Here is a 57671-nt window from a genome sequence, read left to right as displayed (position 1 = left end):
CAATGAATTTTTTGGCTCTTTAAAAAATATATTAAAAGAAAAAGATGCAGTAAATATGGGTGATGGTTGGGAGACTAGAAGAAGAAGAGAACCTGGATTTGACTGGGGAATTATTGAGTTAGCAAAGCCTGCTATTATAGATAATATTATGTTGGATACAAACTTTTTTAAAGGTAATTTTCCTGATTCTTTCTCTATTTGTGCCGCTTTTGTAAAAGAATCAACAGATAACTCTTTAGTACCTCAGAGTATTTTTTGGGAAGAACTAATTTCTACACAAAAACTTCAAATGGATAATAAACATTATTTTGATAAAAGTTTTTTACTACAAAATAGACCAATTACTCATATAAGAGTTAATATCTTCCCTGATGGTGGAATTTCAAGACTAAAACTTTTTGGTAAATTTATAAAAGATATTGAGTTAAAAGATTTAATATGAGTATTGATTTAAAACCAGAATTACTTAATAGGAACAATTTTAAAGAGTATGGAGAGGTTATTTCTACTGAATATAGTGAATCTAAAATCATCAATAATGGTTTTGCAAAAAAGCACTATGAACTTTGTATTATGGATGCAAATGAAAATGGTGGAAAATCAACTCTTCACATATATGAAGCAAAAAAAAGAGAGTTTCCTCTACAAATAACAATGCTAGAAAAACATCCATATTTTTCTCAAACTTTTATGCCAAGAAGTACAAAACCTTTTTTGGCTGTTGTTTGTTTAGGTGACGATACTCCCGATTTATCTACTTTAAAAGCTTTTGTAACAAATGGCAATCAAGGAGTTTTTTATAGAAGAGGAGTTTGGCATTTTCCTTTAATTAGCCTAGAAGATGATGAACAATTTATTGTAATAGATAGAAGTGATTGTGGAATAAAAGAGAATACAATTGAAGAGTGTATTGAGCTTGAACTAAAAGAAAAAATTTATTTAAAGAAGGAATATTAATGTATATAAATATTGGCACACTAAAAGTTGATAAACAGTTAGAAGAGTTAATAAACAAAGAGATTCTTCCCAGTACTAATATAAAAAGTGATATATTTTGGAAAAAATTTGAAAATATAATTAATGAATTAAGCCCTATAAATAAAGCTTTATTAGAAAAAAGAGATGATTTACAAACAAAGATTGATAATTGGCATAAAAATAATACTTATGATGCAAAAAATCTAAGACCATATAAAGACTTTTTAAAAGAGATTGGATACTTAGTTGAAGAGAAAGAAGAGTTTCAAATCAGCACAGAAAATGTGGACGAAGAGATTGCTTTACAAGCAGGTCCTCAATTAGTTGTGCCTCTTAAAAATGCAAGATTTGCACTTAATGCAGCAAATGCACGATGGGGAAGTTTGTATGATGCTTTATATGGAACAGATGCCATATCAAAAGAGGGTGAATACGCTCCTACAAAAGAGTACAATAAAAAAAGAGGTTCACAAGTAGTTGAGTTTGCAAAAGAGCATTTAGATTGTGTAGCACCATTAAAAGATGCTTCTCACAAAAATGTTACATCATATTTTATAGAAGATAATCAACTTAAAATAATATTAAAAAAAGGCTTCTTGACAACACTAGATGATAGCAGCCAATTTGTAGGATTTAGAGGAGATAAGAAAAGTCCAAGTGCCATACTGCTTAAAAACAATAACTTACATGTTGAGATTCAAATTGATAAAGAGAGTTTTATTGGAAAACTAGATTCAGCAGGAGTAAAAGATATTCTTGTTGAAGCTGCTATTACAACAATTATGGATTGTGAAGACTCAATTGCAGCAGTAGATGCTCAAGATAAAGTAGAAGTTTATAGAAACTGGTTTGGACTTATGAAAGGAACTTTGGAAGAGAATTTTGAAAAAGGCAATAAAACAGTTTTAAGAACTTTACAAAATGATAGAGTTTATAAAACAGCTGATAACAAAGAATTAACACTGCATGGAAGAAGTCTACTTTTTATTAGAAATGTAGGTCATCTTATGACAAATCCAAGTATCTTAAATAAGGATGGAAATGAAGTTTTTGAAGGAATCATGGATAGCATGATTACGGTCTTAGCTGCACTTCCAGATATCAATAATACAAATGAAAAATCAAACTCTAGAACAAAAAGTATTTATATAGTAAAACCAAAAATGCACGGACCCCATGAAGTTGCATTTGCAATAAATACTTTTGAGATGGTTGAAGAGGCTTTAGACTTACCAATAAATACAATCAAAATTGGAATTATGGATGAAGAGAGACGAACAACAATCAATTTAAAAGAGTGTATAAGAGCAGCAAAAGAGAGAGTAGTATTTATAAATACTGGATTCTTAGATAGAACAGGAGATGAGATTCATACCTCTATGCTTGCAGGTGCTTTTGTACCTAAAACACAAATGAAACAACAAGCTTGGATAAAAGCTTATGAAGAGTGGAATGTTGATATTGGATTAGAGTGCGGATTACAAGGAAAAGCACAAATAGGAAAAGGAATGTGGGCAATGCCAGATGAAATGGCAGCTATGTTAGAGCAAAAAATAGCCCATCCAAAATCAGGAGCAAATACCGCTTGGGTACCATCTCCAACAGGAGCAGTTTTACACTCTATTCATTATCATAAAGTAAATGTATCATCAATACAAAATGAACTTAAAAACAGAACAAGAGCAAATTTAGATGACTTATTAACTCTACCACTTTTAAAAGAGAGTTTAACAAAGGAACAAATCAAATTAGAACTAGACAATAATTGTCAAGGGCTTTTGGGATATGTAGTTAGATGGATTGATGCAGGTATTGGCTGTTCAAAAGTACCTGATATAAACAATATTGGACTTATGGAAGATAGAGCAACACTTAGAATCTCTTCTCAACATATAACAAACTGGTTGGAACATAAAATTTGTACAAAAGAAGAAGTAATGAATTCTTTAAAAAATATGGCAGTTGTTGTAGATAAGCAAAATGAAAACGATCCAACTTATAATAGTATAGCTCCATCTTTTGATGGCATTGCTTTTAAAGCAGCTTGTGACTTAGTATTTAAAGGTAAAATACAACCAGTTGGATATACTGAGCCATTACTTCATGAGTATAGAAAATTATATAAAAGAGGCTAAGAATGACATCATTTGGAGAAATTATTTTATGGTTAGGGGTGATTTTTCCTTTAGTTTTTAGTGCAGGTCCTGGTAATGTATTGTGTGCAGTCTGTGGAGCAAATAATGGATTTAAAAAATCAATACCTTTTATTTTAGGATTGAATTTTTCTTATACATTATATTCTTTACTTATTGGTTTTGGTTTGGGCAGTATTTTACTAAAATTTCCAACAATATTCTTTATAGTACAACTTTTAGGAGTTATTTATATCTTTTGGCTTGGCTATAAATTTTTAATTAGAAAAGAAGTTCACACTAATGAGTCTAATACCAAACTTACATTCTTAGATGGTGTAATATCTCAAGCTTTAAATATAAAAGGACTTACAATAGTTATAACTATGTATTCACAGTTTTTAAATGAAGATAGTTCTTTGAGTTATGAAGTTATAAGATTAAGTTTATTATTGTTGATTTTAAATCTATTTACACATACTACTTGGTCTTATGGTGGAGCTTGGATGGCACAAAAGTTTGCCTCCAATTATGCGGTACAAGTTCAAAGTAAAATATTTGGTTCAATGCTTATTTTGATATCTTTATGGTTATTATTTAAAGCTATTGAATAAAAAATAGACAGTTGGAAATAGTATATATATTTGTTTTTTGTTAATATAATATTACTAATAAATAAGGCGTTTAATGAGTTTAAAGTTTAGTTTTAAAGATGAAAATTTTAGTCTAGATAGATTAAATCTTCCATCAAGATATTACCTATTTAAAGAAAAAGAAAACTATATTAAACTTCTTAATATAGGTGAAGGTATTTTTCCAAAAGATAGAATAAAAACAAACTTTAAACTAGATAATTCAAATCTTATAATTACTACAGAATCTGCTACTAAAATATACCCATCCAACTCAAAATTTTATAGTATAAATTTAATAGATATTAATATACAAAACTCTTCAAATTTAGAGTTTTTAAATGATGAACTTATTTTATATAAAGATGCAAAGTTTATTCAAACTTTTAGACTTGTTTTTGATAAAAGTTCAACTTTTTTTTATACTGATATTTTAAGTAATGGGAGAAGTTTTGAAGATTTTGATTTTACAAGTATGAAAATAAAAAACACTTTCTTTGAAAATGATAAATGTGAATATATAGAAAAATTTGATATTGATGGATTGGAATTAAAAGATTATGTAAAAAGAAAAAAATCAAGTGAAAATCTTTTTGCAAAGGTTTATATTAAAACTTTAGATAATGAAACTTTTCTGAAAACTTTAGAAAAAGAAGAGGTTTTTACTTTTACATATTCAAAATCAAAGAAGCTAATAATAGGTGTTTTAAGTAGTGATAATATGGCTATTTTAAAAGAAAAAGTATCTAATATCTGGGATATTTATAGAAATACTTTACAAAAAAATAAATTTAATATGGGGAAACAATAAAAAGGAGTTAAAAATGAAAAAAATAGGATTATTATTAGGATTAGCAAGTGTAGCTTTTGCACATACAGGTGTTCATTCTACAGGTGGATTTATGAGTGGATTATTACACCCAATAGGTGGATTTGATCATATTTTAGCAATGGTTGGTGTTGGTGCTCTTGCCTATGTTGTAGGACAAAAAGGATTTGTCTCTATTTTATCATTTATATTTTGTATGGTGCTAGCAGCTGTAATAGGTTATAGTGGTGTAGCGATAATAGGTATAGAAGAAGGAATTTTACTTTCGATTGCTGTTATATTTTCATTACTTATGGTTGCAAATAAAATACCAACAATTTTTATTGCATCTATAGTTGGTGTATTTGGATTTTTTCATGGGTTTGCTCATGGAACTGAGTTTGCAACTGGAAGTTTTATAAGCTATATTTTTGGATTTACTTTATCTACGCTTGCACTTCATATTGTAGGTTTTGCTATTGCATATATTTCTAGTCAAAAAATTGTAAAAGCAAGAGTTTAGATACTATGTTATTAACAAATAGAGAACAAGAAAAGTTGATGATATATACAGCTGCAAAGTTAGCTCAAGAACGGAAAGATAGAGGCTGTAAGCTAAATTTCCCAGAAGCTACAGCTATTATCACATCATATATTTTAGAAGGTGCAAGAGATGGTAAAAGTGTTGCTCAACTTATGGTTGATGCAACAAAAGTTTTAAATCATGAAGATGTAATGGATGGAATATCTTCTATGATGGATATGGTTCAAGTGGAAGCAACTTTTGATGATGGAACAAAATTAGTAACTGTTCATAGTCCAATTCAAGGAAATGATGAATTAGTTCCTGGTGAATATTTTATTAAAAGTGGAGAAATTGAGTTAAATGAAGATAAAGAAATCACTAGCTTGGAAGTTGAAAATAAAGGTGATAGACCAGTTCAAATAGGTTCACATTATCACTTTTTTGAAGTAAATAATAATCTTGATTTTAATAGAAGTGAATCATATGGAAAAAGACTTGATATTCCAGCTGGAACATCAGTTAGGTTTGAACCAGGAAGTAAAAAGAAAATAAATTTAGTGGAATATTCTGGAAATAGATATATGAGTGGTTTTAATGGATTAGTTGAAGGGCATTTAGATGATGAATCAATTAAAGAAAAAGCAATGCAAAACTTAGCTGTTTTTTTAGGAGAGAAATAAAATGAAAATTTCAAAACAAAAATATGCTTCAATGTATGGACCAACAACGGGTGATAGATTTAGATTAGCAGATACGTCATTAATAGTTGAAATTGAAAAAGATTATACAACTTATGGTGAAGAAGTAAAATTTGGTGGTGGTAAAACTATTAGAGATGGAATGGCTCAAAGTCCAACAGCTGTAAATGTTGCTGATTTGATTATTACAAATGCTGTAATTATTGATTATACTGGAATATACAAAGCTGATATTGGTATAAAGAATGGAAAAATTATAGCAATTGGAAAAGCTGGAAATCCAAATCTTTGTGATGGAATTACAGATGGTTTAGAAATAGGTGCTAATACTGAGATACTTTCTGCTGAAGGAAAAGTAATAACAGCAGGCGGAGTTGATTCTCATATTCACTTTATCTCTCCTACACAAATTGATGAAGCTTTAAGTAGTGGAGTTACTACAATGGTAGGAGGTGGTACTGGACCAAACACTGGAACTAATGCAACGACTTGTACCCCAGGTGAGTGGAATATTTCTAAGATGATTGAGTCAGTTGAAAACTATCCTTTAAACTTTGGATTTATGGGAAAAGGAAATTCTAGTTCTTATGAAGCACTTCAATCACAAATAGAAGCAGGAGCAATGGGTCTTAAGCTTCATGAAGATTGGGGAAGTACTCCAAATGCAATTGATACTTGTCTAAAGGTTGCTGATGATTTTGATGTACAAGTTGCAATTCATACTGATACATTAAACGAATCTGGTTTTGTTGAAAATACAGTGGGAGCATTTAAAAATAGAACTATTCATACTTTCCATAGTGAAGGTGCAGGAGGTGGTCATGCTCCTGATATTATGAAAGTAGCTGGACTTGCAAATGTATTACCATCTTCAACAAACCCAACACTTCCATATACAAAAAATACAATAGAAGAGCATCTTGATATGCTTATGGTTTGTCACCATTTAAGTCCAAAGATTCCTGAAGATGTAAGTTTTGCAGAGAGTCGTATCCGAGGGAATACAATCGCAGCTGAAGATGTACTTCATGATATCGGTGCTATTAGTATTACTAGTTCTGATTCTCAAGCTATGGGAAGAGTAGGTGAAGTACTTATAAGAACTTGGCAAGTTGCAGATTCAATGAAAAAACAAAGAGGTGCATTAGCTCCTGATAATGAAGAAAGTGACAATAATAGAATCAAAAGATATATTGCAAAATATACAATAAACCCTGCAATTGCTTGTGGTATTGATGAGCATGTAGGAAGCGTAGAAGTTGGCAAAATGGCTGACCTTGTTTTATGGGATAGAGCATTTTTTGGAGTGAAACCAAGTTTAGTTATAAAAGGTGGATTTATAGCGCTATCTGTAATGGGTGATGCAAATGCCTCAATTCCAACACCAGAACCGAACCTTTATAGAAAAATGTTTGGTTCACATGGAAAATCAAGTGCAAAAATTAGTGCTATATTTACTTCAAAAGTAGCAAGTGGTGATTTAAAAGAAAAACTAGGAATTGAAAAACAAGTTTTAGCTGTTAAAAATACTAGAAATATCGGTAAAAAAGATATGAAGTTAAATGATTTTATAGGAGATATTGTAGTTGACCCTGAAACTTATGATGTTTTAGTTGATGGTGAATTAATCCAATCTGATTATGTATCAACTGTGCCTATGGCTAAAAAATATTTTATGTTTTAGGAATGTATAATTAGTTTTGAAGATTTATAATTAGATTGTGTTTTCCTATTATAAGTCTTCCTAGCTAAATTGTTTATGATTTAACTCAATTGTCCGGTGTGTTCAACTAAACTAGGATAATTGAAAATTGATATATTGACTATTTTATCATCCTCATAAATCCCAGTATCTTCTTCTTGTATTGATTGTTTAATTATTCTTAAAATATTAGATGAAATTTTGCCTCCCTTATAATCTTTGTATATCATTGAGTAAAATTCAGCGAAAAATGTAATTATTGAAAATAAAGGAATATCATTTTCATTAGATTGAAATACATGTGTTTTTACTTTAATATCTGAATAATTAGTATTTATTTCTAACATTAATTCTTTAGACATTTTAATATCATTCCTTTTCTTTATAAGCTCCAAAAATTTATTATATTTATTATTATCACTATGTTTTAACATAATTAAAAATAATAGATAAGGTAAATGTATTTTAAATTCTAAATTATATGTAATCCTTATAGCATGTAAAGAAATCATAACTTGATTTATATCTCTTGGTTTTAAGTCAAATAATTCTACAAACAATTCAAATAGTTTTACTTTTGTATTTACTTCTTTATAAAATTCTTCTTCTAAAGGTGAAAAGAGTATTTCATCATCTAATAGATTATACTTTTTAAATAGGCTATTTATATATTCATAATTACTAGGAGTTTTTAGCTTATATTCTTGATCAAAAAATCTTTTTAAGTACTTTTCTGATGCAAATTTATTTCCATAAATTGCATTTATTGAGTGAGATAATTGTGTTGAATCTGTTGCTATTATAAAATATAAACCTTCTATATCAAATAAATGTTTTATATTTTCAAGTAATTCTATAGCATAGTTAGGCCTACATCTATCTAGTTCATCAATTAAAATAAACATTGGTAGTTTTTTATTCTCTAGTTCTGATATATCCTCTAAAAGTTTTAACATACTTATTTTAAAATCTTTTATACTCTTTTTAATGTTATTATGTTCTTTTAGAGCATTATCTGTAAGTTTACTTATGATTTTTTCAACACCTTTTTCCGTATCTGTACTATCTTGCTCAATTGAAAATTCACCTAATGTATATCCAGTTAATTGCTTTGCAATAATAGATGTCAAAATAGGTAAAGAAGCTTTTTTTACTTTGTTTAACTTACTTATAAAACCTTTGGTTTTTAATTGATTTGGAGTAAAGAAACTTTCAAGAGAAGTATTTAACTCTGACATAAAAGCTAATAAAGGTTCTTTTGTATAATCGTTTTTCCAAGCGTCAAATTCTACAACAGGGTAATTCATATTTTTTAATTGGTTTGATAAACTTTTTAAGAAATATGTTTTACCAGAACCCCAGTTTGCATTAATATTTAAAACAAATGATTTATTTTCAAATGATGTATCTTTTGATTTATCATATCTATTAGTTAGATATGATATTAAAAAATCTATTTCATCTTCTCTTTGTAATAAGTCTTTTTCTAAATTATGCATAGTATTCCTAATGTTGGTTAAATACTTATAATAATACTAAAATCAACTTAATGATCTTCTTCATGTTCATTAAGCATAGTTATTATCTTTTCATATATACCTTCAGCTTCCTCATCTGAGAGTTTATTTTCTTTAATTATTTCAAGAATATTTTTTAGTTCTTCAATAAAAGAATCAATATCTTCTTTTGCATCAATATTATCTTGACTTACTTCATTTCTAACTATAAGATTAGCTAGTTCTTTTGAATAATCTTCACTCTCAGGTAACATAACCTCTTCGATAACTTTTTTTAATTCTTCTTTTATATTTTCCATATTTTATCCATTATTAATTTTTTCTATACTCCAAGATATTTTCTTACCATTGAACATTGGAACTACTTCTTCATTTTTGTATATATATGAATTAGGTATTATAAAATCTTTTTTTACTAAGTTAATTACCTTGCTTTTAGGTTTTATATTATAAATTTTTTGAGCATTTAAAGAAATAAATGCATTTAGATTATCTAGTTTTCCATGTTCTTCAAAAAGTTGTGTTAAAAGTTGTAGAGCTATTGGTGCAGTAAATACCCCAGCTGCTCCATCATGACATTCTTTTGTCTTTCTATGATGAGGTGCCGAATCTGAACCAAACATAACTTTTGGATGTGCACTTAGTGCAAGTTCTAATAGGGCTTGTCTATCATCTGGTCTTTTTACTATAGGTTTACAAAAAGTATGAGGATTTAACATTCCTCCAGTTACGTCATCTAAAGTTAAAAGTAGATGATGAACTGTAATTGTTGCATATAAATTATTATATTTTTTTAATAATTCAATTGATTCTTTTGTTGAAATATGTTCCATTATGATTTTTAAATCTGGAAAATTAATAGCTAAAGATTCATAGATAGGTAGAAATTCTTTTTCTCTATCCATTACAAAACCTTTTGTCTCTCCATGAACACATAAGGGAATCCCTAGTTTAGACATTGATTCTAATGTTGGTCTTAAAACTGTTATTTCCATAGAAGATACTCCTGTTTCAGAATTCGTAGTAACTCCAAAAGGATAAAGTTTAACTGCAATGATTTCATCTTTTATATTTTTTAAAAATTCATAAGTGTAATCAACTTGAAATAATATTGTTACAAGAGGTTCAAAGTTATCATGATTACATGATTCTATTATTCTTTGTTTATAAGCAAAAAGAGCTTCCTTTGTAGTAATAGGAGGTAATAAGTTTGGCATTATAAGTGCTCCTGAAAAATATTTTGAAGTAAGTGGCGCCACAAGTTTTAATATATCATCATCTCTTAAATGAAGGTGCATATCAAGAGGGCTATTTATTATAAAATCTTTCATAAGTAAAATCCTTTTTATTAAGCATATACAGATACAACTAAGTTGCATTTAAACATGCTTTGATAGTATAACAAAATGCAACTTAGTCGCAAAATACTAATATATGAAAATTGCTTTTAAAAAATCTAATGGCTTAGTTCCTGTTATTACACAAGAATATGGAACAAATGAAATACTTATGCTTGGATATATGAACAAGAAGCTTTAGACTTAACTGTAGAAACAAATATTGTTCACTTCTTTTTACTTTAATTGTATAATTAATAAACAAAAAAAATCTATTTAACTCTTTAGTTTTTTATACAATTGTATATATATTATATAAAGGTATTTTTTTGATTAAAAAAGTAATAGAAATAAAAAAAGATATTGATTGTAGTGATGAGGTAGAATTATCATGGTTTGATATGCAAAAACCAAATCTTACAGCTGTATCAAATGATGGTATAAATTTTATAATAAAAGCTAAATTCACACACTTACATGAAAATGATATTTTAGTTTGTGAAGATGATTATGCAATTAAAGTAAAAAGAAGTGAAGATAATATTTATATTTTAGAGTTTAAAGATGCTCTTAATTTTGCAAAAGTAGCTTATGAAGTAGGAAATCGTCATCAACCTGTAATGATTGAAGATTTAAAAATAGTTGTTTTAGATGATATATCTTTAAATGATATAGTTGAAAATGCATATAAAAATAGTGAAATAAATATTACTAAAACAACAGGATATTTTAAAGCAAATGGCAAAGCACATCACTCTCACTAATTCTATTAATCTAAAAAGTCTAAGTAGATTTATGCAAATACTTGATGGAAGCTTTCCATCAGGGGTATTTGTTCATTCTTTTGGTTTAGAACCTCATATTGTAAAAGAGAAAGTAAAAGATATTGACTCTCTTAAAGTATATTTAGAGAATTTAATAATTGATCAGTATTCTAAAATGGAGTTTGTTTATATTCAAAAGACATATACGTATTTAGCAGAAAACAGACTCTTTTTACTAAATAAACTTGATAATGAAATATCATCTTACTTAACATATGAGTATGCAAAAGCATCTAAAGATATAGGATACAATTACTATATACAGATAAAAGATACGATAAATTCATCTATTGTAAAAGAGTATTTTAACTTAATTAAAGAAGAAAAATCAGATGCAAATGAGTTAATTGTTTTAGCTTCTTACGCTTATGATTTGAATATTGATATAAAAGATTTCATTGTGATGTGGACAAAGAAAAATCTTATAAATATAGCAGCAACTAGTATTAAGATATCAAGAATAAAACCTTCAGATATTCAGAAAATGCTTTTTAGTTTTGATGAGTTATTAGAAAATATGGATTTTAATTTTGATAAAAAGATTACAAATTTTAATCCACTGTTTGAAGAAGTAATATTTGAACATAAAACACTAGAACCAAAGATGTTTGTAACATAATATTTATCTTTTACTTTATTTCTGCGTTAAAATTTAAGTCATTTACATTTAGTAAACTCTTTAAATCTTGCCTTGAACTAAAGCAAAATATGGATATTAACGAATAAAAAAGATTTTAAAAAAGGAAGATGATGAGTTTAAAAATAGGAATAGCAGGACCTGTAGGAAGTGGAAAAACTTCACTTATTGAATCACTTACAAATATGCTAAAAAATGATTATAAAATAGGTATTGTAACAAATGATATTTATACAACAGAAGATGCAAATTATCTAAAAAAGACACTTGATTTACCTGAAGAACAAATCATAGGTGTGGAAACAGGAGGTTGTCCTCATACTGCGATTCGTGATGATATTTCTATGAATTTAAAAGCTGTTAATTCTTTAGAAGAAAAATTTGATTCAGATATTGTTTTTGTAGAAAGTGGTGGAGATAATCTTAGTGCTACTTTCTCATATGAACTAATTGATTATTATATTTATGTAATAGATGTAGCTCAAGGTGCTGATATACCTAGAAAAAAAGGTGCAGGATTGCTTTTCTCTGATTTACTTATTGTAAATAAAACTGACTTAGCTCCATATGTTGGCGTTGAGATTGATAGTATGAAAAGTGATGTGAAAGAAAATAGGAAAAATAAACCTTATGTTTTTGTATCAAATAAGGATGAATCTACTTTAAATGAAGTGAAGGATTGGATTTTAGCATTGATATAAGTGACATAAAATAATATGACTTTAGAAAATTAATTCTAAAATCATATTAGAAGAAGTGATTACTTCTTTTTAGCTTTTTTAGCTATTTTTTTAGTTTTAACAACTTTTTTTGTAACTTTCTTTTTTGAAGGTTTTTTAGCTACTTTTTTTGTAACTTTTTTAGTAGTTTTCTTAGCTGGTTTTTTCTTAGCTTTTTTCTTTTCTAGTTTTTTAGCCACTTTTTTCTTAGCAATCTTTTTAGCAGCTTTCTTTTTAGCTACCTTTTTCTTTTCTTTCTTTTTTTTGTCAGCTTTTTTAGCTACTTTCTTTGCTGCTTTTTTAACTTTTAATTCTTTTTCTTCTTTTGACATATTGTCTCCTTAATTTTTAATATTTGGAATATTAGCATGTTTATTTATAAATGTCAATAAAATATAGGTTTTTTCTTTAAAATATAGATATTAGATTTAATTTATGGCTTAAATTAAAATTAATAAATAGACTAATCCTCAACTTTATTTTGATATACTCATCCTCCAAATATTAAAAAAAGAGAATAAATGATAAAAAGAATTCTATTAGTATGCCTTTTAAGTTCAATACTTTTTGCAGATCAAAATGCATATACTAAAGAGCAATTAGAAAAAATGATTGCTAAAATGGTGATGTTAGGTTTTCATGGTGAAAAGATAGATTCAAGCGATAAAATATATCAAGATATTCAAAAATATGATTTAGGTGGAGTTATTCTTTTTGATAAAGATCCAAATGATAAAAAGAAAATAAAAAATATTAAAGATCCCAAGCAGTTAGTAAAACTTACATCACAACTACAAGCAATTAATAAAACAAAACTTTTAATCTCAATAGATCAAGAAGGTGGAATAGTACAAAGACTAAAAGACTCGAAAGGGTTTATAAATACACCAAAAGCAAGTATTGTGTCAACTAAAGGTACATCATATGCTAAAAATACCTATTCAAAACTTGCAAAGGTTTTAAAGAAAAGTGGATTAAATGTAAACTATGCACCCGTAGTTGATTTAAATATTAATCCTAATAATCCAGTAATTGCAAAACTTGGTAGATCTTTTGGTAAGAGTTCAAAAGAAGTAATAAAATATGCTTCTATTTTTACAAAAGAAATGAAAAAGCAAAATATAATATCAGTGCTTAAACATTTCCCTGGACATGGATCTTCTTTAAGTGATTCACATAAAGGTTTTGTAGATATTACAAAAACTTGGAAAAAAGAAGAATTGGAACCTTATAAATATTTTATAAAAAATGGTTTAGTAGATATGATTATGAGTGCACATGTTGTAAATAGAAACCTAGATTATTCTCTTCCTGCGACTTTGTCTTGGAATATAAATACTAAACTTTTAAGAAAAGAGTTAGGGTATAAAGGTGTTTTAATTAGTGATGATTTACAAATGTATGCTATTTCAAAACACTATAGTTTAGATGATACCGTAAGACTTGCTATTAATTCTGGAATTGATATGTTAATGTACGCGAATCAATTAGCAAAGCCATTAAAACTTGAAACTATTATAAACTCAGTATATAAACAAGTAAGAAGCGGTGAAATTAAAATGTATAGAATAAAAGAAGCTAATAAAAGAATAGATGCTTTAAAGAAAAAACTGATTTAATATTTAATATGATTAAATGTATAATCATTTTATGAATTACTTACATAAATTTATAGTTATTTTAACTTTATTTAGTCAACTACTAATAGCTACTGATACAATAGAAAATAAATTGACTAATGAAGAAATAGAATTTATAAAAAAACATCCTCTTATTAGTTTTCGTGTTAGACCAAATATGCCACCATTTGAATTTGTGCAAAATGGTGTAGCTTCTGGAATTGCAGTAGATTATATTAAAAAATCAGCTGAAAATATCGGATTAAATATTGATTTTGTAGTAAATAATGACCCTTTAGGTGTATCTCATAACACAATTGAGAATCAAAATGGTAAATACAATACAATTTTATTTGCAGTAAAAAATAAACAAAGAGCCGAAAGATTTTCTTTTGGTATGAAGTACCTCTTTTATCCTATGATGATTGTCACACATAAGAATTCACCAAATATAATTTCTTTAAATGATCTGAAAAATAAAACAATCGTTTTAGAAGAGAACTTTCTTACAAATAAATGGATTAAAAGAGATTATCCTTCCATTAAAATAGTTAATGCTCCTAATACAAAAGAAGCTTTACAAATGGTTAATGATGAAAATATATTTGCCTATGTTGGTAATGTTGGTGTTGCAACATATATGAAGATATTCAAAGATATGAATAATCTTAAGGTATCTGCTCATAGTGGCTATGGAGATATTAACTATAGTTTTATTGCTCCTAAAGAATGGCCAGAGCTAAGTTCATTACTAAGTAAAGGCTTTAAACAGATATCAAGTATTGAACATAGTTTTATACAACAAAAATGGTTTACGATACAAACTATTGAGAAAACTGATTATTCATTATTATGGGAAATTGTAGTAGTTTTAAGTAGTGTTATTTTTTTAGTTTTATTCTGGAATAGAAAAATAACAATAGAAAGAAATAAAACTAATCAAGTTTTATTAGAATTAGAAAGAATAAAAGATAAAGAAGCAAAGTCAAAAAATGAACTTTTAAAGTCAAACGAAAAATTCAATCGATATTTCCAATTATCATTAAATTTACATATTATCTCTACAACAGAGGGAATTATGAAAGAACTTAATTCTGCTTTTAAAAGTATTCTTGGATATGAAAAAGATGAACTTTTAGGTAAACAATTTTTAGATCTACTTCATCCTGATGACCTTGAATTTACAATAGAAGAGATGTCAAAATTATCAAGAGGAGAAAATGTATATAACTTTGAAAATAGATATATACATAAAGATGGTCATTATATTAATTTACTGTGGACAGCAACAACAGATTTATCTAATAATTTAATTTATGCAACAGCACAAAATATTACTAGTCTTAAGAAAATGGAACTTGAACAAAAAGAGAAAGATAAATTGTTGCAGAAATCTGAAAAACTTGCCTCTATGGGAGATATGATAGCCAATATAGCTCATCAATGGAGACAACCATTATCTGTTATATCAACTGTATCTACTGGCATGTTACTACAAAAGGAAAATGATATACTTAGTGATACAGATTTTATTAAAAGTTGTAATTCAATTAATGCTAATGCGCAATACCTTTCTAAAACTATTGATGATTTTAGAAACTTCATTAGAAATGACAATATTCCAAAAGTATTTAATTTAACAGATAGCATCACTAGCTTCTTACACTTAGTAGAAGGAACTGCTAAGAATAATGATATTTCAATAATTTTAACTTTAGAAGAGACTATAAGTATAAATGGATTTGAAAACCACTTAGCACAGTGTTTGATTAATATATTTAGTAATGCAAAAGATGCTCTAGTTGAAAAGAATATAGATACAAAACTAATATTTATAGATACAAAACTTGATATTAATAATGTTTTTATTAGAATAAAAGACAATGCTGGTGGAATTCCTATTACTATATTACCTAAAATATTTGAACCATATTTTACAACAAAACATAAATCACAAGGAACTGGATTAGGACTGCATATGACATATAATTTGATAGTTGATGGTATGGGTGGAACTATTGAAGCTTATAATACAAGATATAAATATGATGATAGAGATTATACTGGAGCAGAATTTATAATTAGCTTGCCGATTAGCTAAAAATGATCTATGAACAAGGAATAGGATATAAATTAGTTATAAGAGAAATTCTCTTATAACTGTATTTCTAAAGCAATAGGGCAGTGGTCACTTCCCATAACTTCATTTAAAATGTAGGCATCTTTGATATTATCTTTTAAATCATCACTTACGTAAAAATAGTCAATTCTCCAGCCAACATTATTAGCTCTTGCATTTGCTCTATAAGACCACCATGAATAATGCTCAGGTTCATCACCAATTACATGTCTTAATGTATCTGTATAGCCTGCAGCTAAGAACTTATCCATCCATTCTCTCTCCATTGGTAAGAATCCAGATGTTTTTTCGTTTGCTTTTGGACGTGCTAAATCAATTGCATTATGTGCAGTGTTCACATCTCCACAAACTATGATTGATTTCCCTTGTTTTTTCAACTCTTCACAATGATTTAAAAATCTATCGTAAAACTCCATTTTATAAGTTAATCTTTCTTCTTTACTTTGACCATTTGGAAAATATACATTAAAAAATGCGATATCTTTATCTCCTAAAGTAAAGTGAACTTCGTTTATTCTTCCTTCATCTAAAACATCAACACTTGGACAATTACAAGTAAATGTTGTTTCAATATCTGTAAAAAGTGCTGTTCCACTTCTTCCTTTTATTGCTGATTGTGAACCAAAAAGAGTTTTATACTCTTTTTCAAATATTGTAGAAGGAATTTGGTCAACTTGTGATTTTGTTTCTTGAACTCCAAGTAAATCTACATCTGCTTCATCAATCCATTTTAAAGCTTCTTTTTTATCAACTGCTCTAATTCCATTTACATTCCATGATATAAATTTGTATGTTTTCATTTTAAACCTTATAATATTTAAATTCTATAATTATGAATTTTTTGTATTATAGCTAAACTTTTTTTATAAATATTTTGCTTTAAAATATTCTACTTTTTAATAGATTTAATATTTTTATTTTCATTAAAAACAACTACTTTATTCCGACCAGTATCTTTTGCCTGATACAGTGCTATATCTGCTCTTTTTAATATACTATGAACATCTTTATCAATATTTTTATCAAATATTGCAATTCCGATACTAACTGTAAAGCTAATCAAAATATTTTCTTTTATTTTGATTTCAAGCTTTTCAACTGCTTTTCTGATTTTTTCTGAAGTTTTATATGCACCATCTATTGATGTTTTGGGGAAAACAATTGCAAATTCTTCTCCTCCAATTCTTGTAATAACATCACTTTGTCTTAATCGACTCAATAAATTATCTGCAAGTTTCTTTAAAACTTCATCTCCTATATCATGACCATAATTATCATTAATATTTTTAAACTTATCTATATCTAACATGATTAGACATAGCGACTCTTCTTCTCTTATACTTAAAGACATTAGTTCATCTATAATACTTTCAAAATAGCGTCTATTATAAAGGTTAGTTAGGGGATCTCTTAAAGTCATTTCTTTTAGCAAGTTTTTTGAATCTTCAAGTTCTTTTGTTCTATCTTTTACTTTTAGTTCTAATGTATTATTTATTTCAGTTAAATGATCTTTATACTTTTTAATAATATCTCCAACTTTTCTTGAGATTAGAATCATTATTAAGAGACTAAAACTTGTAATAAGAAATGAATATATAATTACTTTATATATAGTATTATCTAAATTTTTCTTCATTAGTTTTTGTTTATTTTTAATATTTTCAAAAATAATACTATTATACATTCCTGTTCCAATAGCCCAATTAGTTCTTGAAAATAATTTAACGTAAGAAATTTTATTAGAAGATTCTTTTGTACTTGGATTAATTGTTGCTAAGTATTTTATATAACTACCATCTGTTGTAAAAGCCTTCTTAATAATTTCTTGCATTAATAATCTACCATTAGATGAAATATCCCACCTATTTTTGCCAATCAAATCTTTTTTAATATGAGAAATTGTATTTCCCAATTCATCATAAGCAAAAATATAATTATCTTTATCGTATCTAATTATATTTAATAATTCTTGTAAATTCTTTTTTACACTTAATTCTATATCATCTTTATATTTTGCACTACCTATAAATATGTTTAAAGGAGCAAACTTTTTTAAATAACCGATTTTTTCTTTTACTTCTGATTTCTTTTCAGTATTCTTATTAGGCTTATACCATTTCCAAGATACATATCCAGCATTCTTTTTTTCTAAAAATAAAAGTAATTTTTTTAATGCAAGCTTTGTACTTTCATCTTTAAAAGTACTAAAATTTGTGCCTTCAAGGTGTGGCAAGTGTGGATGTAAAATAGAAGTACCATTATTTGAATAGATGAAGTAGTATCCAGAAGCATTATCATAAAATCTTTGATTTCTTAATTGTTTGTTTATTTTTAATAGTATGTTTTTTTTATCATCATTTTTATTTTCATAATATGTATTTTCAATTACATTGTAAGCTATATTAATAGTATTTTTAATTTCTTCTTTTTCAGCTTCTATTTTTTGATTATAATTTTTTTCCAATAGATTGATAATATTCTCTATTCGATTTTTAACTATTCCCATCACTTCAACTTCTTCATCAATTATTAATTGTTGAACTTCTTTTTCATATTGTGATTTTATTTCAGAAATAAAAAGATTTGTAAGAATGATAGATGTTAAAAGAATAGCAATTAAAGGTGCAATTACTATAATTTTTTTTATATTTTTTTCAGTTGTTATAATAAAACCTTCTTATTAATATATTTATAATTATGCCATGTTTTTTAATAAGAAAAGCAAAAACATAAAATAGAGTTTATTTACTTGGAATTAACTCAATTTTATCGCTTATTTCTTTAGTTTCTTTTTTAATGTTTTTCTTTTCTTCTTTAACTAAACTAGCAGGTTTTTTAGGCATTGTTGGTTTTTTTATTCCAATATTACTAAGTGGGCTAGTTTTTGTATTTGAAAAACCATTTTTATTTGTTAGTAATTTATCACCTTTTCCTCCATGCATATCTATTTTCCCAGTATTCTCACCTGTAAACGCATAGTTTGCAAATAGTGAAGTTGATAAAAATATTGTTATTGTTAATATATATTTCATTTTTATTCCTCTTTTTTGTTTTGTTTCTTATTTTTTAGATTTACTACAATACCATATATTGTAATAATAATCCAAAATACTTCTATAATAAATGATCCTAAATTAAAGTGTACAAAAAGTGAAATTAAAAGTAAAATTGCACCTACTAAGTTTAATAATTGATATTGTAAAGATTTGATTTTGTATTTATTCATTTGCAAAAACAAATAAGCTACAACAACAAAAAGCATTCCAATAAATCCAGCCCATTGATAAATATCCATACACTTCCTTTTTTTCAAATGAAATCATAGCTTTATTTTGATAAATAAGTGATAATTGGGTATTTTAAAGCAGATTATTTAAAAGGCCTTTTATGAACGAACTATTACTTGGGTTATTGACATTTTTTACATCAACAGTTGCAGGAGTTGTAGGAATTGGTGGAGGAATGATGCTAATTGCAATTCTTCCAGCTTTTTTACCTTTAAATGCACTTATTCCAGTTCATGGATTAACACAAATGTCTAGTAACTTTTCAAGAGCTGTATTTGGATATAAAGATGTTCAATATGAGACTATTCCAAAGTTTTTAATAGGTTCTATTTTAGGAATTGCACTTTTTGCATCAATATTATCTATGATTTCTTTAGAGTACGTTCCTTTATTTATTGGAGTTTATATTCTTTTATCTTTATGGTCACAAAAATTTAATGACAAAATCAAAAAATATGAAAACTATTATTTAGTAGGTTTTTTACAAACTGGATTATCTATAGTTGTAGGTGCAACAGGACCTCTAACAATGACTTTACTTTTAAAAGATTATAAAGATAAGGACAAAGTGGTAGCAACAGGTGCTGCTTTGATGAGTATCACTCATATTTTAAAAGTATTTGTATTTATGTATTTTGGTTTTGTATTTTTTGATTATATTGGAATCATTATTGCTATGATAATTGGGGCGGTTGCTGGATCTTATGCTGGAACTAAACTAAGAGATAAAATTGATGGTAAGAAGTTTTTAATGCTTTTAAAAGTTTTATTATCTGCACTTGCGATTAAAGTAATCATCGGCGTATTCCTTTGAAAAAAACTTTCTTTTCTAGAATATTTACATCTAAAGTTGCGCTTTTATATGTGATGTCTATTTCTATGGTAGTTTCTTTTTCAGCATGGATGAGTTTACTTAATAACTTTACAATAGAAGTAGCTTCATTTGATGGTAGTCAGATAGGAATACTTCAAAGTTTAAGAGAAATACCTGGCTTTTTAGCTTTTACTGTTATTTTAGTTCTTAGTCTTATTGCTCAACAACGATTAGTTTATCTTTCAATGTTACTTCTAGGTCTTGGGACTTCTTTGACAGGTTTCTTCCCAAGTGCTATGGGTTTATATATCACAACTATTATTATGTCTTTGGGATTTCATTATTTAGAAACACTAAATCAATCTCTTAGTTTACAATGGTTAGACAAGAAAAAAGCTCCAATTATTTTAGGAAAAATATCAGCTGTTAAATCTTTTGTAGGTTTACTTGTATTTATTTTAATATATACATTGATGAATTATTTATCACTAGAATATAAATATGTATATTTGATATTTGGTGGAGTTAGTGCTTTTTTAGCTCTTCTTTCATGGTTTGCATTTACTCATTTTAAAGAAACAGTTATTCAAGATAGAAAGATAAGATTGAAAAAAGAGTATTGGTTATTTTATACTTTAACTTTTTTTGCAGGGGCAAGAAGACAAATATTTGTTGTTTTTGCAGGATTTTTACTTGTTGAAAAGTTTGGAGTAGATGTTCATAATATGGTTATATTACTTTTTATAAATTCTATTTTAAATATGTACTTAGCTCCTAAGATTGGTAAGTTTATTAGTGTATTTGGAGAGAGGATATCTCTTAGATATGAATATATAGGACTTGTAATAGTTTTTGTTTCTTATGCGTTTGTTGAAAATTTATATCTAGCTTTTGCTCTTTATGTAGTTGATCATCTTTTATTTGCTATGGCAATTGCTTTAAAAACATATTTCCAAAAAATAGCAGACCCAAAAGATATATCAAGCGCAAGTGCTGTTTCTTTTACTATAAATCATATTGCAGCAGTTTTTTTACCAGTATTATTAGGACTTGTATGGTTATACTCTAACTCCTTAGTATTTATAATAGGAGGATTAATAGCTAGTATTTCAGTTGTTTTATCTTTTCTAATTCCATTAAATCCAAGTAAAGGAAATGAAACTATTTTAGCTAAACATACTAAATAAAATAGTGCAAAACAGTTATTATAAATAGTGTAGATATCAAAGTCTGCACTGTTATAATTGATGACATTAAAGGAATATTTCCCCCTAGTTGACGTGCAAGAATAAATGAACTTGGAGCTGTTGGTAAAACTGCAAAGATAAGTAAAACAGCAATCATTGTATCATCTAAAGAAAAAGCTTTTGCAATTGTAAACATAATAATAGGTGTTATAATATGTTTAGAAAAAGAAGAAATAACGATATCTTTTTTAGAAGATTTTATCTCTCTTAAAACTAAGCCAAAACCAACTGATAAAAGTCCTAAAGGAAGTGCTGCTTGTCCAAGTATTTCAATAGTATTTATTAAAATTGTTGGAAGATTTATTCCTAAAAAGTTTATGCTACCACCTATAAAACAACCTATTATTAAAGGATTTGTTACAATTGATTTTAATAGATACATAAATGTTAATTTATTTTGACTTACATATAAAGCAAAAGTGCTTATACACAAAATATTTATAAAAGGTATCACAAAAGTTAAAAGAATTGCTGCTAAAACTATTCCATTATCTCCTAAAACTGCATCTGCAATTGCTAAGAAAACGTAAGTGTTAAATCTTATTCCACCTTGGACTATTGAAGTAAATGAGTTTGCTTGAAAATTTAAAAACTTATTTAATATAAATAGTATTAAAAGTACTATGGAAATAGTAATCAAGGCAGTTAGTATATAATTAACGCTATTTGATGAGTTAAGAGAAGCTGTAGAAAGCTTATATATCAAAAGCGAAGGCATTAAAATATAGTAAGTCAATTTATCTGCTTGTGGCCAAAAATCATGAGAAGGGAATTTTATTCTTTTGAAAAAATATCCAATCATTATAAGTGAAAAAATTGGAATAAGTGCTGTAAATATGTGAATCATGAATACTCTATAATTTTATTTAATATTTATTATATGTAAAATTTATATAAGTGAAGGTTAATTTTCCAAAAATGTGATTCTAAGATATTAAAAATATCTTAGAATCTTATGATGTTTGTAAACAAATTTCTTAAATATCTCAAAAAACTCTAAAAAAGTAGAGTTGATTTCATCTATAAAAGATTTTTGTATATAAGAATTTGATAAGGTAGCCATAATAAATCCTTTTTTGTTTACAATTATTATAATCAGATTTATTTTAAATGTAAAGAAAATCTGTTAAAATATTAAAATATAAATAAAACAAAGGAATAAAATGTTTGTACAATTAAATGATAGAGTTTTTTTAAACTTGGATAAAATCACTAGAACAAAGATTGATCATGTTGAAGATGGAATTAGAGTTAGATTCTATGAAGGTCAAGATCAAGTTGCAAAGTCTCAGAGATTTGAAGATGTAAAACAAGCACAAAAATGGCTAAGAAAACTTCTTAAATCTGCTTAAAATCTTTTCTCTTGAAAAACCAAATAAATTATTGTTTATTTGGTTTCTTATCTATAAATAAGATCTATTTATACCTTCTCACAAGTTCTAAAATCCTTTATTTATTATGAAAAAGAAGATTAACCTTACATATTTTCTATACTAAAAGTTAGAGTAAAACGATAAACTAAAAGTATAAGGTTTAATTAAAAGATAAAAAGGCTATATTATGAAAGTTTTACTAACAGGTTCTACAGGATATATTGGAAGAAGATTAAAAGAAAAGCTTTTAGAAAAAGAAGATATTACTTTACGATTATTTACAAGAAATAAAAAGACTTTATCTGCTAAGACTATTAATACTCTTGAAGTAGTTGAAGGTGATACTTTTGATAAAGACTCATTAAGACAAGCTTTAAAAGAGATTGATGTAGCTTTCTATTTAATTCACTCTTTAAGTAGTGAAAATTATAAAGATCTAGATAAACTTTCTGCTCAAAACTTTTTAGATGTAGCAAATGAATGTGGTGTAAAAAGAATAATATACCTAGGTGGTTTAGGTGTTAAAAATAAAGATACAAGTGAGCATTTATTAAGCAGAATTGAGACTGGTGAGATTTTATCTTCAAATAAAAATGTACAAAATATATGGATTAGAGCAGGAGTTATAATAGGTTCCGGAAGTACTAGTTTCGAGATAATAAGAAATTTAACAGAAAAACTTCCAATTATGACAACACCAAAATGGGTAGAAACAAAAGCGCAGCCAATTGCAGTACATGATGTAATCAATTATTTAATTGAGTCTTTATATTTAAAACAGAGTGAAAACTTAGTTATAGATATTGGAGCAGAACAATTGAAATATAAAGAAATGATGCTTCAAACAGCAGAAGCATTAGGACTTAAAAGAATAATAATTCCATTACCTTTTTTATCTATAAATATTTCATCGTATTGGCTAAACCTTTTTACTCCAGTTCCTTTTACCGTTGCCAAAGCTTTGATTGAAGGTTTAAAATCAGAAGTTGTAATACAAAATGATAATGCAAAAAAATATTTTCCAAATATAAAACCCTTAAACTTTATAACTTCTGTTAAAAAAGCAGTTGAAGAGATTGAAACAAATCAAGTTATAAGTAGATGGTCTGATAATTCAGGAAAAATTTGGGATAGAAATCATACTAAAGAAATAGCTGATGCAATATTTTTTGATAGAAAAGAAAAAGATATTAGTGACTTATCAAAAGAAAATATTTATAAAACTTTTACTTCAATTGGTGGTAAAAATGGCTGGTTTGATTATGACTTTTTATGGGAAGCTAGAGGTTTTATAGATAAAATGATTGGTGGAGTTGGTTTAAAAAGAGGAAGAAGAGATCCAAATAAATTAAGAATTGGGGAGAGTTTAGATTTTTGGAAAGTTGTTGATGTAAAAGAAAATGAAAGACTTTTACTTTATGCACAAATGAAAGTTCCAGGAAATGCATGGTTGGAGTTTAAAATAGAGGATAATAAACTTATTCAATCTGCATATTTTTATCCAAAAGGAGTTTTAGGAAGATTGTATTGGTATACATTAATTCCTATTCATTATTTTGTATTTAATAATATGATTAATAGTATTATTAAAAAAGCTGCAACAAAATAGAGTTTAATACTGTTTAAAATTCTATTTTAAAAATATTGTTATCTTCTTGATATTCATAAGTTAAAGTCATATTATGTATTTTAAGTATTTCATGAACAATATATAAACCTAATCCCATTCCATGGTTTTTATCCTGTGTTTCATTATGATAGGCTTGAAAATAATCTTCTAAAGGTTTTTCAAGCTTTTTCCCTTTTGAACTGATATAAAGTTTATTTTCTTTCTCTTCAATTTTTACTTTTTTATCATCAGAGTATTTTACTCCATTATCAAGTAAATTTTTAATAGCTAATGCAAAAAGTTCTAAATCAACTTTTAGGGCTTTCTTTGATATGTTTTCATACTCTATTTTATTTTTCGGATTATCTAACATCATCATATCAATAGCTTTTTCAATTGTTAAATTTAGATTTGTTTTATATTTATTTATATTATAGTTTTTTGAAACTATCTCTTCTATTTTTGAAAAGTCATTAATAAGTAAGTTTAATTTATCAAAGATTGAAATCATTCTATCTTTTTGTTTATCATTATCAATTAACTCACTAACAATTCGACCTTTTGCTATTGGAGTTTTAAGCTCATGCATTACTGTTCTTAGAAAAAGTTGCCGTGAGTTTAAAAGAAGTGAGATTTTTTTTACCGCATTATCAAACTCATTTGCAACTTCTGCTATTTCATCTTTTTTATCACTTTTACAATTTATGTCTAATTTTCCATTTGAAAAATCTTGAATCTCTTCTTTAAGTAATCTTAAAGGTTTAAGTGCTTTTATAATCCATAAAAAACTTAAAATGAATATTATAAAAATAATACCCAGCACTATAAAACCATAATAATTTAAAGAATATTTATCTAAATCCTTAGCTAATACTCTAAACCCAGGACCATGTATAAGTAAATAGAAATTATCTTGATATTTTAATATTTCAAACCCAGGTCCTGAACCTATTGTTTTTGTTTTTCTTAGTATTTCTTCTTCATTTTCAATAAACTCAAAATTCACTTTTTCTATATAATCTATTATTTCTCTTGGAGTTAATCTATTTTGATGAGTATGTTTTGTGATTTTTGTATAGTTATTATTTAATCGTTTATTTAATTGATTTTCTTCAAAATAATAGTTTCCAATAAATACCATAATAAAAAGTAAAATGGATATTATAAATACAAATACTATTTTTGTGATTAATGAGTTAAAATTCATTGTGTTAGTTTATATCCTAATCCTCTTATTGAGTGAATGTATTGTGGTTTTTTTGGATTATCATTTAGTTTTGTTCTTAATCTTCCAATAATCACATCTAAACTTTTACTATAACTATCTGTTAAGCTTTCAGATTTACTTACTATTTCTTCTCTTGATACAATAGCATTTTTTTTGCTAATAAGAAGACTTAAAACTTCATATTCAGCATGTGTAAGATTTAATGCTTCATTATTAAACGATATTTGCATTTTTGATTCTTCGTGTAAAAATAGTGAATCTTCTTGTTCAATTTTACTTCCCTTTTTTGAGCGTCTTAAAAGGCTTAGAATTACTGCATACATTTCTTTTGGATCATAAGGTTTTGGAAGATAATAATCAGCTCCTATTTGAAGTCCCATAATTTTATCTGTAACATCTCCTCTAGCACTAGAGATAATAATTGGAATATCATAACTTTTGGAAATCTTTTCACAAACTTCTAATCCATCAATCCCTGGAAGTGTTAAGTCTAATATTAAGATATCAAATTTTGATATTCCTGCACTAAGACCCAAGAAAGGGTCTTCATAATTTGTAATTTCCATATTATATTTAGCTAAGTATTCCCCTAGAAATTCAGAAAATTCAGGATCATCTTCTATCATCAAAATATTTATCATAATTTATAACCTAGCCTTAATTTTATTTATAGATCAACCATAAAAAGATATAGCTTTATAGTTGTTTGTATCACTTAATATTTGACTTAATGAAGTCTTTAATAAGTTATTTGTTTCTTCTGCTGTGTATTGAGTATTTTTACTAGAATATTTATCTAGTAAGTCCATAACATCAGTTTTACTTTCTTCATTTAGATTTAGAATTCTACTTGTATAGTCCATAATATCATCAAATGATGTTGATACTGTTGATTCTTCATCTTCATCTGTATTTAATAAAGTGTCAAGTAATGAAGAAATTGAGTCACTCTCTTCTTTTGGAGGAGGAGGTGGCATTCCACCACTTGGGCCACCTTGAACACCAGCTAATCCACCAACTTCTTGAGCATCAAATCCTGCTTCTTCCATTGTTCTTGCAAGTTCAGCTGAAGCTTGAATCCCTGCATCTTCAAAAGCTGCAACGATATTTTGTGCATCACTTTGTGTTAAATTATTTGCATCATAGTTTTCTAAAACAGAAGTAATAGTTTCAAGTTGAGAATAACTTAAACTATCATTACTTTGTGAGTTTTTTGAAGACTGTGTTGGCATTGTAAATTGACTTGAGTCTATACTACTTATCATTTTAATTCCTTTGCTTATTTTATATTATATATTGTATTTAATTTGTTTAAATGGAGTTTTAATATAAAGTAAACTAAAGTAAACAATCTTTTATATAAAATAATTCTAACACTATTTGTATTTCAAATGTATTAGATGTATTTATACCTTTAACGCTTATGAGGACCACCTTCTGGCATACAAACAAAATATTTCTCATCAGGTGTATTCATACATTGTCCTGTTAAATTACCTCTTGGTGTTGATACTGTACATTCAAATCCAACCTTTTGTCCTTCACAAGCGATTATAGCTTCTTTAGGTGGCATATTCCCTTCTTGTCTTTGCCCTTTTTGATTTGCATATGAAACAACTATTGTTGCAAAGATACAAGAAGTTATAAATATTCTTTTGTTTATGTTCATTTTCTAATCCTTAATTTTTAATATCAAAAGTTTAACTGTTTAAGTTAAATAAGTTTTAAACATAAATTAAATAAAGGTAAATGTATAAAAAAAGACACTTTTAACACTCTTGCTAATGTTAAACTTTTCCAAATCAAAGGAGAAAAGATGTTGGGTGAAATCAATTCATTTTTAAATGATCTAATTTGGGGAAATATTTTAATATATTTACTTCCTGCTTTAGGGATTTTTTTTACAATAAGTTCAAGGTTCGTACAATTTAGATATTTCTTTAAAATGTTTAATATATTAAGAGATACTTCTCATAAAAAAGAAGGACATATTAGTTCTTTCCAAGCATTGATGTTAAGTGTTGCTGGACGTGTTGGAGGAGGTAATATTGCAGGAGTTGCTGTTGCTATTACTTTAGGTGGTCCAGGCGCTGTTTTTTGGATGTGGATTATTGGTTTAATTGGTATGAGTACTAGTTTCTTTGAGTGTTCATTAGCACAATTATATAAAGAAAAAGATGGTCAAGAAGAGGGAGTATATAGAGGAGGACCTGCTTATTATGTTACTAAAGCTTTAGGACAAAGATGGTTAGGAATAGTTATTTCTGTTCTTTTAATGATTACTTTTGGTTTTGCATTTAATGCAACTCAATCTTTTATTATTTCTACTTCATTTGAATCATCATTTGATATTCCCGTTTGGATTACAGGTTTAGTAATAACTGCTATCTTTGCAATTGCAATTTTTGGTGGAATAAAAAGAATTTCTAAATTTTCAGAAGTTATTGTACCTGTTATGGCTGTTGGATATTTATTAATTGCAATTGTAGTAATTGCTTTAAATATTGAACAAATCCCTACTCTTATTGCAAGAATTATAGAGGAAGCTTTTAATCCAAGCTCTGCAATTGGTGGGGGTATTGGTGCTGTTATTTTACAAGGTGCAAAAAGAGGTATGTTCTCAAATGAAGCAGGATTAGGATCTGCTCCGAATGTTGCAGCTGTTGCTTATGTTGCACATCCTGTTCAACAAGGTATTGTTCAGTCATTTTCAGTATTTATTGATACTATTATTTTATGTTCTTGTACTGCTTTTATTATTCTTTTATCAGGTGTTTATACTCCAGGTATTGAAGGTGTACAAGGTGTATTATTAACTCAAAATGCATTAGTTGAACAAGTAGGACCATTTGGTGGATACTTTGTAACAATTGCATTATTTTTATTTGGTTTTTCTTCAATGTTATACAACTATTATCTTGCAGAAAATAGTCTTAACTTTGTAAGTAATGGAAGTAAAACTTTTTTTACTGCATTTAAAATTTTATGTATTGCATTAATTGTTTGGGGATCATTTCAAGATTTAACATCAATATTCTCATTTGCTGATTTAACTATGGGATTATTAGCTGTTATTAACTTAGTTGTTATTGCAATTTTATATAAGCCTGTTTTACAGTTAATCAAAGGTTATGATAGACAGTTAAAAGATGGAAAAAAACCAGTACTTAGATATAAAGATTATACAGAATTCAAGATTGATAAAGATACATGGAAAGAAATTGTAAATAATATCAATGATAAAAAAGCAAAAGAATAAACACTATTATTCTTTTAAAACTAGTTGACATTCTTAAGTCAGCTAGTTTTTAATAAAATTTTGTCAATATGCATGATAACTTTATTCAAGGATAAGATGATGTTTAATAAAGAAGGAATACCTTTTTTTATTATTATAGTTCCTTTTTTAGCTATTTTATTTATTTTATTTTTTTCAACTTCATACTATCTAAAACTTACAAATAGTAGTTTTAAAACTGACATTAAAGAATTCCAACAAGTATATATTTCAAAAAAAGATTATGATAAGAATAAACTTTTAAAGATAATAAAACAAAAAGAAAAACTTCATGAAATAAGACAAAATGAATTTAAAGATTTTATGTTTGTTTTAACAGTTGTAGTTTTTGTATTTATGGTTCTTTTCTCAATACTTATGAATACAATTATTCATGATGTAATAAAAAAATATAAGAAAAGAGTTGAAAATAGGGAAGAAAGACTTGAGCTTTTAAATAAAACCTTAGTCACAAAAGTACGAAAGGGTATTGAAGATGGAAAGCAAAAAGATAAGGCAATTTTACAACAATCAAAACTAGCTAGAATGGGTGAAATGATTTCAATGATTGCACATCAATGGAGACAGCCTTTAACAGAAATTTCAGGAACTTTAATGGAACTTGAAACTGCAACTAGATTTAAAAAAGTTACAGATGAACATATTCTAACGTCAATTGAAAAAAGTGATAAAATGATTGAATTTATGTCTAATACAATTGATGACTTTAGAAATTTTTACAAGCCAGATAAGAAAAAAGAAGTCTTTGATGTTTTAGCTTCTTGTAAAAAAGCAATAAATCTTGCGAGTGCTTCTTTAGAAGATAGTTTAATTATTCTAGACCTTGATGTAAAAGAAAACAAATTTATAAATGGCTATCCAACAGAATTTGCACAAGTAATTTTAAATCTAATTTCAAATGCAAAAGATATTTTAGTTGAAAGAAAAATTCAAAATCCAAAAATTACTCTTGAAATTAAAAGTGATGGAAGTTTATGTATTATTAAAGTAAAAGATAATGCAGGTGGTTTAGATGAAAAATATTTTGATTTGATTTTTGACCCATATTTTAGTACGAAAGAATCATCAAAAGGTACGGGATTAGGTCTTTATATTTCTAAGCTTATTATTGAAAAAAATATGGGTGGAGAATTAAGTGTTGAAAATAGTGAGGAAGGTGCTGTTTTTAAAATAGTGCTATTAGGATAAAAAATGGAAGATATATTACTAGAAAAATTAAAAGATATTAGTATTTTATGTGTTGAAGACGAAGATGGAATTAGAGAAGTTATTGTAAAGACATTAAAATACTATTTTAAAGAAGTTTATGAGGCTTGTGATGGGGAAGAAGCTTATGAAATATATAAAGAATATAGACCAAAAATAATACTTAGTGATATTCAAATGAAGAATATAAATGGAGTTGAATTTGTAAAAAAAGTCAGAAAGACAGATAGACATACAAGTATAATTATGCTTACTGCTCATTCAAATGAAGAATATTTAATGGAATTAATTAACCTAAATGTGAACCATTTTATTTTAAAACCATTGAATTTAAAGAAATTAAATGAAGCATTATTTAAATATATAAATGAAAACTTGCTAGATCAAATAACTCTAGCTCCTAATCTATTTTTAGATTTACATAAAAGAGTAGTTGTTTTTAATGAAACAGAAGAGATAAGTTTAAGAAAAAGAGAGAAGGATTTTTTACATCTACTTTATGAAAATAAAAACTCAATTGTAAGCTATATGCAAATAGAAGAAGAACTTTGGATTGATAAAGCAATGACTTCTCATGCATTAAAATCTTTTATTAAAGATTTAAGAGCTAAACTTCCTATACATATTATAAAAAATGTTTCGCAAGAAGGTTATACTTTATTGTTAAAAGAATAAAAGACACTTTTAGTATACTTCTTAAAAGTATACTTTTAAATATTAAATTAAGAGGTTTATAATGGAAGAAGAATATAGAATAGAAAAAGATTTTTTAGGTGAAAAGAAAATTGAAAAAGATGCATATTATGGTATCCAAACATTAAGAGCAAAAGAAAATTTTGATATTACACATACAGATATGTCATTGTTTCCAACTTTTCTTAAATCTCTAGCAAAAGTGAAGAAAGCTTGTGCTTTAACTAATTTTGAATTAGGTGATTTAAATGATAGACAAAGAGATGCAATTGTTCAAGCTTGTAATGAAATAATTGATGGAAAGTTTCATGACCAGTTTATAGTTGATCCTATTCAAGGTGGAGCTGGAACTTCTACAAATATGAATGCAAATGAAGTAATAGCAAATAGAGCTTTAGAAATTATGGGTGAAAAAAGAAGTTCATATGATATTATTCATCCAAATAATCATATTAATATGTCTCAATCTACAAATGATGTTTATCCAACTGCAATTAAACTAACTTTACATGAATTAATTTATAAATTAAAAGATTCTTTACGTTATCTAAGAGATGCTTTTTTTGAAAAATCATTAGAATTTAAAGATGTATTAAAAATGGGAAGAACACAACTTCAAGATGCTGTGCCTATGACTTTAGGTCAAGAATTTAAAACATACGCAGTTATGATTGATGATGATATCTTTAGACTAAGAGACACTCAATCTTTACTAAAAGAGGTAAATCTTGGAGCTACTGCTATTGGTACAGGAATTAACTCTAAATCTGCTTATAAAAGAAAAGTAATAAGTAATCTTAGAGAAGTAACAGGTGTTGATTATGTAAGTGCTACAGATTTAATTGAAGCAACACAAGATACAGGAGCCTTTGTTCATATTTCTGGAATATTAAAAAGAGTTGCTATTAAAATCTCTAAAATATGTAATGATTTAAGACTTTTAAGTTCAGGACCTAGAGCTGGATTTAATGAAATAAATCTTCCAAAAGTTCAACCAGGATCTTCAATTATGCCTGGAAAAGTAAACCCTGTAATTCCAGAAGTTGTAAATCAAGTAGCATTTGAAGTAATAGGTGCTGATGTAACAATTTCAATGGCTTGTGAAGGTGGACAATTACAATTAAATGTATTTGAACCAATAGTAGCTTATAAATTATTTACATCTATTAATATGATGAGAAGATCTTTTTATACATTAGCTGAAAAATGTATTAAAGGGATTACTGCAAATGAAGATGTGTGTATGGACTATATTTTAAACTCAGTAACGATAGTAACTTCATTAAATCCAATATTAGGATATGAAAAAAGTGCCGCAATTGCAAAAGAAGCACTTGCTACTAATAGAAGAGTATATGATATTGTATTAGAACAAGAACTATTTACTAAAGATGAGTTAGATGAGTTATTAAAACCTAGTAATATGGTAAATAATTACTAAAAGGGAATTTATGAAAGTTACAATTATAAATACAGGCGGTACCTTTAATAAAAGATATAACCCCCTAAAAGGGAAACTTGAAGTTCCAAGTGATAATATTGCACTTGATAAGATTTTAGCATCTTGTTTTAATGTTGAGTATGAAGTTATAAATATTGTTTCAAAAGACAGTTTAGATATGACAGATGTTGATAGACAGTTAATTACAGATACAGTTAAAAATTCTGAAAATGAAAACATCATTATTATTCATGGAACTGATACTGTGGATTTAACATCTGCCTTTTTGAGAAAACAAATTTCAGATAAAAAAATAGTATTTACAGGAGCTATGGTTCCTATGAGTATTGATGAAGTTGAAGCTACTATGAATTTCTCACAAGCTTTAGGATTTTTAAGTGCGGATGTAAAAAATGGAATTTATTTAGCAATGCATGGTGTAGTTGTTGATGCTTCAAAACTTGTAAAAGATAGAAGTGTAGGGCAATTTTTAATTCAAGATTAAATAAGAGTTTATACTCTTATTTAACTTTTTATACAGCTGTTGGATCAAGAAAAGTTCTAGAACTTAGTTCTTTATCAATAGTATATAAACCAAAGCCATTATCTCCTACAAGTTTTATATGGTCAATGATTTCAGATACTGTAGCTTCTTCTTCAACTTGCTCTGTTACGTACCATTGAAGTAAATTGTAAGTTGCATGATCTTTGTCTTTCATTGCTTTATCTGATAAATTATTTAAATTTTTTGTCATTGATTGTTCATGGGCTAAGGATTTTTTGAATACATCTAATAATGATTTATAATCAACTTTTGATGCTTTAATTTCTGGTAATTTAATATGAACATCTTGATCTTCAAGATATTTAAAAAACTTCATTCCATGAGAAACTTCTTCTTGATATTGAATTAAAAACCATGATGAAGCACCATTAAATCCTTCTTTTGAACAGTAAGCGCTCATTCCTAAATAAATATATGCTGATTGAAACTCTTTATTTAATTGTTCTATTAATGCTTCTTGTAAATTTGTACTAATCATAATGTATCTCCTTTTATTTATATTTGATTATAACAAAATATAACAATAAGTCTATTTAGACTAATATTTTTATTTAAAAGTAAATAAACAATATTTTAGATAAAATGCCTGAAAATTATAAAATATTAAAAATAGGATATTAAAAATGGCAATTTATACATGTGGACATACAACTCCTGATTCAGATTCAATTTGTTCAGCGATTTCATTAGGATATTTATTAAATAAAATAGGAAGAGAAGCAATTCCAGCACGTCAAGGACCTGTTAGTCCTGAAACACAATTTATCTTAGATAAGTTTGGTTTTGAAGCACCATTATTAAAAACTCAATTTGCAGGTGAAGAGCTTTTTATTACTGATTATTCAGATAAAGGTCAAGCACCAGCTGATATTGATCAAGCTATAGTTGTAGGTATTGTAGATCACCATAAATTAGGTGACATTACTACTTCAACTCCATTAGAGTGTTGGATTAGACCAGTTGGTTGTACTAATACAATTGTAAAAGAAATGTATGATTATCATGGTGTAGAAATTCCAGCTAATATTGCAGGAATCATGTTATGTGCAATCTTAAGTGATACTGTAATTTTCAAATCACCAACATGTACTCCAATTGATATGAAAGTAGTTAAAGAATTAGCAGCAATTGCTGGAGTAAATGATTTTGCAGCTTTAGGAATGGAAATGTTCAAAGTAAAATCAGCAGTTGATGGTGTACCTGTAAGAGATTTGATTTTAAGAGATTATAAACCTTTTGATATGCATGGAAATGCTGTTGGAATTGGACAATTAGAAGTAATAGATTTGGCAATTTTTGATAGTATTAAAGATGATTTAGAAGCAGATTTAGAAGAATTAAGAGCTGAAAAAAATCTTCATACAGCATGTTTAATCTTAACTGATATTATGAAAGAAGGTTCAGAAATACTTGTAGCTTCTGTAGATAACTCAATTTTTGAAAATGCCTTTGGTGTTGAATTAGTTGATGGAAAAGTTTGGTTAGATGGTTGTTTATCTAGAAAAAAACAAATCATTCCTTTCTTAGAACCTGCATTTAAATAATAACTATAAATAATCCCTAAATGGGGTTATTTAACTCCTTACTTTTATCACTTCATACCTTCTTTTAACACCTTAAGCTAAAAATAGATAAAATCCAATTAATATGACTAAATAGGTGAATAACTTTTTGTAAATTCATGGGAAATAGGTGAAAATCCAATACTGCCCCCGCAACGGTAATTTGTGTAAAAACACAATAAGTCCGGAGACCGACCTTTTAGTTTTCGATGCAAATCAGGCGGGGTGCCCTGAAAGTAAGAAATAGTTCATTCTTTACTTACATTACTTTTACTCCAATTGACTTTTGTATTAATTTTTATTAATAGGAAGTTTAATGTCACCACTTAAAAACATTTTAGTGTTTTGTCTTATGTTTATTTTTTCAGTAAATATATTTGCCCAAGAAAATAGCAAATCTATTTTCACTGTTGTTTCAGATAGGTCAGCTGCAGTATTAAATTCTGGTGCTAATTATTATTTGAAAAACTCTAATGATAAGATTTCTATACGTACTGTTTCTCAAATTTTGAATATGAGTAATACAAAGATTCAAGAAGAAATAAACAAAGCTGATATTGTTTTATATACAGCTGTTTTTGGTGATGTAGTTGAAAAACTATTATCAAAAGATTATGATGGTGTTAAAACTATTGTTTCTATTCAAGGAGATAGGCGATTAATCTCTTTGAATAAAGATATTTCAAAAGCAGATTATACTTCTATTCCTTCAAAATTATTACTTAAAGATAAAGAGATATCTTCATACCAAGAATTACTGAACTTAAAACAAAAAGAGTTTAGAAATTATGCTTTCTACTTACAAGCAAGAGCTTACTGGGATAATAGAGGAAGTCAAAACATCTCAAATCTTTTTTCTTTTTTATCAAATAGTACATTAGATAAAAAAATATGGCCAAAGGTTTTAGAGTTAAAACAAGTAAGATATTTTTTAAATGCAAATGCTTCTAAAACATATGAAAGTATTAAGGACTTAAAAAAAGATTTAAAAGATGATACAAATGTAATATTTATTTTAGATAATGATAGAGCAGATAATTCAAGTGATTGGAAACTTCATGAAGAAATTTATAAACAATCAAAATTACAAGTAGTATCAATATTAAGTTCATGGGGAAAACCAAGTTTTCAAGCAGTTCATAGTTTAGAAGAGTTAAGAAAAAGTTTTTCTTCAAAACAAGCTTTTTCAATTATCTCTTTACAAGATTTTGTAATAGGTGGTGGTGAGTCAAGGCAAGATGTTACTAAAAGCTTAGAGAACTTAAATGTACCAGTTTTAAAAGCATTAAGAGTTCTTGATACAAATGTATTATCTTATTCTTTATCATCTCAAGGATTACCTGTAAATTCTGTTCATTATCGTATCTCTATGCCTGAACTTCAAGGTATTGGACAAGTTTATATCTTAGCTATGAATAATGACTCTTCTATTGATTTACAAACAGGTGCTTTAATCATTGATACAAAATTAATGAAAGATGAAATTAAAAATATCATCAAAAAATCAAAAGCATGGATGAATTTAAAAACTAAAGATAATAGTGATAAAAAAATTGCAGTAGTTTATTATAATCACCCTCCCGGAAGACATAATATTGGAGCAGATAATTTAAATGTTCCAAAGTCACTATTTAAAATATTAAATGAGTTAAAAAAGCAAGGTTATGATGTAGGTGAGTTGCCAAATTCTAGTGAAGAGTTATTAGACATTTTACAAGCAAAAGGTGTTAACTTACCAAATGATAAGAAAGCTTTAAAAGAACAAAGTCAAAAAGTTGCAAAGGTAAGTCTTGAAGATTATGAAGCTTATTTAAATACACTTCCTTTAGATATTCAAGCTGAAATGAAATTTGGACCATTAAGTGCACTTCATGTAAAAATTGAAAGCTTTTTAAATGAAGATATTCAAAGAGTAAAAGGTTCAAATAAAGCACCTTCTTATAAAGCAATAAAAGATTATATGCATAAAACTATTTCTAATTTACATCATGCACTTGATGGTGTTAGAAGTAAGAGTAGACAAAGGTCAATTAATTTATTAAAACAATTAGAAGATGAATATGAAAAAGTTTTAAAATTAAGTCAAGATGAAAAAGAATTTTCACTAGAAAATTCTACATCATTAAAAGATGCAATAATTAAAATGGAAATAGAAGGTATTAGAGGTTGGGGAGCTGCTCCTGGTGTTGTTATGGTTTGGGATAATGAACTTCTTGTACCTTCTGTAACTTTTGGAAATGTGATTTTAGCACCACAACCTCCAAGAGGTTGGGAGTTAAATGAAGAGCTTCTTCATGCAAACTTATCTTTTCCTCCAACACATCAGTATTTAGCCTTTTACTATTACATGAAAGAGAAGTTTAAAGCTGATGGTATTATTCATGTAGGACGACATTCAACTTATGAATTTCTTCCACGAAAGAGTGTTGGTCTAAGTGCAAGTGATTATCCATCAATTATTATTGAAGGAATTCCTAGTATTTATCCATATATTGTTGATGGAGTAGGTGAGGGAATTCAAGCTAAAAGAAGAGGTCAATCTATTATGATTGACCACTTAACACCACCACTTGCTACAACTAAATTATATGATAACTTATTAGAATTAAGACAGTTAATTGAGAGTGCAGAAGCAGCAAGTGATGATAATATTAGAAAAAATGCCATTAATAAAATAAAAGTATCAATTGATAAAATGAATTTACGAGCTGAATTAATTGAGAGTATGGATGAAGAATTACAAGTTAGAGGTATTGGTTTTGATGAGGTTGATGATGAGTTTTTACTTCATGAAGTAGGGCATTATTTAACACACTTACAAGAAGAGTTTATGCCTTTAGGCTTACATACTTTTGGAGAAGATTGGAATAACAAAGCAGTTGATACTATGATTGAGTCTATGAGTAAAGATGGCGTTGTAACAAAGCAAACAAAAGAAGATTTAATTATCTCACCAAAAAAAGAACTTGAATCTCTAGTGAATGCTTTAAATGGTGGATATGTAAAAGCTGGAAAAGGAAATGACCCAATTAGAACAGCTTCTGCACTTCCTACTGGACGAAATTTTTATGCTTTAGATGGAAGCTTAATTCCTTCAACTATTGGTTATGAAATAGGTGTTAAATTAGCACAAGATATAAGAGCTAAAAAAGAAAAAAATTCTCATAAAAAAGAAGCAGTTATTCTTTGGGCTTCAGATACAGTAAGAGATGAAGGTGCTATGGTTGCTTTTGGTCTTGATTTATTAGGTGTAAAACCTATTTGGAATAGTAGAGGAATTTTAAAAGGTTTAGAAAAACTTCCTTTAGATGAAAAAAGAACAAGTAGAGTTGATGTAGTATTTACATCATCTGGATTATTTAGAGATTTATATGGTTCTCAATTAGCTTTATTAAATAAAGCAGTATTAATGGCAATTGATTCTTCATATGATGTAATAATTAATAAATATCCAGCTTTAACTTTATCATTAGAAAGTGCATTATCAACTTTAGGTGAATTAAAAGTAGGTGGACATGAGAGTTTAGAAGTAAATGCAGTTGCATCAAACTGGGTTAATGAAGCAAGAGAAATATTGAAAAATAATCCTAATATGAATCTTGAAGAAGTTGGTAAAAAAGCATCTTATAGAGTTTTTGCAACTGCTCCTGGCTCTTATGGTGCTGGAATTAACAGATTAGTTGAACGATCTGGTTCTTGGACTAATAGAAAAGAATTAGGTGATGTATTTATTAAAAGAGTTGGTTATGCTTATTCAGAAGATTTAGAAGGACAAGTTGCCCTTGATAGTTATAAAAGACAATTAAAAAATGTTGAAAACACGTATCTTGGACGTGCAAGTAATTTATATGGTTTAATTGATAATAACGATACTTTTGATTATTTAGGAGGTTTAAATTTAGCTATTGAAACTGTTACAGGAAAACAACCAAACTCTTTTGTAATTGATAATTCAAATTCAAAGAATGTTAAAATTGAAGCACTTCAAACAGCACTTTTAAGTGAGTTACGAGGAAGATTTTTAAATCCACAATGGATTAAACCTCTAATGAGTGAAGGTTATAGTGGTGCACGAACTATGGGAAGTGAGTTTATAGAATATCTTTGGGGATGGCAAGTTACTAGTCCTGAAATTATTACCAATTGGGTTTGGGAAGATGTAAAAGCTGTTTATATTGATGATAAATTAGACTTAGGTTTAGATGAGTTTTTATCTTCAAATCATCAAGTTCAAGTTCAAACAAATATGTTAGCTGTAATGTTAGTTGCAATACAAAAAGACTTTTGGAAAGCAGATGAAAAAACACAAAAAGAATTAGCTCAGAAGTTTACACAAAATATAATCAAAAATGGAATACCAGGAAGTGGTCACACTCATGCTAATCATCCTATTTATGATTTTGTGAAAACTAAGATTGATAAAGAATCTGCAAAAAAACTAGAAAAAATACTTAATGAATCAAGACTTGATAATGTAGCTAAAAAAACTACTCCAATTTCTATTCAAGAGATTAAGTTAGAAGAAAAACTACAAAAACAAGAAATAAAAAAAGTAGAAGAGTTAAATACAAAAGAGAATGAAAAAATAAAAGAAGAGTCTAAAAATGAATCAGATGAAGAATCATTTATAAAATATTTTATATTAGCAGCAATATTAATTCTTTTAGCAGGATTAAGTAAATCTATCTTCTTTTCAAGAGTAAAAGGATAATTATGTTTTCATCAATATCTATAGGATTAATGCACCAAATCACAGCTATTTTATTAGAACCAGTTTCTTGGGCTTTAATCTTTTTTGTAGTTTGGGGTTTATATGAAGTTGGTATTAGTATAGGGGAGAGAACTGTTGAAATAAACAAGCTTGTTAAGACAAATGATATTGCTTATGTTTTATCAATTGCAAAGAAAAGAATTGAAAGAGCAGATTTTATCACAAGATTAGCTCCAATGCTTGGACTTATGGGAACATTAATCCCTTTAGGTCCAGGACTTGCTGCACTTGGTGATGGTGATGTTAAAATTCTTAGTACGGCAATGTCTGTTGCTTTTGATACTACAGTTCTTGGTTTATTAGCTGGAATGACTGGTTTTATTATTTCAAGACTTAGAAAAAGATGGTATGATAAGGCTTTGACAATTATGGAACAAAAACAGGAAAAGAAATATGAAAAATAGATTTTCTTCTGAACATTTTGTAAAAGAAGATGATGAACCTCTTGGACCATTAGCAAACTTAGTAGATATTATTTTAGTTTTTGCTTGTGGATTAATTGCAGCTCTTGTAGCAATTAGTCCTAATTTACAAGAACATTTTAATGTTGAAGATTCTCAAAAAATTACCCAAGGTAAAGAGTTGGCAAATGTACCTAAAAATATAAAAGATAGTTTAGATTCAAAAGAAGGATTTAAATCTTTAGGTCAAGTATATAAAGACCCAAAGACTGGAAAATTAATTTTAATTAGTGATTAGAGTTTTTTATTTATTATAAAAATAATTTATAAATTAATTAAATCTTCTTTATTAGTTATTTGTTTTTCAATAACTTGAATACCTTTCGTAAGAAGAGAATTTTTTAAACCTTCTCCTATTTTTGTAGATAAAAATATATTTACATTAAAATCTAAAAATATTTGAGGTAAAACAATTGCAGGTTTTGAAGTTTTTACATAAACGTCATTTTCAATTGATTTTATTAAAGTTACTTCATTATCTTCAATTTTGTATATAGATATATATTGGTCTGTTGATAACATAGATTCAAAGCTATTTTTACTTGCAGAACAAATTGCAACTATATAAGGTGTATTTGCATCTTCAATAGAAATTTTATTTCCATAAACAATTGCTCTTGTTAACTTTTGTCTTGCATTTTTTAAAATTCTAGTAAATGTAGGTCTTGAAACCTTCATACTTTCTGCTGCTTTTTCTTGATATAAATCTAAAATATCCATTAAATAAATAGCTTCCATTTCTTCATCTAATAGATGAGTAATCCCATTGTATGATTTATTCTCAGGTATATAATCTTTAAATGCTGGTTTAAAGACTAAATTTCTTTTTGTTTTTTCTCTTCCCATTATTATCCTTGTTTAGAATAATATCAAAATTTTGTTAAATTATTCTTGACATATGTTCAATAAAGTGTTATTATTTTGAACATATGTCAACAAAAGGATAATTTTATGTTGAATTTAAAAAATATTTACTCTTTTTATATAAATGGTTTTAAAAACATGACTATTGGAAAAACATTATGGAAACTTATATTAATAAAACTATTGGTTATATTTCTTTTTCTTAACTATTTTGTACATGATAAATCGTTAAAAACTGAATATAAGACATATGATGAGAAAGTTGATTTTGTATATAAAAATCTAACAAAAGATAATTGAGGAAAATAAAATGGAAGAACATTTAGTTGATTGGTCAAGAGCTCAATTTGCCCTAACTGCAATGTATCATTGGATATTTGTTCCATTGACATTGGGACTTGGTTTTATTGTAGCTATTATGGAGAGTATATACGTAAAAACAAATGACGAATTTTGGAAAAAAACTACAAAATTCTGGATGGGTTTATTTGCTATTAACTTTGCAATTGGAGTTGCAACTGGAATTATAATGGAGTTTGAGTTTGGTACGAACTGGGCAAATTACTCTTGGTTTGTAGGTGATATTTTTGGTGCACCTTTAGCAGTTGAAGGTATTTTAGCATTTTTTATGGAAAGTACTTTTTTTGCTGTTATGTTTTTTGGATGGGATAAAGTAAGTAAAGGTTTTCACCTTCTTTCAACTTGGTTAGTAGCCGTTGGTTCAAATCTATCTGCACTTTGGATTCTTGTTGCAAATGGATGGATGCAATATCCAGTAGGTATGACTTTTAATCCAGATACAGTAAGAAATGAAATGAATAACTTTTGGGATGTTTTATTCTCACCTGTTGCTGTAAGTAAATTTTTACATACAATTGCAAGTGGTTATGTATTAGCTTCATTATTTGTAATTGGTATTAGTGCTTGGTATTTATTGAAAAAAAGAGATATTTTATTTGCTAAAAGATCTATTATTATAGGTGCTACTTTTGGACTTATTACTTCATTGTTTTTAATTTTAAGTGGAGATGAGTCAGCTCACCAAGTGGCACTTAAACAACCTATGAAACTTGCAGCAATGGAAGGTTTATATGAAGGAACAACAGATGCTGGAATTGTAGCTATGGGAATATTAAATCCTAAAAAAACAATTTCAAATGATGAAGAACCTTTCCTTTTAGAAGTAACAGCTCCATATGCACTTTCACTTCTAGGATACCACGATATCCATGCTTTTGTTCCTGGTATTAAAGATTTAGTTTATGGAAACGAAGAAATGGGAATTATAAGTACCCAAGAAAAAATGCAAAAAGGAAAACTTGCAGTTCAAGCTTTAGAAGATTATAAAGAAGCTAAAAAAACAAAAGATGAAGTACAATTGATTCAATCAAAAAGTATACTTGATGAAAACATGAAGTATTTTGGTTATGGGCATATCAAAAAAGCTGAAGATGTAGTTCCTCCTGTTGCTATTAATTTTTATTCATTTCATATTATGGTAGCCCTTGGGTCTTGGTTTACATTACTTTTTGCGATGGTTTTATTTTTTGCAACAAAAAGAGATATTCTAAATTATCCTTTACTTTTAAAGGCAGCTTTATGGAGCATTCCATTGGGTTATATTGCAAGTGAAGCTGGTTGGGTAGTTGCAGAAGTTGGAAGACAACCTTGGGCTATTCAAGATTTGATGCCTGTTGGAATTGCAGCTACTAAAATAGCTAGTACAAATGTAATGATAAGTTTCTTTATCTTTGCTACTTTATTTACAGTGTTATTAATAGCTGAAGTTAAAATAATGACAAAACAAATAGGACTTGGACCTGAAAGTAAGGAGCATTAAATGGGATTTGGAACACTTGAACTTTTAACACTTCAACAATATTGGTGGATAATTATTTCTTTATTAGGTGGTCTTTTTGTATTTATTATGTTTGTTCAAGGTGGACAAACATTAATGGATAAATTAAGTGATAATGAGATAGAAAAAACTATGTTAATAAATAGTATTGGAAGAAAATGGGAATTAGGTTTTACTACTTTAGTTTTATTTGGAGGTGCTTTATTTGCAGCTTTCCCATTATTTTATGCAACTAGTTTTGGTGGCGCTTATTGGGTATGGTTAGCAATTTTGTTTTGTTTTATTATTCAAGCTGTAAGTTATGAATATAGAACAAAACCTAATAATTTTTTAGGACAAAAAACATATGAAATATTTTTGAAAATAAATGGAAATATTGGAACTTTTTTATTAGGAGTTGCTATTAGTACATTTTTTAGTGGAAGTGAATTTATAATTGATTCAAATAATTTTGTAGATTGGCAAAATCCATTACGAGGTCTTGAAGCTTTACTTAATCCTTATAATTATTTACTAGGATTTGCACTTGTATTTTTAGCAAAAATCAGTGGAGCATTGTATTTTATTAATAATATAGATTATGAACAAATTAGACAAAAAGCAGTTAAGTCAATCAAAATAAATATGATTTTCTTTCTAATTTTCTTTCTTAGTTTTATGACTTGGATTCTAATAAAAGATGGATATGCAGTTGCTAAAGATGGATTTGTATCTATTGAAAGATTTAAGTATCTACAAAATTTTATTGATATGCCAATTGTTTTAGCTATGTTTTTAATAGGTGTTGCAATGGTAATAATAGCTGTATTTGTAACTATAACTTTTAAAAAAACTTGTTGTATTAAAACAGGTGGAATAGGAATTGTTCTTACTGTTATGGCTATTTTATTAAATGTTGGATTAAATAATACATCTTACTATCCATCAACTGTTGATTTACAAAGTAGTCTTACAATAGTAAATAGCTCAGGTAGTCACTATACTTTAATGACAATGGCTTATGTATCATTGATGGTACCTTTTGTATTAGCTTATATTACCTATGCTTGGTATAGCATGGATAAAGTAAAAATAACAAAAGAAGAAATAGAATCCCCTGATTCTCATAATTATTAAGAAGGTTAGAAATATGCAATATTTAAGTGAATTAATTTGGTTAAGTCTTTGGCCCGTGGTTATATATCTAGGATATAAAATCTCAATAATAAATGCAACAAAGGAGATAAAATGATTGCAATACCAGTAAAAACAAATAAAGAAAAAACAGCAGTGTCAACAATGTTCGGGAAAGCTAAATATTTTGCTTTAATCTCAAAAGATACTATTGAAATAGTGAAAAATGAACAAAGAGGTGGAAGAGCAGTAGCTACATGGCTAAAAAGTAAAAATGTAGACACTCTTATAACTTCTCATATGGGTGATAATCCTTTTTCTGTACTTCTTAAAATGGGAATAAAAGTTTATTTTGCAGGTGATAAAAGAATTGAAATAAATGATGTGTTATTGAAATATGCAGATGGTGATTTACCTTTATTAACACTTGAAAATTTTAATACACTAATAAAAGAAGATATACATGATAATCATAGTTCTTGTAAGAGGGGAAATAAACCTTCTATATTTATTTAATTTATAGTAATATTAGTAGTTATATTAATTTAATTAAAAAGGATAAAAAATGAAACATGTATTAATGACTTTACCTTACAATTTAGATGCCTTAGAACCTTTAATGTCAAAAGAGACTTTGGAGTTTCACTATGGAAAACATCACCAAACTTATGTTAATAAATTAAATGAATTAATTGAAAATACTAAATATGAAGATTTATCATTAAATGAAATAATCAAAAGTTCAGAGGGAGGAATTTTTAATAACGCAGCACAAGTTTCTAATCATGACTTTTTCTGGAATGGTTTAACTCCTAATCAAACAAATATTCCTTCGAATCTTGAAGATGAGTTAGTTAAAGCTTTTGGAAGTGTTGAAGAGTTTAAAAAAGAATTTACAGCAAAAGCAATAGGACAATTTGGTTCAGGTTGGGCTTGGTTAGTTCAAGATGAAAATAAAAACTTAAAAATAATTACAACTTCAAATGCACAAACTCCAATACAAAGTGATTTAAATCCACTTTTAGTATGTGATGTTTGGGAACATGCTTATTATATTGATGTAAGAAATGCAAGACCAGCTTATTTAGAAAACTTCTGGAAACTTGTAAATTGGGATTTTGTAGCTAAAAATTTAGCTTAAATAAAAAAAGGATGTAAAAAATTACATCCTTTTTATTTATATTCTATCTTTTCATTTGAAGCTAAAAGTGCACCACAAAGTTGGTATAAAATTCTAGAACCTACATTTTCATCCCAACCATCATTACTATTTCCAACTTCACATAGATCAAAACCAATAATATTTCTTCCACTTTTAACTACTAAAAATATTAGATATTCAAGTTGTGAAAAGCTAAGACCACTTGGAACGGGTGTTCCTGTATTTGGGCAGTTTATTGGTTCTAGTCCATCAATATCTATTGAAAGATATACATTATGTGGAAGTTGTTCGATATATGGAGTATAAACTTCATTTAAAGATTTTCCACAAGCTAATTGCTCTTGCATTTGTGAGTCATATAAACAAGCACCTTTACTTCCATAATCCTTTAATCTATTAGCTTCTTCACTTGAATAATCTCTAATTCCAAATTGAACAAGCTTTGAAATTCTTTCACATTCATTCATTGCATTATAAAAAATAGAAGCATGAGAGTATGTAAAGCCTTCATAGGCACATCGTAAGTCATGATGTGCATCAACATGAAGTATTCCAAAATCTTCATCTTGAGTATCACTTAACGCTTTTATAAGTCCAAGAGGAGAGGAATGATCACCACCTACAACTCCTACAAACTTACCTTTTTTGATTTGTTTCATTGCTTTTTTATATACTGAGGTATTTAAAGTATCTGAGGCTTCATTTACAAATTTTAAAGCTTTTTTATCTTCACTAGCATTTTCTAATGCTTCAATAACTTTAATAGCTTTTTTTCTAGCTTTATTACTTAATTTTAATAAATCTTTATCAGTTTCCAGCATAGCAATACCAGCAGTATAAGGTTTAATATAGTGGTAGTTTTCTACATCAAGTTGATGACTTGAAAGTCTAATGGCATCAGGAGCTTTTGCCGTTCCTTGTCCATATGAAACTGTAGCTTCCCATGGAACTGGTATTAAAACTAAAGAAGCTTCTTTAGGATTTAATCTTCCTCCAATAAAACCATCACCTTCAAGTGGTGGTAAGCCTTGTTCTAAAACTTCTATCTCTTCTTCTAATGTTCTGTATGACATTAATTTTCCTATTTGATTTAATGCGTAATTATATGATAAAAAAGTCTAGATAAGTGTTAATTTTGATTTATTTAAAACTTTTTGAGTAAAATAAGCCAAGATTTATAAAAAAGAATAAAGAAGAGTTTTCGATGGCTGAACAATTAAAATATGTATATACAGAAGATTATATTAAAAATCTTGGCAATAAAATAAAAGAAAATTATAAAGATTTTGATGAAAAAGCTTTTTTACTTTCTATATTTGATACTTCTTGGGATGATTTAGAGTTAAAACAAAGAATGAGACATATTGCAATAAAACTAAATAAAGCTTTGCCTTTTTCTTATGAAAAGCAACTAAGTATTTTAAAACCTGTTTCAAAAAGCTTTTCATCTTTTGAAGCTATGTTTTTTCAAGATTTTGTAGAAGTTTATGGGCTTGATGATTTTGAAAATTCTATGAAAGCTTTAGAAGTTTTTACAATTGATTCAAGTAGTGAATTTGCTATAAGACAGTTTATTTTGAAATATGAAGATAAAACAATACGTCAAATGAAACAATGGGCAAAAAGTAAAAATGAACATTTAAGAAGATTAGCCAGCGAAGGTTGTCGACCTAGACTTCCTTGGGCTGTTGCACTCGAGTGTTTTAAGAAAAACCCGAAAAAAGTTTTAGAAATATTAGAAATACTTAAAAATGATGAAAGTGTTTATGTACAAAAATCTGTCGCAAATAACCTAAATGATATATCAAAAGATAATCCACATTTAGTAATTGATTTTGTTAAAAACAATTTAGAAAAAACAAAACAACTAGATTGGATTTGTAAACATGCAAGTAGAACACTACTAAAAAAAGGAAATAAAGATATTTTAAAGCTTTTTAATTTTGATAAATCTTCACATATTAATATCAAGAACTTTTCTTGTGATAGTTCTGTAAATATCAATGAAAATTTTGCTTTTGCTTTTATTCTTGAAGCAAATGAAAATATAGGAAATGTAAGAGTTGAATATATAATTGATTATTTAAAATCAAATCAAAAACATAATAAAAAAATATTTATGATAAGTCAAAATGAAATAAAAACTACATCAAAGAGTTTTTTGAAAAAGCAAAGCTTTAAAAATATGACCACAAGAAAACACTATACAGGAAAACACTATATCTCAATTTTGATAAATGGTGAAGAAAAAATAAAAAAGGAATTTTACTTAAATGACGCCAGCAATTAATTTACTTAAAAAAAACAAATGTAATTTTAAAATACATAAATATGAACATGACCCACTTTGTACAGATTTTGGAAATGAAGCAGTAGAAAAACTAGGACTTAATGCACAGCAAGTATATAAAACATTATTAGTTGAATTAAGTCCAAAAGAATTAGCAGTTTGTGTAATACCTGTTGCAAATCAACTAAGTTTAAAAGATGTCGCAAGTGCTTTCAAAGTTAAAAAAGCTTTTATGGCAAACAAAGATGAAGCTCAAAAAGTTACAGGATATTTACTTGGTGGTATTTCTCCTTTGGGGCAGAAAAAAAGACTAAAAACAGTTTTAGATATAAGTACAAATGAGTTTAAAACTATATTTATAAGTGGTGGAAAAAGAGGGCTTGATATTGAAGTAAATCCTAAAGATTTAGTAAAACTTTTAAATGCAGTTATTTATAAAGTTACTGCTTAACTTAAATAAAAAAGTTAAAAGATATTTTTTTTTCTTTTAACGAAGACTTAACTATTTAAGAGTAAAATTTATTATTATATATTATAAGGATTTTACTATGGAAACATCAGATATTCAAGCAATATGTTCACAACTTTTAACTCATGATGATTTGGCAATTGATGATAAACTTTTTGAACAAGTTTTAGAAGAAAAAATAGTTACTAAAATACAAGAAAATAAAAAATCTAAATATATAAAGATATTTTCAAAAAAACAACTTTTTTTATCTCATATAACACCACTTTTACATAGTATTGGATTTGAGATAATTGATGAAGTTACTTATAATGTAGCGAATAATAAAGAACTTATTTATATTTCTAGATTTAATCTAAATATTGAAGATTTTGAAAAAATAGAAAAAGCAAAAGACAATTTAGAATTTATTATAAGTTACTCACTTAAAGATTGTACAATCAAATACTCAAAGGCTTATAGTTTAGTCTATAAAGAAAATCTTAATTTACGAAAGATTATGCTGATTCGTGCATTTATTGAGTATATAGATCAAGCAGTTTTAACAATTAATTCAGCAACAATTTTAAATACTTTAACAAGAAATCATAGTTTAACTTCTATGTTTGTAAAATATTTTATTACAAAATTTGAACCAGAAGTTAAAAATAGATCTAAATCTTTAGAAGAAATTGAAGATAAAATTAAAGCTGAGATAAAAAAGATACCACAAATTGTTGATGACAAAATATTAAATATCACTTTATTATTTTTAAAATCACTTTTAAGAACAAACTACTTTTTAGAACAAGAGACAATTTCTTTTAAAATTGATACAAAGACATTTAGTAAAGATTTAAAAGGTTTACAACCAAATTTAGAAAACTTTATTTATCATAGAGATTTTTCTGGACTTCATTTAAGAATGTCAAAGGTATCACGTGGTGGTTTGCGTTGGTCTGATAGGCATGATGATTATAGACAAGAAGTGAAATCTCTTATGATAACTCAAGAAGGTAAAAATTCTATTATTATTCCAGATGGTTCTAAGGGTGCTTTTGTAATTAATAAAAATGTTCAAGATATTACAAAAGAATATTTTACTAAAATTTATTCTCTATATATTAATGCGAATTTAGATTTAGTTGATAATATGATTGATGGAAAAATTGTAAAAAATGAAAAAGTTATTTGTTATGATGAAGATGATGCATATTTTGTAGTTGCTGCTGATAAAGGAACTGCTGCAATGAGTGATGTAGCAAATGCAATAGCAATAAAAAGAAACTACTGGTTAGGTGATGCCTTTGCAAGTGGTGGAAGTAATGGCTTTGGACACAAGGATTTAGGTATTACAGCACGAGGTGCAATTATGTCTTCAAAACGTTTCTTTATTGAAGATGGTATTGATATTTATAAAGATGAAATATCTGTTGTTGGTATTGGTTCTATGAGTGGAGATGTATTTGGTAATGGAATGATTGAATCTAAAACATTTAAATTATTAGCAGCAATTTCTCATAAAGATATATTTATAGACCCAAATCCTGATATCAAAAAATCATATATTGAAAGAAAAAGATTATTTGAATCTAAAAATGGTGGATGGACAAATTATGATAAATCAATCATTTCAAAAGGTGGAGGAATTTTTGCTAGAAGTGATAAAGAAATTACTCTAAGTAGTGAAATTAAAAAACTTATAGATACAAATCAAAAAGTAATATCAGGTGAAGAGTTATGTAAAAAACTACTAACTTTAGATGTTGATATGTTATTTAATGGTGGTGTTGGAACTTATGTAAAAGCTAGTGATGAAAACAATCTTGATATTGGTGATAAGCAAAATGAAGCAGTTAGAGTTGATGCAAATGAAATAAAAGCAAGAGTTATTTGTGAAGGTGGAAACTTAGGTTTTACACAAAAATCAAGAATAGAATTTGCTTTAAATGGTGGAAGAATACATCAAGATGCTATTGATAATTCAGCAGGAGTAAATACTTCAGATCATGAAGTAAATTTAAAAATTTTGTTAAATAGTATTCAAGCTCAAGGGCTTTTAACAAAAAAACAATCAGAAGAAACACTTCATTCATTAAAAGAACAAGTGGTTCAAATGGTATTAAAAAGTAACTATGACCAAGCCTTTGTAATATCTATTGATGAAAGATTTTCAAGAAGATACCAAAATGATTATATAAAATCAATAGAAGTTCTTGAAAAAAATATTGAGGCTTTTAATAGAAAAGATTTTTATATTCCAAAGAATGAAAGTATAAATGATGTAGTTGATATTCATGGTTCTATTGTACGACCAGTATTAGGCTCACTACTTTCATATTCTAAAATTTTTGTAAAAAAAATACTTTTAGAATCTGATTTTATTGATGATAAATCTGCTTTACAGTACCTTTATAGATATTTTCCAAAATCTTTTGTAGGTGCTTATGAACATGAAATATTAAATCATCCTCTAAGAAGAGAAATCATTGCAACAGTAATTGCAGATGTTGTAATAAATCATCAAGGTGTAACATTCATCTCTGATTATGAAAAATTAGGAAATGAAAGTTATTTACTAAAAATAAAATCGTACTTAGTAGCAAAACAATTGTTTGGAGCTAAAGATATTAGAGAAAAAATATATTCTCAAGATTCAATTATGGATATAGAATTACAATATAAGTTAGTAAATAAATTAGAATATACTTTATATGCAAGTACAAAATGGATGGTTAAGTATCTAAAAAACAATCAATTAGATGCTGTACATATTTTAGATCATAAAGAAGAGTTATTTACTTTATTATCTCAAATACATAGTCAAGACATAGCCGTGTTAATTGAAGGTGATGATAGATTTAATCAATTCTTCTGTGTAATTGATTATCTAAGATTTGCTGTTGCTGCAATTATTATAAAAGAAGATACACATCATTCATTTAGAGATGTACTTGTTTTATTTTATTCATTAATACATGAGTTTAATATTTTAGAGATTATTATTGAATTAAATAAAGTTCAAATAACAAGTCCAAGTGATATGACACTTAGAAATCAAGTGTTACAGTTTATAGAATTTATAGTAGTACATTACACTAAAAAAGTTTTAGAGTTCCAACGAGTAAATGAAGAACCAAAAGATGCTTTTGCTAATTTTTTATCAAATGAAAAAGATGTATTTTATAAAATAAGACATCATTTAGATGCTTTTATAGCAAAAGATACAAAAGACATAAAAGATATATCAATTACTGTAAATCAGTTAATGGTGTCATTAATATAAGTTCAAATTATATAAAATGATTAAGTAAGTATTTGTTATACTTATAAAAAGTAAAAGGATAATTTATGAGTAATTTTAATAATGAACCAAGTAATGATAAAATTGAAGATTATGATGGAAAAGAATCAAAAGAAAAAAGAAATATTGTAAGAATAGTAATAATTTCTTGTTTAGTTCTTGGAGCTTTTATCGCTTATTTAAAAGTAACATCACTTCCAAGTGATTATATTGGTACACCTGAACAACCTGGTATTAATACTAGTAAGAATTAAATATAATTTATAAATAAGTAAGGATTTATATCCTTACTCTATTATTTTACTAATCATTAGTGTTCATCATCCAAATTGAGAACACATCTAAATAATTCCAAAATGATTTTTTTAAATCTTCTGGCATATCTAGAGGTTTTAAAATCATAATATAAGATTCTAACCAAACTCTTCTAGCTTCTTGCGTGATAGCAAATGGTGCATGACGTGCAGCCATCATAGGTTTACCTCTATTTTGATCAAAATGTCGTTCTCCTCCACAGATTTGTATAAAGAAATCAGCAGAATGTTTTTTTGCTAATTCGAATCCTTGTTCTGATGGTGGGAATAAGCCTCTAATATTACTTTGTTTTAATAAATCATAGTGATCTGAAATAAGTTTCCTCATTCCTTCTTCCCCTAAAAACTCTAGTACTCTAGGATCTGGTTTTACAACTGGTGGTCTAGTTCCTACTTGACCTTCAGTGATATTAAATTCCATATTATTAACCTTTTTTTATATAAATTATGTGTATTTTATGTGCAAAATTTTGCAAACTAATAATACTATATCTATTCTAAATTCTAATAGAAAATTATATTTATTAAAAATATGATAAAATATTATATATTAAAAATATGGAAGTAAATGGCAGTTAATACTAAAAAAATTGTAGAATGTTATAGCTGTGGATTATTTGTAAATAAAGACTCCTTAAGTAAATCATTAAGCAAATCATCAAAATCAAAAATATTAAAATGTCCAAGATGTAATAGTAAAGTAATATATGAAGAAGCACATAGTATCGATTCTTTATTTTATGCGATATCTTCTTTACTTCTTTTTGCAATTTTAAATATATATCCTTTAATTACTTTATCTTTAGGGGTTACAGAACTTAAAGCAACACTAATAGGTACAGTTTCTATTCTTTTAGAACAAAACTTTTTCTTTGTAGCTTTAGTAGTATTTTTCACAATAGTTGTAGCTCCTATACTTAACTCTTTGATTATCATAATATTTTTTATTCAAAAGTATACGAATTTGAAGTTTCTTACAAATACACTTCTTCATGATAGTTTTCATTTCTTTAAACATTGGGGATTTATTGAAGTATTTATTATTAGTATAATTGTTACATATATTAAACTTATAGGTATGGTATCTTCAACAAAATTTGATATTGGATTTTATGTAATGATTGTATATATATTTTGTTTATATATGTCAAATAGAAAATTTTCAGGAAAAGAAGTGTTTGGTGATTAAATGTTATTAATATCCTGTAAAAATTGCCACGAGGTTTATGAAAGAGAAAACTATGATGAGTTTGTTTGTAATAAGTGTAAGCATAAAGTACAAAAAAGAGTAAAGAATTCATTGCAAGTATCACTTGCCTTAACAATTTGTGCAATACTTTTATATATTCCAGCGATGCTTTATCCTATGATGGAGATTACAAAACTAGGAATAAAAACACAAAGTACTATTTTAGAAGGTGTAATTAGTTTTTTAGAATATGAAAATTACTTTATAGCTTTTGTAATTTTTACAGCAAGTGTTGTAATACCTTTGATAAAACTATTAGGATTATTATTGATTTTTATTTCCTTGAAAATTGATATAAAAATAAAAAATAAAAATAAAATTAGAATATTTAAATTTATAAATTTAATTGGAAAGTGGTCTATGATTGATATCTATGTTGTTGCTATTTTAGCTTCAGTAGTTCAAGTAGGCGAACTTTTTAATATAAAAGGTGGTTTAGCAGCGACATCTTTTGCCCTAGTAGTAATACTAACAATGATAGCTGCACATAGATTTGATACAAGGATTATTTGGGATGATTGAGAATAAACAAGTTGAAAATGAACAAGTAGAAGAAAATGAAATTGAAGATGTTGTATATAAAGCAAATGAAGAAGAAAAAAAAGCAGTATCATTTATCTGGATTTTACCATTATTAATACTAGGTATATTAGCTTGGATTTCATATGAATCATATATGAAAAAAGGTGTAAATATCACCGTTGTCTTTAAAAGTGCAGAAGGTTTAAAAGAAGGTGCAACAACACTTGAATATAAAGGTTTACAATTAGGGAAAGTTACTAAAATAAATATAAATGATGATTTAAAAAATGTAAAAGTTAATATTTTAGTAAAAAGTGATGCGAGCAAATATGTAGCAAGTGAGGGTTCTAAATTTTGGATTAAGAAACCTACTGTTTCTCTTACGAAAGTATCGGGTTTAAGTACTTTAGTTGATGGTTATAAAATAGAAATATCTCCAAAATTTATGAGAGAAACAGATTCTGAAGAAATTAAAGAAAAATATGATTTTATAGGACTTGATAGTAGACCAGATGATGAATTGATTAGTAATGGATATTATGTTTCATTAATTGCAAAAGATAAAGATAGTGTAGAAATAGGAACACCAATCTTTTATAATAAATACCAAATAGGTGAAATTGTATCAAAAGATTTTAAGTTTGAAAAGGTGTTTTTAAAAGCATATATTTATGATAAATACAATTATTTAGTAAATAAAAGCTCAAAATTCATGTTAAATGAGGCGTTAAATGTTAGTTATGGTCCAAGTGGTTTAAATATAGAAATAGGTTCTTTATACTCAGCACTTGTAGGTGGAGTTACTGTAATAACATCTAAAAAAGATGATGAGAAAATCCAAAAAGATGAAGTTTATACTTTATATGCAGAAAAAGATGCACTTGAAGAAAAAGAGTATATTCATATTAAGTTTTCAAGTGTTGATGGAATAGATAAAAATACTCCAATTATTTATAAAGGTTTTACAATTGGAAAATTTACAGACTTAAGTTTAAATACAGAAGATGTAACGGCTAAAGCTTTTGTTTATAAAAAGTATAAATATTTGCTTACTTCAAATACTGAGTTTTTTATTCAAACTCCAGAGTTTAGTTTAGAAGGTGCAAAAAACTTAGGAAATATTATAAAAGGAAATTTTGTTTCTTTAAATTATAAAGAAGGAGATGAAGCTAAGATATTTATTGCAAAGAACTTTAATAAAAATAAAGCTTATGATCCATCTTTAATCTATACATTAAAAAGTGAAAATTTAAACTCTATTACAAGAAAATCAAAAATCTATTTTAAAAATATTGAAATAGGAGAGGTTCTCGACTATTCATTATCAAAAGATTTTAAAAAAGTAAATATTAAAATACTTATAAAAAAAGAGTATAAAAAACTTATTCATAATCATACTCTTTTTTATGATATGAGCTCAAAACTTTTAGAGCTAAAAGACTTTAATCTTGATATTAATTACCAGGGAATTAAACCACTTTTAAATGGTGCTATTGCAATTGCTGAATTAAGACGTGATAAAAAGCAAACAAAGAAAAGTTTTAAATTACATGAAAGTTATAGCGAAATAGAAAAGCTAAAAAGATTACATAATGATGGTTTTACTATAGATACATACTTTAATAATGACTTTAAAATCAAAAAAGATATGGCAATTGTTTATAAAAACCAAGAAATAGGTTTTGTAAAAGCAATAAACTTTAATAGTAAGCAATCAAATGCAAAACTATTTATCTATAAAGAGTATAAAAAATATATAAATAAAACAAGTAGATTTTATAAAAAAGGTGTTTTAGACCTAAGTGCATCTTTAAATGGAGTTTTATTAAATATGGATAATTATACTTCATTATTAGAAGGTTCAATTGTTTTAGAAAATAATTCCAATATGTTATATGACAAACATCTTATTTTTGCTTCAAAAGATGAAATGAAAGACTCATCAAACAGTATTACAATAGTTTTTGATGATGTAGAAGGTATTCATGAACAGTTTTCACAACTTACATACAAAGGTGTAAAGGTAGGGAAAGTTACTAAAGTATCTCTAAATTCTAATCAAAAAGTTTTAGTAACAGCGCAAATATTTGAGGATTATAACTCTTTTACAAAAGAAGGAACGATTTTTTATTTAAAGAAACCAAAAATTTCATTTCAAGAGATATCAAATATTGGTTCAACGGTTATGGCTGTAAATATTGGAGTTATTAAAAGTAAAAAAGGAAAATATCAAACAAAATTTAAAGGCTTTGATACTCTTCCTTCTATTGATAAATCTTATCATGGAACAATTTTCAAAGTTTATTCAACAAACGCTTCAAGTGCAAATGTAGATTCTCCAATATATTATAAAAACGTTCAAATAGGAAAAATCAATAATATTGACCTTTCAGAAGATGCAAGTACAGTTATTATGGATTGTTTAATTTATGATAAATATACTAAGTTCATTAGAACTAATTCAGTATTTTATGACATAAGTGGTTTTAATATGAAATTCTCAATATTTTCAGGTTCTAAAGTGGAATCAAATACTTTTACAAGTATTTTAAAAGGTGGTTTAATGGTAGTTACCCCTTATGAATATAATGAAAGAGCAAGTACTAAAAATAAATTTATGCTAAAAGAAGAGTTACGGGAAGATTGGAAAAGTATAAGTCCTAGTATAAAGTATTAGTAATAAATAAGAGGAAAATTCCTCTTATTTTATATAGTTTTCTTTTTTATCAACAGTGTCTAATTCTTGACCAATTTCTTGATATCTTTTAAAGTAGTTTTTTACGAATGAATTTATATTTTTATTTACAGGCATAAAATACTTATCTTCTTTTACCGCATATTTATTTAAAAACTCTGTGGCATCTTTTTTATCTAAATAATGTTTTGCTAAAGAAGAGTATGTATATACATACCATTTTTTTAAGTTTTCATATTTAGAAGCGGACAAATTAATACTTAGTTTTTTATTCTCTTCATCCCAAGCTAAAATATCAGAATCAAATAACCCATTTAAGTGAATAATTCCTTCACAATAATAAGGTTGAACTTCATCTACTTCCATCCATCCCATAAGTCCAATTGCTCGTTTAACTGTATCTATTAAAACTTGTTTTTCCAACTCTTTTTCATCATTTGATTCATCTAAGAAAAATGATACTAATCCACCTGTTGTTGCTTTAAATTCTTCAATGTTTTTAAAGTTACCACTTTTATTCATTACAGATTCGGTTTCATCATCACACCATAAAATGTGACCATATTCATGACCAATAGTTGTAATATCGTAAACTTTATGCCAAGCAGCAGTTTGATTAAATAAAAACTCTCTATCTTCGGTTAATAATTCTTGTCCAAAAACTTCAGCACTTAATTTTAAGAAAGGTTTTGCTCTTGAACTTTGAAGAATTTCATCAGAAAAAGCAAATATTTTCTTTCCTTCTTCTTTTGAAACTATTTCATCATTTGGTACAACTTGTGCTGAAAATAGTCCATTAAATTCTGCTCCAAAAAATATTGCAGGTCTTCCTACATAAAGTTGAACCTTGTCAAGTGATTTTAAAGAGAAATCATAAACTGATTTGTTTTCTTTCGACTGTTCTTGCATTTCGTAAATTTTAGCAAAGGCTGCTTTGATTTTATTAACTCTATTATCATCTTGTGCGAACTCTGGATTAGTAAGTCTAATATCCCATTCTAAAGCAACTGCTTTTCTAAAGTGATCTTCATAATACTCTAAAGGATGTCCTATTTGAATTGGGGATTTTATTTTCATCCAAGCTCTATCTACATCTGCCCATCTTTCAACTAAAAGATGAGTTTTTTCTTCAGCGAAAGCTTTTATAAGTGTTTGGATATATAAAATATAATTCCATTTTTCACCATATACATCATCTTCAAGTTCGATTAAATTTTCTTCAAACTCTTCAAGTGCATCAATAACAGCTGTTGTTTGAGTTTTAAAAGCTTTTATATAAGCTTGTGAATGATAAGTGTCTTTTTCTTTTACAAGCGCTGAGTATGATCTATCTGCAATCATACTATTATGTCCTAAATCTAGTAACTTATTATCTTCAAGATATTTAAATACCTTTTCTTCATCACCATCAAATTTTACCATTAGCTCTTTATTTATTCCATTTATTATATGAGCTGTCCATAAACTTTGCCATGAAGACATTTTTAAGCCAACATTATAAACACCTTCAAATATTGCTTGGTAGAAAGGAGTTAGAAGATTATTATGTTTTATATAATCAACTGTTTTTTTATGCTTCTTATGCCAGAAATCTCGTACAAAGCAATAAGCATCTTCTTGAAGTTCAATTATTTGAGCTTCATTTTTTTTCTGCTTCTTTAACACTTGCACTAAAGAATCATCTCTTAAGTTTACAAGTCTAGTAACAAGTGCAAATCTTAGATCATCATTCATTTCAAGTTCAAGGTATTTTGCAAACTCATCTATGATTTGAAGTTTCTCAAATTCTTGCTTTTCTAAATGTGAGATTAGTTTATTTATATGTGATTTTTGAGAGTTTAAAAATTCGTAAACTTCTGCTAAATTATCTAAAAATTTGTTTTTATCCAAAGTCTTGTCCTTAATATTGTAATTACGTAAGTTTATCTCATTTATTCTTTTTAATAAATAAGCAGCCGTTTTTATTTATATTTAATTAATAATTCCATATATGATTATAGATGCTATAATTTTACATAAAAGATGTAA

Annotated in this window: 57 protein-coding genes and 1 riboswitch (1 of these 58 running past the window's edge); of the genes, 38 read left to right on the top strand and 19 right to left on the bottom strand. The window is 27.0% G+C overall.

The window, feature by feature from the left end; all coding sequences use genetic code 11:
• From alc to ureC, 8 genes are all read left to right on the top strand, one after another.
• On the top strand, window positions 1–442 hold the 3' portion of the coding sequence (gene alc / locus KO488_RS04005) for an allantoicase (protein ID WP_216057507.1). 563 nt of this gene lie to the left of the window's left edge; only the last 442 of its 1005 coding nucleotides appear in the window; its start codon lies beyond the left edge, outside the window; its stop codon occupies window positions 440–442.
• The gene (locus tag KO488_RS04000) at window positions 439–957 is read left to right on the top strand and encodes an ureidoglycolate lyase (protein WP_216057506.1); all 519 of its coding nucleotides are present in this window, start codon (window positions 439–441) and stop codon (window positions 955–957) included. The genes alc and KO488_RS04000 overlap by 4 nt, the downstream gene beginning before the upstream one ends.
• Window positions 957–3113: a malate synthase G gene (locus tag KO488_RS03995; protein WP_216057505.1), complete on the top strand. Its 2157-nt coding sequence runs from the start codon at window positions 957–959 to the stop codon at window positions 3111–3113. The genes KO488_RS04000 and KO488_RS03995 overlap by 1 nt, the downstream gene beginning before the upstream one ends.
• A 2-nt stretch (window positions 3114–3115) precedes the next feature.
• Complete coding sequence (locus KO488_RS03990) at window positions 3116–3724, top strand: LysE family translocator (protein WP_216057504.1); 609 nt, start codon at window positions 3116–3118, stop codon at window positions 3722–3724.
• Between the two features lie 73 nt (window positions 3725–3797).
• Window positions 3798–4553 (top strand): urease accessory protein UreD, encoded by a 756-nt coding sequence (locus KO488_RS03985; protein ID WP_216057503.1) that lies wholly within the window; start codon window positions 3798–3800, stop codon window positions 4551–4553.
• Between the two features lie 13 nt (window positions 4554–4566).
• A complete protein-coding gene (locus KO488_RS03980; protein ID WP_216057502.1) occupies window positions 4567–5073 on the top strand; it encodes a HupE/UreJ family protein in 507 nt (168 codons plus the stop codon).
• A gap of 5 nt (window positions 5074–5078) precedes the next feature.
• Window positions 5079–5756 (top strand): urease subunit gamma, encoded by a 678-nt coding sequence (locus KO488_RS03975; RefSeq protein WP_216057501.1) that lies wholly within the window; start codon window positions 5079–5081, stop codon window positions 5754–5756.
• Window position 5757: 1 nt separating this feature from the next.
• On the top strand, window positions 5758–7458 hold the full coding sequence (gene ureC, locus KO488_RS03970; RefSeq protein ID WP_216057500.1) for an urease subunit alpha: 1701 nt from the start codon (window positions 5758–5760) through the stop codon (window positions 7456–7458).
• 80 nt (window positions 7459–7538) lie between these two features.
• Here the strand turns inward: ureC and KO488_RS03965 are convergent, their stop codons facing one another.
• From KO488_RS03965 to pyrC, 3 genes are read right to left on the bottom strand one after another with little or no spacing between them, the layout of a single operon-like run.
• The gene (locus KO488_RS03965; RefSeq protein ID WP_216057499.1) at window positions 7539–8975 is read right to left on the bottom strand and encodes a KAP family P-loop NTPase fold protein; all 1437 of its coding nucleotides are present in this window, start codon (window positions 8973–8975) and stop codon (window positions 7539–7541) included.
• A 47-nt stretch (window positions 8976–9022) separates the two neighbouring features.
• The gene (locus KO488_RS03960; protein ID WP_216057498.1) at window positions 9023–9292 is read right to left on the bottom strand and encodes a hypothetical protein; all 270 of its coding nucleotides are present in this window, start codon (window positions 9290–9292) and stop codon (window positions 9023–9025) included.
• Window positions 9293–9295: 3 nt separating this feature from the next.
• Entirely contained in the window at window positions 9296–10324 is a 1029-nt protein-coding gene (pyrC, locus tag KO488_RS03955) for a dihydroorotase (protein WP_216057497.1), read from the bottom strand.
• A 335-nt stretch (window positions 10325–10659) separates the two neighbouring features.
• On the opposite strand from pyrC, the gene KO488_RS03950 reads away from it, so the two are divergent.
• The 3 genes from KO488_RS03950 to ureG all read left to right on the top strand — a co-directional run bounded on the left by KO488_RS03950 (window position 10660) and on the right by ureG (window position 12492).
• On the top strand, window positions 10660–11094 hold the full coding sequence (locus KO488_RS03950) for an urease accessory protein UreE (RefSeq protein ID WP_228319003.1): 435 nt from the start codon (window positions 10660–10662) through the stop codon (window positions 11092–11094).
• Window positions 11095–11125: 31 nt separating this feature from the next.
• Window positions 11126–11773: an urease accessory protein UreF gene (locus tag KO488_RS03945; RefSeq protein WP_228319001.1), complete on the top strand. Its 648-nt coding sequence runs from the start codon at window positions 11126–11128 to the stop codon at window positions 11771–11773.
• 131 nt (window positions 11774–11904) lie between these two features.
• Window positions 11905–12492, top strand: coding sequence for an urease accessory protein UreG (gene ureG / locus KO488_RS03940; protein ID WP_216057495.1), 588 nt, complete (start codon window positions 11905–11907; stop codon window positions 12490–12492).
• A 59-nt stretch (window positions 12493–12551) separates the two neighbouring features.
• On the opposite strand, the gene KO488_RS03935 is transcribed toward ureG, so the two are convergent.
• Window positions 12552–12842, bottom strand: coding sequence for a hypothetical protein (locus KO488_RS03935; protein ID WP_216057616.1), 291 nt, complete (start codon window positions 12840–12842; stop codon window positions 12552–12554).
• Window positions 12843–13031: 189 nt separating this feature from the next.
• On the opposite strand from KO488_RS03935, the gene KO488_RS03930 reads away from it, so the two are divergent.
• Both KO488_RS03930 and KO488_RS03925 read left to right on the top strand, forming a co-directional pair.
• Entirely contained in the window at window positions 13032–14129 is a 1098-nt protein-coding gene (locus KO488_RS03930; protein WP_216057494.1) for a glycoside hydrolase family 3 protein, read from the top strand.
• A gap of 31 nt (window positions 14130–14160) precedes the next feature.
• Window positions 14161–16230, top strand: a complete 2070-nt coding sequence (locus KO488_RS03925) for a PAS domain S-box protein (protein ID WP_216057493.1) — start codon at window positions 14161–14163, stop codon at window positions 16228–16230.
• Between the two features lie 53 nt (window positions 16231–16283).
• Here KO488_RS03925 and KO488_RS03920 read toward each other — a convergent pair whose 3' ends face one another.
• The 4 genes from KO488_RS03920 to KO488_RS03905 form a co-directional block, all read right to left on the bottom strand.
• Complete coding sequence (locus KO488_RS03920) at window positions 16284–17069, bottom strand: exodeoxyribonuclease III (RefSeq protein WP_216057492.1); 786 nt, start codon at window positions 17067–17069, stop codon at window positions 16284–16286.
• Window positions 17070–17158: 89 nt separating this feature from the next.
• Window positions 17159–18835 (bottom strand): cache domain-containing protein, encoded by a 1677-nt coding sequence (locus tag KO488_RS15370; protein WP_303571995.1) that lies wholly within the window; start codon window positions 18833–18835, stop codon window positions 17159–17161.
• 175 nt (window positions 18836–19010) lie between these two features.
• On the bottom strand, window positions 19011–19301 hold the full coding sequence (locus tag KO488_RS03910) for a hypothetical protein (protein WP_216057490.1): 291 nt from the start codon (window positions 19299–19301) through the stop codon (window positions 19011–19013).
• A gap of 2 nt (window positions 19302–19303) precedes the next feature.
• On the bottom strand, window positions 19304–19564 hold the full coding sequence (locus KO488_RS03905) for a CBU_0592 family membrane protein (RefSeq protein WP_216057489.1): 261 nt from the start codon (window positions 19562–19564) through the stop codon (window positions 19304–19306).
• 92 nt (window positions 19565–19656) lie between these two features.
• On the opposite strand from KO488_RS03905, the gene KO488_RS03900 reads away from it, so the two are divergent.
• Window positions 19657–20370, top strand: a complete 714-nt coding sequence (locus KO488_RS03900; protein WP_216057488.1) for a sulfite exporter TauE/SafE family protein — start codon at window positions 19657–19659, stop codon at window positions 20368–20370.
• The gene (locus tag KO488_RS03895) at window positions 20367–21557 is read left to right on the top strand and encodes an MFS transporter (RefSeq protein WP_216057487.1); all 1191 of its coding nucleotides are present in this window, start codon (window positions 20367–20369) and stop codon (window positions 21555–21557) included. The genes KO488_RS03900 and KO488_RS03895 overlap by 4 nt, the downstream gene beginning before the upstream one ends.
• Here KO488_RS03895 and KO488_RS03890 read toward each other — a convergent pair.
• Together KO488_RS03890 and KO488_RS15295 are read right to left on the bottom strand one after the other, a co-directional pair.
• Complete coding sequence (locus tag KO488_RS03890; protein WP_216057486.1) at window positions 21550–22464, bottom strand: AEC family transporter; 915 nt, start codon at window positions 22462–22464, stop codon at window positions 21550–21552. The genes KO488_RS03895 and KO488_RS03890 overlap by 8 nt on opposite strands.
• An 87-nt stretch (window positions 22465–22551) precedes the next feature.
• Window positions 22552–22680, bottom strand: coding sequence for a hypothetical protein (locus KO488_RS15295; protein ID WP_266099287.1), 129 nt, complete (start codon window positions 22678–22680; stop codon window positions 22552–22554).
• 100 nt (window positions 22681–22780) lie between these two features.
• Between KO488_RS15295 and KO488_RS03885 the strand changes: the two genes are divergently transcribed.
• The gene (locus KO488_RS03885; protein WP_216057485.1) at window positions 22781–22969 is read left to right on the top strand and encodes a sodium-dependent tyrosine transporter; all 189 of its coding nucleotides are present in this window, start codon (window positions 22781–22783) and stop codon (window positions 22967–22969) included.
• Window positions 22970–23177: 208 nt separating this feature from the next.
• Window positions 23178–24599: an SDR family oxidoreductase gene (locus KO488_RS03880; protein WP_216057484.1), complete on the top strand. Its 1422-nt coding sequence runs from the start codon at window positions 23178–23180 to the stop codon at window positions 24597–24599.
• 13 nt (window positions 24600–24612) lie between these two features.
• Here the strand turns inward: KO488_RS03880 and KO488_RS03875 are convergent, their stop codons facing one another.
• The 4 genes from KO488_RS03875 to KO488_RS03860 form a co-directional block, all read right to left on the bottom strand.
• Window positions 24613–25806 (bottom strand): ArsS family sensor histidine kinase, encoded by a 1194-nt coding sequence (locus tag KO488_RS03875; RefSeq protein WP_216057483.1) that lies wholly within the window; start codon window positions 25804–25806, stop codon window positions 24613–24615.
• Complete coding sequence (locus KO488_RS03870; protein WP_216057482.1) at window positions 25803–26468, bottom strand: response regulator transcription factor; 666 nt, start codon at window positions 26466–26468, stop codon at window positions 25803–25805. Before KO488_RS03870 ends, KO488_RS03875 begins: the two co-directional genes overlap by 4 nt.
• Window positions 26469–26501: 33 nt before the next feature.
• Window positions 26502–27092, bottom strand: coding sequence for a hypothetical protein (locus KO488_RS03865; protein WP_216057481.1), 591 nt, complete (start codon window positions 27090–27092; stop codon window positions 26502–26504).
• A 149-nt stretch (window positions 27093–27241) separates the two neighbouring features.
• The gene (locus KO488_RS03860; RefSeq protein WP_216057480.1) at window positions 27242–27496 is read right to left on the bottom strand and encodes a hypothetical protein; all 255 of its coding nucleotides are present in this window, start codon (window positions 27494–27496) and stop codon (window positions 27242–27244) included.
• 147 nt (window positions 27497–27643) lie between these two features.
• On the opposite strand from KO488_RS03860, the gene KO488_RS03855 reads away from it, so the two are divergent.
• The 5 genes from KO488_RS03855 to KO488_RS03835 all read left to right on the top strand — a co-directional run bounded on the left by KO488_RS03855 (window position 27644) and on the right by KO488_RS03835 (window position 32970).
• Window positions 27644–29086: an alanine/glycine:cation symporter family protein gene (locus KO488_RS03855; RefSeq protein ID WP_216057479.1), complete on the top strand. Its 1443-nt coding sequence runs from the start codon at window positions 27644–27646 to the stop codon at window positions 29084–29086.
• Window positions 29087–29185: 99 nt separating this feature from the next.
• Complete coding sequence (locus tag KO488_RS03850; protein ID WP_216057478.1) at window positions 29186–30313, top strand: sensor histidine kinase; 1128 nt, start codon at window positions 29186–29188, stop codon at window positions 30311–30313.
• A gap of 3 nt (window positions 30314–30316) precedes the next feature.
• On the top strand, window positions 30317–31006 hold the full coding sequence (locus KO488_RS03845; protein WP_216057477.1) for a response regulator transcription factor: 690 nt from the start codon (window positions 30317–30319) through the stop codon (window positions 31004–31006).
• Between the two features lie 61 nt (window positions 31007–31067).
• The gene (gene aspA, locus KO488_RS03840) at window positions 31068–32465 is read left to right on the top strand and encodes an aspartate ammonia-lyase (RefSeq protein WP_216057476.1); all 1398 of its coding nucleotides are present in this window, start codon (window positions 31068–31070) and stop codon (window positions 32463–32465) included.
• Between the two features lie 10 nt (window positions 32466–32475).
• Complete coding sequence (locus KO488_RS03835; RefSeq protein WP_216057475.1) at window positions 32476–32970, top strand: asparaginase domain-containing protein; 495 nt, start codon at window positions 32476–32478, stop codon at window positions 32968–32970.
• Between the two features lie 28 nt (window positions 32971–32998).
• Here KO488_RS03835 and KO488_RS03830 read toward each other — a convergent pair whose 3' ends face one another.
• Complete coding sequence (locus KO488_RS03830) at window positions 32999–33508, bottom strand: ferritin (RefSeq protein WP_216057474.1); 510 nt, start codon at window positions 33506–33508, stop codon at window positions 32999–33001.
• A gap of 145 nt (window positions 33509–33653) precedes the next feature.
• Here KO488_RS03830 and KO488_RS03825 point away from each other — a divergent pair, with 145 nt between their 5' ends.
• The 4 genes from KO488_RS03825 (at window position 33654) to KO488_RS03810 (ending at window position 40062) form a co-directional block, all read left to right on the top strand.
• Complete coding sequence (locus KO488_RS03825) at window positions 33654–34574, top strand: manganese-dependent inorganic pyrophosphatase (protein WP_216057473.1); 921 nt, start codon at window positions 33654–33656, stop codon at window positions 34572–34574.
• A 96-nt stretch (window positions 34575–34670) separates the two neighbouring features.
• Window positions 34671–34807: riboswitch (cobalamin riboswitch) on the top strand.
• 101 nt (window positions 34808–34908) lie between these two features.
• Window positions 34909–39303, top strand: coding sequence for a cobaltochelatase subunit CobN (locus KO488_RS03820; protein ID WP_216057472.1), 4395 nt, complete (start codon window positions 34909–34911; stop codon window positions 39301–39303).
• 2 nt (window positions 39304–39305) lie between these two features.
• Window positions 39306–39767 carry a MotA/TolQ/ExbB proton channel family protein gene (locus KO488_RS03815; RefSeq protein WP_216057471.1) on the top strand — a complete coding sequence of 154 codons (462 nt, stop codon included), beginning with the start codon at window positions 39306–39308 and terminating at the stop codon, window positions 39765–39767.
• Window positions 39757–40062 (top strand): DUF2149 domain-containing protein, encoded by a 306-nt coding sequence (locus KO488_RS03810; RefSeq protein ID WP_216057470.1) that lies wholly within the window; start codon window positions 39757–39759, stop codon window positions 40060–40062. The genes KO488_RS03815 and KO488_RS03810 overlap by 11 nt, the downstream gene beginning before the upstream one ends.
• 26 nt (window positions 40063–40088) lie before the next feature.
• On the opposite strand, the gene KO488_RS03805 is transcribed toward KO488_RS03810, so the two are convergent.
• Window positions 40089–40670 carry a DUF134 domain-containing protein gene (locus KO488_RS03805; RefSeq protein ID WP_216057469.1) on the bottom strand — a complete coding sequence of 194 codons (582 nt, stop codon included), beginning with the start codon at window positions 40668–40670 and terminating at the stop codon, window positions 40089–40091.
• Between the two features lie 105 nt (window positions 40671–40775).
• Between KO488_RS03805 and KO488_RS03800 the strand changes: the two genes are divergently transcribed.
• From KO488_RS03800 to KO488_RS03780, 5 genes are all read left to right on the top strand, one after another.
• Entirely contained in the window at window positions 40776–40988 is a 213-nt protein-coding gene (locus KO488_RS03800) for a DUF4492 domain-containing protein (RefSeq protein WP_216057468.1), read from the top strand.
• A 10-nt stretch (window positions 40989–40998) separates the two neighbouring features.
• Window positions 40999–42528 carry a cytochrome ubiquinol oxidase subunit I gene (locus KO488_RS03795; protein ID WP_216057467.1) on the top strand — a complete coding sequence of 510 codons (1530 nt, stop codon included), beginning with the start codon at window positions 40999–41001 and terminating at the stop codon, window positions 42526–42528.
• Window positions 42529–43662, top strand: coding sequence for a cytochrome d ubiquinol oxidase subunit II (cydB, locus tag KO488_RS03790; protein WP_216057466.1), 1134 nt, complete (start codon window positions 42529–42531; stop codon window positions 43660–43662).
• Between the two features lie 111 nt (window positions 43663–43773).
• Complete coding sequence (locus KO488_RS03785; protein ID WP_216057465.1) at window positions 43774–44175, top strand: NifB/NifX family molybdenum-iron cluster-binding protein; 402 nt, start codon at window positions 43774–43776, stop codon at window positions 44173–44175.
• A gap of 49 nt (window positions 44176–44224) precedes the next feature.
• Window positions 44225–44800 (top strand): superoxide dismutase, encoded by a 576-nt coding sequence (locus KO488_RS03780; RefSeq protein ID WP_216057464.1) that lies wholly within the window; start codon window positions 44225–44227, stop codon window positions 44798–44800.
• A 32-nt stretch (window positions 44801–44832) separates the two neighbouring features.
• On the opposite strand, the gene KO488_RS03775 is transcribed toward KO488_RS03780, so the two are convergent.
• Complete coding sequence (locus KO488_RS03775) at window positions 44833–45894, bottom strand: agmatinase family protein (RefSeq protein WP_216057463.1); 1062 nt, start codon at window positions 45892–45894, stop codon at window positions 44833–44835.
• 131 nt (window positions 45895–46025) lie between these two features.
• Here KO488_RS03775 and KO488_RS03770 point away from each other — a divergent pair, with 131 nt between their 5' ends.
• The 4 genes from KO488_RS03770 to KO488_RS03755 all read left to right on the top strand — a co-directional run bounded on the left by KO488_RS03770 (window position 46026) and on the right by KO488_RS03755 (window position 51117).
• Complete coding sequence (locus tag KO488_RS03770) at window positions 46026–47111, top strand: DNA alkylation repair protein (RefSeq protein WP_216057462.1); 1086 nt, start codon at window positions 46026–46028, stop codon at window positions 47109–47111.
• Window positions 47095–47562, top strand: a complete 468-nt coding sequence (gene ybaK, locus KO488_RS03765; protein ID WP_216057461.1) for a Cys-tRNA(Pro) deacylase — start codon at window positions 47095–47097, stop codon at window positions 47560–47562. The genes KO488_RS03770 and ybaK overlap by 17 nt, the downstream gene beginning before the upstream one ends.
• Before the next feature lie 97 nt (window positions 47563–47659).
• Complete coding sequence (locus KO488_RS03760) at window positions 47660–50845, top strand: NAD-glutamate dehydrogenase domain-containing protein (RefSeq protein WP_216057460.1); 3186 nt, start codon at window positions 47660–47662, stop codon at window positions 50843–50845.
• A gap of 65 nt (window positions 50846–50910) precedes the next feature.
• Window positions 50911–51117: a hypothetical protein gene (locus KO488_RS03755; RefSeq protein WP_216057459.1), complete on the top strand. Its 207-nt coding sequence runs from the start codon at window positions 50911–50913 to the stop codon at window positions 51115–51117.
• A gap of 49 nt (window positions 51118–51166) precedes the next feature.
• Here KO488_RS03755 and KO488_RS03750 read toward each other — a convergent pair whose 3' ends face one another.
• Window positions 51167–51598: a globin gene (locus tag KO488_RS03750; RefSeq protein WP_216057458.1), complete on the bottom strand. Its 432-nt coding sequence runs from the start codon at window positions 51596–51598 to the stop codon at window positions 51167–51169.
• A 147-nt stretch (window positions 51599–51745) separates the two neighbouring features.
• Here KO488_RS03750 and KO488_RS03745 point away from each other — a divergent pair, with 147 nt between their 5' ends.
• The 3 genes from KO488_RS03745 to KO488_RS03735 are packed head-to-tail and all read left to right on the top strand — an operon-like array spanning window position 51746 to window position 55625.
• Window positions 51746–52366, top strand: coding sequence for a paraquat-inducible protein A (locus KO488_RS03745; RefSeq protein ID WP_216057457.1), 621 nt, complete (start codon window positions 51746–51748; stop codon window positions 52364–52366).
• Window positions 52367–52948 (top strand): paraquat-inducible protein A, encoded by a 582-nt coding sequence (locus KO488_RS03740; RefSeq protein ID WP_216057456.1) that lies wholly within the window; start codon window positions 52367–52369, stop codon window positions 52946–52948.
• Window positions 52941–55625, top strand: a complete 2685-nt coding sequence (locus KO488_RS03735) for an MlaD family protein (protein ID WP_216057455.1) — start codon at window positions 52941–52943, stop codon at window positions 55623–55625. The genes KO488_RS03740 and KO488_RS03735 overlap by 8 nt, the downstream gene beginning before the upstream one ends.
• Window positions 55626–55649: 24 nt before the next feature.
• Here the strand turns inward: KO488_RS03735 and ciaB are convergent, their stop codons facing one another.
• Window positions 55650–57533: an invasion protein CiaB gene (gene ciaB, locus KO488_RS03730; RefSeq protein ID WP_216057454.1), complete on the bottom strand. Its 1884-nt coding sequence runs from the start codon at window positions 57531–57533 to the stop codon at window positions 55650–55652.
• Window positions 57534–57671 lie beyond the last annotated feature (138 nt).

Origin of the sequence: Poseidonibacter lekithochrous, from assembly GCF_018861145.1 — a bacterium.
In the GTDB taxonomy this organism is placed as follows: domain Bacteria; phylum Campylobacterota; class Campylobacteria; order Campylobacterales; family Arcobacteraceae; genus Poseidonibacter; species Poseidonibacter lekithochrous_A.
Note: the sequence above shows the minus strand (reverse complement) of the source record. Positions and strands in the feature narration are given on the sequence as shown.

Bases quoted from the DNA above. Each gene is read 5' to 3' on its own strand.
- KO488_RS04000 (WP_216057506.1), top strand. From the start codon at position 439: ATGAGTATTGATTTAAAACCAGAATTACTTAATAGGAACAATTTTAAA.
- KO488_RS03995 (WP_216057505.1), top strand. From the start codon at position 957: ATGTATATAAATATTGGCACACTAAAAGTTGATAAACAGTTAGAAGAG.
- KO488_RS03990 (WP_216057504.1), top strand. From the start codon at position 3,116: ATGACATCATTTGGAGAAATTATTTTATGGTTAGGGGTGATTTTTCCT.
- KO488_RS03985 (WP_216057503.1), top strand. From the start codon at position 3,798: ATGAGTTTAAAGTTTAGTTTTAAAGATGAAAATTTTAGTCTAGATAGA.
- KO488_RS03980 (WP_216057502.1), top strand. From the start codon at position 4,567: ATGAAAAAAATAGGATTATTATTAGGATTAGCAAGTGTAGCTTTTGCA.
- KO488_RS03975 (WP_216057501.1), top strand. From the start codon at position 5,079: ATGTTATTAACAAATAGAGAACAAGAAAAGTTGATGATATATACAGCT.
- ureC (WP_216057500.1), top strand. From the start codon at position 5,758: ATGAAAATTTCAAAACAAAAATATGCTTCAATGTATGGACCAACAACG.
- KO488_RS03965 (WP_216057499.1), bottom strand. From the start codon at position 8,975: ATGCATAATTTAGAAAAAGACTTATTACAAAGAGAAGATGAAATAGAT.
- KO488_RS03960 (WP_216057498.1), bottom strand. From the start codon at position 9,292: ATGGAAAATATAAAAGAAGAATTAAAAAAAGTTATCGAAGAGGTTATG.
- pyrC (WP_216057497.1), bottom strand. From the start codon at position 10,324: ATGAAAGATTTTATAATAAATAGCCCTCTTGATATGCACCTTCATTTA.
- KO488_RS03945 (WP_228319001.1), top strand. From the start codon at position 11,126: ATGCAAATACTTGATGGAAGCTTTCCATCAGGGGTATTTGTTCATTCT.
- ureG (WP_216057495.1), top strand. From the start codon at position 11,905: ATGAGTTTAAAAATAGGAATAGCAGGACCTGTAGGAAGTGGAAAAACT.
- KO488_RS03935 (WP_216057616.1), bottom strand. From the start codon at position 12,842: ATGTCAAAAGAAGAAAAAGAATTAAAAGTTAAAAAAGCAGCAAAGAAA.
- KO488_RS03930 (WP_216057494.1), top strand. From the start codon at position 13,032: ATGATAAAAAGAATTCTATTAGTATGCCTTTTAAGTTCAATACTTTTT.
- KO488_RS03925 (WP_216057493.1), top strand. From the start codon at position 14,161: ATGAATTACTTACATAAATTTATAGTTATTTTAACTTTATTTAGTCAA.
- KO488_RS03920 (WP_216057492.1), bottom strand. From the start codon at position 17,069: ATGAAAACATACAAATTTATATCATGGAATGTAAATGGAATTAGAGCA.
- KO488_RS03910 (WP_216057490.1), bottom strand. From the start codon at position 19,301: ATGAAATATATATTAACAATAACAATATTTTTATCAACTTCACTATTT.
- KO488_RS03905 (WP_216057489.1), bottom strand. From the start codon at position 19,564: ATGGATATTTATCAATGGGCTGGATTTATTGGAATGCTTTTTGTTGTT.
- KO488_RS03900 (WP_216057488.1), top strand. From the start codon at position 19,657: ATGAACGAACTATTACTTGGGTTATTGACATTTTTTACATCAACAGTT.
- KO488_RS03890 (WP_216057486.1), bottom strand. From the start codon at position 22,464: ATGATTCACATATTTACAGCACTTATTCCAATTTTTTCACTTATAATG.
- KO488_RS15295 (WP_266099287.1), bottom strand. From the start codon at position 22,680: ATGGCTACCTTATCAAATTCTTATATACAAAAATCTTTTATAGATGAA.
- KO488_RS03885 (WP_216057485.1), top strand. From the start codon at position 22,781: ATGTTTGTACAATTAAATGATAGAGTTTTTTTAAACTTGGATAAAATC.
- KO488_RS03880 (WP_216057484.1), top strand. From the start codon at position 23,178: ATGAAAGTTTTACTAACAGGTTCTACAGGATATATTGGAAGAAGATTA.
- KO488_RS03875 (WP_216057483.1), bottom strand. From the start codon at position 25,806: ATGAATTTTAACTCATTAATCACAAAAATAGTATTTGTATTTATAATA.
- KO488_RS03870 (WP_216057482.1), bottom strand. From the start codon at position 26,468: ATGATAAATATTTTGATGATAGAAGATGATCCTGAATTTTCTGAATTT.
- KO488_RS03865 (WP_216057481.1), bottom strand. From the start codon at position 27,092: ATGATAAGTAGTATAGACTCAAGTCAATTTACAATGCCAACACAGTCT.
- KO488_RS03860 (WP_216057480.1), bottom strand. From the start codon at position 27,496: ATGAACATAAACAAAAGAATATTTATAACTTCTTGTATCTTTGCAACA.
- KO488_RS03855 (WP_216057479.1), top strand. From the start codon at position 27,644: ATGTTGGGTGAAATCAATTCATTTTTAAATGATCTAATTTGGGGAAAT.
- KO488_RS03850 (WP_216057478.1), top strand. From the start codon at position 29,186: ATGTTTAATAAAGAAGGAATACCTTTTTTTATTATTATAGTTCCTTTT.
- KO488_RS03845 (WP_216057477.1), top strand. From the start codon at position 30,317: ATGGAAGATATATTACTAGAAAAATTAAAAGATATTAGTATTTTATGT.
- aspA (WP_216057476.1), top strand. From the start codon at position 31,068: ATGGAAGAAGAATATAGAATAGAAAAAGATTTTTTAGGTGAAAAGAAA.
- KO488_RS03835 (WP_216057475.1), top strand. From the start codon at position 32,476: ATGAAAGTTACAATTATAAATACAGGCGGTACCTTTAATAAAAGATAT.
- KO488_RS03830 (WP_216057474.1), bottom strand. From the start codon at position 33,508: ATGATTAGTACAAATTTACAAGAAGCATTAATAGAACAATTAAATAAA.
- KO488_RS03825 (WP_216057473.1), top strand. From the start codon at position 33,654: ATGGCAATTTATACATGTGGACATACAACTCCTGATTCAGATTCAATT.
- KO488_RS03820 (WP_216057472.1), top strand. From the start codon at position 34,909: ATGTCACCACTTAAAAACATTTTAGTGTTTTGTCTTATGTTTATTTTT.
- KO488_RS03815 (WP_216057471.1), top strand. From the start codon at position 39,306: ATGTTTTCATCAATATCTATAGGATTAATGCACCAAATCACAGCTATT.
- KO488_RS03810 (WP_216057470.1), top strand. From the start codon at position 39,757: ATGAAAAATAGATTTTCTTCTGAACATTTTGTAAAAGAAGATGATGAA.
- KO488_RS03805 (WP_216057469.1), bottom strand. From the start codon at position 40,670: ATGGGAAGAGAAAAAACAAAAAGAAATTTAGTCTTTAAACCAGCATTT.
- KO488_RS03800 (WP_216057468.1), top strand. From the start codon at position 40,776: ATGTTGAATTTAAAAAATATTTACTCTTTTTATATAAATGGTTTTAAA.
- KO488_RS03795 (WP_216057467.1), top strand. From the start codon at position 40,999: ATGGAAGAACATTTAGTTGATTGGTCAAGAGCTCAATTTGCCCTAACT.
- cydB (WP_216057466.1), top strand. From the start codon at position 42,529: ATGGGATTTGGAACACTTGAACTTTTAACACTTCAACAATATTGGTGG.
- KO488_RS03785 (WP_216057465.1), top strand. From the start codon at position 43,774: ATGATTGCAATACCAGTAAAAACAAATAAAGAAAAAACAGCAGTGTCA.
- KO488_RS03780 (WP_216057464.1), top strand. From the start codon at position 44,225: ATGAAACATGTATTAATGACTTTACCTTACAATTTAGATGCCTTAGAA.
- KO488_RS03775 (WP_216057463.1), bottom strand. From the start codon at position 45,894: ATGTCATACAGAACATTAGAAGAAGAGATAGAAGTTTTAGAACAAGGC.
- KO488_RS03770 (WP_216057462.1), top strand. From the start codon at position 46,026: ATGGCTGAACAATTAAAATATGTATATACAGAAGATTATATTAAAAAT.
- ybaK (WP_216057461.1), top strand. From the start codon at position 47,095: ATGACGCCAGCAATTAATTTACTTAAAAAAAACAAATGTAATTTTAAA.
- KO488_RS03760 (WP_216057460.1), top strand. From the start codon at position 47,660: ATGGAAACATCAGATATTCAAGCAATATGTTCACAACTTTTAACTCAT.
- KO488_RS03755 (WP_216057459.1), top strand. From the start codon at position 50,911: ATGAGTAATTTTAATAATGAACCAAGTAATGATAAAATTGAAGATTAT.
- KO488_RS03750 (WP_216057458.1), bottom strand. From the start codon at position 51,598: ATGGAATTTAATATCACTGAAGGTCAAGTAGGAACTAGACCACCAGTT.
- KO488_RS03745 (WP_216057457.1), top strand. From the start codon at position 51,746: ATGGCAGTTAATACTAAAAAAATTGTAGAATGTTATAGCTGTGGATTA.
- KO488_RS03740 (WP_216057456.1), top strand. From the start codon at position 52,367: ATGTTATTAATATCCTGTAAAAATTGCCACGAGGTTTATGAAAGAGAA.
- KO488_RS03735 (WP_216057455.1), top strand. From the start codon at position 52,941: ATGATTGAGAATAAACAAGTTGAAAATGAACAAGTAGAAGAAAATGAA.